Source organism: Citrobacter sp. wls829 (assembly GCF_005280825.1).
GTDB classification, from domain to species: Bacteria; Pseudomonadota; Gammaproteobacteria; order Enterobacterales; family Enterobacteriaceae; genus Citrobacter; species Citrobacter gillenii.
This window is the reverse complement of the sequence record NZ_SZWP01000027.1, coordinates 57,405-114,102: the sequence shown is the minus strand read 5'-3', so window position 1 is coordinate 114,102 and position 56,698 is coordinate 57,405. Positions and strand designations below refer to the sequence as shown.

The window sequence follows — 56,698 nt, the reverse complement described above, 5'->3', positions numbered from 1 at the left end:
AATCACCAAAGGTGCTCCTTCCGCAAAGCTTGGAGCAGTGGAAGGTAGCAGCTCGTTCATCATCAGTTTGATAGATAAAACAAAGCCAGAGACATTTCATGGCATCTACTGCAAGCGCTGCGGGAAGGTGATCAATGGCTAAATCCGCAGCAGAACGCAAAGCTGCGCAGCGTGCCCGTCTGGCTGAAGCCGGCAACCACAAGCTGGAATTGCAACTCGACGAGCAGGAACTGGAGATGCTGGCGAGAAACTGCGCCGCCCGTCGCCCTGGTCGGGCGCCGTACGACATGAATGAGTATATCGCGTTGCTTATCCGCCAGGATGATGCTCGCATTCGTGGGCGTATCAAGTCAATCAGCTCTAACCGCTGTGGTAAGTGCGGCGATGCGCTGCCGGTTGAGTCGTGCCCGTGTGATGGTGATTCGGCATGCTGGGTGACGCGTGGCTGGCATGAGACTAAATTGCCAATGTGACATGTCACGATATCGATAATAAATTGCAACGGCCGCCGACTATGGCGGCTTTGTTTTGCGTGTTACTATTACCAAAACGGTAATTATTACTTTGGTGGTAACAATGCCCGCAGAACCAAAAGCACCAAAACGCAAATCAACGCAGTATAAGCCAATCACAGCGATGCAGGAGGCTTACGCGCAGGAATATACCAAATGCCCTGAAAATCAGACTCAGGCAGCGATTAACGCAGGATTTTCGCCAAACACGGCAGCAGTCAAAGCCAGCGTCATGATGCGTGATGAGCGTATCCAGAAACGGATCGCCGAACTGATGGAAGAGCGCAACAAGCGTTTGCGTGTCAGTGCTGATTACGTTCTGCTGCGCCTGGTAGAAATCGACCAGATGGATGTGATCGACATCCTGAACGATGAAGGAGGCCTGAAGCCGATTAGTCAGTGGCCTAAAGTCTGGAGAACGTCGATCAGCGCAGTGGATATAAACCGCATCAGGATGGCGATGAATGATGACGAGGAAGATATCGAGTCCACGCTGCAAAAAATCAAATGGCCGGACAAGGTGAAGAACCTCGAGCTTATCGGTAAGCACGTCGACGTCAACGCGTTCAGAGAACGTCTGGAAATCGACGTCAAGATGACCATTGCTGAGAAGATGGCAAAAGCCCGTAAGCGGGTACAGGCTCAGTCTGGTGGTGAAGAATGACAGCAGCAGCTATGTCGCCGGAAGAGCAGCTTGTCGAGGATATCGCTGGGTTCACGTATGACCCGCTGGGCTATTCTCTGTATGCGTTCCCGTGGGGCGAGGATGGCACAGAGCTGGCGCATGCTACCGGCCCGCGAAAATGGCAGGCTGATGCATTCCGCGAGATACGCGATCACCTCCAGAATCCGGCAACACGTCACCAGCCGATAATGCTGGCCAGAGCATCCGGTCACGGTATCGGTAAATCTGCTTTCATTTCGATGCTGATTAATTGGGGCATGTCTACCTGTGAAGACTGCAAGGTGGTGGTGACCGCCAACACCGATAACCAGCTGCGTACCAAGACCTGGCCGGAAATCATCAAATGGTCGAACCTGGCTATCACGAAAGAATGGTTCACCTGCACCGCCACCGCGATGTACAGCAACGATCCGGGCCACGACAAACGCTGGCGCGCTGACGCAATCCCGTGGTCTGAACACAACACCGAGGCGTTCGCCGGTCTGCACAACGAGCGTAAGCGCATCATTGTGGTATTCGACGAAGCATCGAACATTGCCGATCTGGTGTGGGAGGTTGCCGAGGGTGCGCTGACGGACGAAGACACGGAAATCATCTGGGTAGCATTCGGGAACCCGACGCGTAACACCGGGCGCTTCCGTGAATGCTTCCGCAAATACAAACACCGCTGGAAGTGCGCACAGATTGACAGCCGCACCGTCGAAGGCACGAACAAACAACAACTGCAGAAATGGGTGGACGACTACGGCGAAGATAGCGACTTCGTGAAAGTCCGTGTGCGGGGGATCTTCCCTGACGCTTCAGAGTTGCAGTTTATCCCTACCGGACTCACTGACGAGGCAATGAAGCGCGTGGTAACCGCTGGGCAGGTGGCGCATGCTCCGGTGATTATCGGCGTCGACCCGGCATATTCTGGCGTGGATGACGCAGTGATATACCTGCGCCAGGGGCTGCACAGCAAAGTTCTCTGGACCGGCAACAAGACTACTGACGATCTGATTATGGCGAAGCGTATCGCCGACTTTGAAGACCAGTACCAGGCTGACGCAGTATTCATCGACTTCGGGTATGGTACTGGGCTGAAGTCCATCGGTGATGGCTGGGGACGTTCCTGGCAACTGATACCATTCGGCGGCGGCTCCACCGATCCGCAGATGCTCAACAAGCGCGGAGAGATGTTCAACAGCTGCAAAACATGGCTGAAAATTGGTGGCGCACTGGATGACCAGGAGACGGCTGACGACCTGTCAGCTGCAGAATACAAAGTCAGGGTTGATGGCAAGATCGTCATTGAACCGAAGGAAGATATCAAAGAACGGTTAGGGCGATCGCCTGGCAAGGGTGACGCGCTGCTGCTGACGTTTGCTTTCCCGGTGTCGAAACGCATGAATATACCAGGACAGCAAAGCCAGCAGGGTAAAGCGCTTACCGAATACGATCCCTATGCATGAAAAAGCCCGCGCATCGGCGGGCTGATTGTGACATGTCACGGCGTTACATCAACTCTTTCCAGTCAACCCATTTTCCAGTTCTGCGTTTAACTTCCTCTCGTTTAAGGAATAGCAGTTCTCTACAACGCTCGCATCCATCAAATTCATCGCTATTCTTCTTAAATGGTGCGCCGCGCCGATATGTGTAAACTCCGCAAACACATCTGACCACATATCGCGCTCCTGATTTCCCGCCGCCTTGCTGCTCAGCCAGGCCGATAACTGTAAGCCATCCACGCTTTCTTCCGATCATTGATTCAACCTCTCGGCGATGCTGAGGGTTTTTGATGTTGTAGATTGGAAAAATAGGAAGTGGAAGATCGCTGTCACCTGTCTGGATAACTTTGTTTGGTGTCCAATCCACGCCCTTACCAACAACTCTCGCAGCAACCCGGTCAATTGGAAGGCGCTTCATGTCGAACAGGTCTTTACTCATTCTAATCACCTTAAAAAAATGCCCACCGAAGTGGGCGAACTGGAAGCAAGGGTGCCTTCCATGGCTTTACGGGTTTACAGCGCAACGTCATCGCAATGGCGTTCTGGTGTAAAAGTGACGGTGGTCAGCATCAAGGGAAACTGCCACCGCCAATAGCTACACAGCATCGTTCTTATGGGCGCTTCATCACGGTCCTAAGGCGTGATTGGGTTGTGGTGGCCGGTGCTGAACTATCTCCGGCTTGCTTCCAAGCTTCCCGTCGTCGCCATGGTGAGCCATTACCTCACCATCTAGCTGATAGGTAAGCGCATCATCCTGCGCATTCACCACAACGAAGAGAACACTGCGTGCTACGTGGATCTAACGTCCACCATGCATTCCACCAATGCTCTCATCGTTGCATCCTCGTCTCTTCCGAGGTGTCACACCGTATCGCCACGATGGTGATTCGTCATGTCCGTGCTTACCTAACACTGGCTTGCACATTCCGGCTACCCGGCTGGGGAAGTAGCATTAATGGAACCCATCCGGACCGCTGCGATACATGTGCCATATGCCGTACACCCACTGCGTTACATCAACATCAACATCAATTACCTAAAAGGTAATATCTGATGTTATATGTGTCAATAGCCTACGCTAAATAAATCATATGTGGTTAAATTGGTAATAATTTAATTGCGTACGGAGCTATTGCTATGTGTATCGGCAGCAAGCCATCAGTGCCAGCAGCACCAGAAGTACAGGCCGCGCCACAGGAGCAGGATGCAGCAGTTGTCAGTTCTCGTGACGACGAAGAGCGCCGCCGCCGTGCAGCTGCTGGTCGCAGTTCCACTCTGCTGACTGGTGCACAGGGCGACACCTCAACCGCAAACACCAGCGGTAAAACGCTGCTCGGTCAGTAACGGAGTAGGCAGAGATGGCGGAAACCGAAAAAGAGCGTCTGCTGAAGCAACTCGCACAGTTGAAGAGTGAGCGCACATCGTTCGAGTCGCACTGGCGTGACCTGAGCGATTTTATCAATCCGCGCGGTTCCCGCTTTCTGACGTCTGATGTAAACCGTGATGATCGTCGTAACACCAAGATTGTTGATCCTACCGGCTCAATGGCTCAGCGCATTCTTTCCAGTGGCATGATGTCTGGCATCACCAGTCCGGCCCGTCCATGGTTCAAACTGGCAACGCCAGACCCTGACATGATGGATTACGGCCCTGTGAAAGTCTGGCTTGAAGTCGTGCAGCGCCGCATGAACGAAGTGTTCAACAAGTCAAACCTGTATCAGTCACTGCCTGTCATGTACGCCAGCCTGGGCACTTTCGGAACCGCCGCAATGGCTGTGCTCGAAGACGACCAGGACGTGATCCGCACAATGCCTTTCCCGATTGGCAGCTACTACCTGGCTAACAGCCCGCGCGGCAGCGTCGACACTTCATTCCGTCAGTTTTCTATGACCGTTCGTCAGCTGGTACAGGAATTCGGTCTGGATAACGTCAGCTCATCGGTGCAGGGAATGTGGCAAAACGGCACGTATGAAACGTGGATCGAAGTTAACCACTGCATTACGCCAAACGTTAACCGCGACACCGGGAAGATGGACAGCAAGAACAAGCCGTTCCGTTCAGTGTACTTCGAGACTGGCGGCGATTCCGACAAGCTGCTGCGTGAATCCGGCTTCGATGAATTCCCGATCCTGGCGCCGCGATGGGAAGTTAACGGCGAAGACGTTTACGCATCTTCCTGCCCTGGCATGCTGGCACTCGGTCAGGTCAAAGCCCTTCAGGTTGAGCAGAAGCGTAAAGCCCAACTCATCGATAAAGCTACTAACCCGCCTATGGTTGCACCTACCTCGCTAAAAACACAGCGTGTTTCCCTGCTGCCTGGTGATGTGACGTACCTCGACGTGTTGAGTGGTCAGGACGGTTTCAAACCTGCATACCTGGTAAACCCGAATACTGCAGATCTGCTCGCTGACATTCAGGATACCCGCCAGACCATCAACAGCGCCTACTTCGTCGACCTCTTCATGATGCTGCAAAACATCAACACCCGCTCTATGCCGGTGGAAGCGGTGATCGAGATGAAAGAAGAGAAACTGCTGATGCTTGGGCCGGTGCTGGAGCGACTGAACGACGAAGCGCTCAACCCACTTATCGACCGCGTTTTCTCCATCATGGCGCGCAAGAACATGCTGCCGCAACCGCCTGACGTTATGCAGGGTATGCCGCTGCGCATCGAATATATCTCCGTGATGGCGCAGGCGCAGAAATCTATCGGCCTTACCAGCCTGTCGCAGACCGTTGGCTTCATCGGTCAGCTCGCACAGTTCAAGCCTGAAGCACTCGACAAGCTCGATGTGGATGAAGCTATCGACGCGTTCTCCGAAATGTCAGGCGTATCGCCTACCGTCATCGTTCCTCAGGAGCAGGTGCAGGGCATTCGTGATGAACGAGCCAAACAGGCGCAGGCCGCACAGGCAATGGCAATGGGTCAGGCGGCAGCGCAGGGGGCCAAGACTCTCAGCGAAACGCAGACCACTGACCCTAGCGCATTAACCGCTATCGCTAATGCAGCAGGAGCACCGCAGCAATGATGGATATCGACGACGAAGGCCGTAAAGCAGCGCTTGACGCTAAACAGCAACTTCTGGCGCAGCGCGATATCGACGACATCCAGTTCGTTATGGGAAGCGAGCAGGGCCGCCGCGTGATCTGGTCACTGCTTGAGAAAGGCCAGGTGTTTGGAGCTTGCTTCAACGTAGATCCGCAAATCACAGCATTCAACGAAGGGCAGCGCAACCTGGCTCTGGTTCTGTTTCAGCGCGTCATGACGCACTGCCCCGATCAGTATCTGAAGATGGCCGCAGAGGCCAGTGAACAGGAGTGACCATGAATTTATTTGAACGTTTGCTGCATCGCCGTCTTTGCAATGAGCAATCCACTGAAGGTGGTCAGGCAGATACAGCATCAACGGTCAGCACTGAAGCAACTCAAGGTGCTGGCGAAACTCAGCAGCAAACTCAGGAGCAATCCAAGACGCAGGATAATTCGGAGGTCGCTGATTCTGAGAAAGGTTCTGAAGCTCAGAAAACTGAGGAAGAACTTGCTGCTGAAAAAGCCAAAACCGAAGAAGCAGAAAAGGACAAGAAGCCAGAAGGCGCTCCAGAGAAATATGAGTTCAAGCCTGCTGAAGGCCAGGAACTTGATACAGCAGCGCTGGAGCAATTCGAACCTATCGCCCGTGAACTGAACCTGACCAATGAGCAGGCGCAAAAGATGGTCGACCTGTACGGCGCCAAGATCATGCCAATGGTACAGCAGCAGCAGGTTGAAGCCTGGCAGAAAACCACCGAGCAGTGGGCTGCTGACGTTAAAGCAGACAAGGAGATCGGTGGCGATAAGCTGACCGGTAACCTGAGCGCTGCACAACGTGCTCTTGCTCAGTTCGGTACGCCTGAACTGAAAGAGTATCTGGAAGGCACTGGCCTGGGTAACCACCCTGAACTGGTCAAGGCGTTCGTGAAAATCGGTAAAGCCATGTCGGAAGACGGCATGGTCGATGGCAGTAATCAAGGCCAGCGTAGTGCGGCCGAAGTGCTTTATGGCTAATAAGAGAGGATATAACCATGGCTGTTAAAGGCGTAAATGCGCTGACGCTGGCTGACTGGGCTAAGCGTACTGATCCAAACGGGAAGGTCGATAAGATCGTCGAACTCCTTTCCCAAACCAACGAAATCCTGACGGACATGATGTTCGTTGAGGGTAACCTGCCAACCGGCCACCGTACTACCGTGCGCTCTGGTTTGCCATCTGCTACCTGGCGTTTGCTTAACTACGGCGTGCAGCCAAGCAAATCAACTACAGTACAGGTAACCGACTCCTGCGGGATGCTGGAAACTTATGCCGAAGTTGACAGGTCACTGGCAGATTTGAACGGCAATACCGCTGAATTCCGTCTTTCTGAAGACCGCGCATTCATCGAAGGCATGAACCAGCAGATGGCGCAGACGCTGTTCTATGGTGATACCAGCGTTAACCCTCAGCAGTTCATGGGCCTGTCTTCGCGTTACTCAAGCAAATCTGCAGGTAACGGGCAGAACATCATCGATGCTGGCGGTACCGGCACCGATAACACTTCTATCTGGCTGGTGGTGTGGGGTGAAAACACCGTTCACGGCATTTTCCCTAAAGGCCAGAAGGCAGGATTGCAGACTCAGAACCTGGGCGAACAGACTCTTATCGATTCTGCTGGTGGTAAATATCAGGGATACCGCACCCACTACAAGTGGGATAACGGGTTGGCCCTGCGAGACTGGCGCTACGTTGTTCGCATCGCCAACATCGATGTGAGCGATCTGTCTGTTCCGGCTTCCGCTGCAAACATCGTCACGATGATGGTTAAAGCGCTGCACCGCGTTCCTAACCTGAAGATGGGCCGCGCGGCTTTCTATATGAACCGCACCGTTGCCCAGGCGCTCGATCTGCAATCTCTGGATAAAGCCTCTCTGGCTCTTTCCGTTAAAGAGACAGAAGGCGAATGGTGGACTGCATTCCGTGGCATCCCAATCCGTGAAACCGATGCGATTCTGGAAACAGAAGCGCGCGTTGTTTAACGCCTGTCATTAACTAATGGGCCTTAACTGGCCCATGAATGGAGAAAGAAAATGATCCTCGACAAACTGTTGATGTTCTCCGAGAAGCAGGCGGTAACAGCTTCTGCTGCTTCTACGGACGTGATTGACCTTGGCCCTATTGACGGCACCCGCCGCGATATCGGCGTGGGTTATCCGCTGGAGTTCTGGGCAACCGTTGACACAACAGCAACTGCTGCAGGTGCTGCGACCATGAATGTTCAGTTACAGACCAGCCCGGACAACTCAACCTGGACCACTATCTACGACAGCGGTGCGCTGGCACTCTCGGCACTTACCGTTGGCAAGCGCCTGTTCTCTGCGAAGGTTCCGGCTGGTGTTCAGCGTTATCTGCGCGTGAACTACACGGTAGGTACTGGCCCGCTGACGGCTGGCGCGTTCACCTCGGGAATTAACCTGGATGTTGATAACAACAGTCCGTACTACCCGATTCGTTCAAAAGTGACTGGCTAAGGGGATAGCGATGTCAGGTGAAAAAGCAAAATACCGTGTCCTGCGCTTATCCCACATTCATAACAACCTATGGCCTGAAGGCTCTGAAGTTGAGTATGACGGTGAGCCGGGCACGGCGCTGGAGCCGATGAACGATGCTGCGCGTGCAGCAAAGGCTAAGGCAAAGCACAAAGGTGATCCATCAGTTGTCGTTGCGGCGCTGGAGCCGATGAACGATGCAGGTGGGGCTGATGATGGCCTGGATAAACTCCGCGAAGAGTATGAGTTTCTCTTCAACGAGAAACCGCATCACAACACTAAAGCCGAAACGCTCCGCGAGAAGATCGCAGATAAGCGTGCCGAACTGGGCGTCTGAGCCTCGCTAATCAAACAGGGGCTTCGGCCCCTTTCTTGCAGGAGTCCGTTATGGATCTGGTAAACCTCAAAACCGGCACCGACACATATCAGGATGAGGATGGTAAAACCCAGACTCGTGATGATTATCCGTGGGGCCTTTGCATTGAGTTGAACAACGAGACGCTCGCCAAGCTTAAGGCAACACCTCAATCAGCTGGCACTGAGGTAATGATCACCGCAAAGGCAACTATTCGCTCAACATCTACCCGCGAAACTGAAGATGGAATGCAGCATAACGCCAGCCTGCAGATCACTGATATGGCGCTCAGTCCAGTATCCGGTGAGCAACCGAAGTCAGCAGCGCAAACCCTCTATGGTGGGGAGGATGATTAATGGCCTCCGTTATCGAGATCTGCAACCGCGCGCTGAGCAACATCGGAAACAGCCGCAGCATTAACAGCCTGAATGAAGCCAGTAAAGAGGCCGGACAGTGCTCACTGCACTTTGACGCCTGCCGCGATGCTGCTCTGGCTGACTTTGACTGGAACTTCGCTACCAAGCGCGTGGCGCTGGCTGATACCAATAATCCACCTCCAGACTGGCAATACGCTTACCAGTACCCATCTGATTGTGTTCGCATAACCGAGGTCATGCCAACCGGCATACGTAACCCTACCGCTGCGCAGCGCATTGAATATGTTGTAGGTTCCAATGAAGACCTGACAGGCAAGCTTATTTACACCGATCAGCCGAAAGCGTGGTTGAAATACGTAGCGCGGGTTACTGACGTCAATATGTATGACGCCATTTTTATGGAGGCGCTTTCATGGCGTCTGGCTGCAGCCATCAATATGGCGCTGACCGGTAGCGCAGATCTCGGTAACAACGCACTGACGATGTACAACCGTGTAATCCTGAGTGCTGGTTCCCACAGCCAGAACGAATCACAGGAGCCTCAACCGCCTGTAGATGAGTTCACAGCAGCGAGGTTGTCATAATGGCTTTTAGCTGGATTCAACCGAGCTTTGCCGGTGGTGAAATTGGTCCGTCACTGTACGGCCGCATTGATATGTCGAAGTATCAGGTGGCGCTGCGCAAGTGCGATAACTTCATTGTTCGTCAGTATGGCGGTGTCGAGAACCGACCCGGTACGCGCTTCGTTGGCCAAGCTAAATATCCTGATCGCAAGTGCCGGTTAATCCCGTTTCAGTTCTCGACCGTCCAGACCTACGCGCTTGAGTTTGGTCATAACTATATGCGCGTAATTAAAGACGGCGCTTATGTTCTGACGACCAGCAATGTGATTTATGAGCTGGCAATGCCGTATGCTGATACCGAACTTTTCCGCATTAAATTCACGCAGAGCGCAGACGTTCTTACGCTGGTGCATCCTGCTTACCCGCCGAAAGAACTGCGCCGCTATGCGCACGATAACTGGCAGATCGTCGACGTCACCACCAAAAACGGACCATTCGAAGATATCAACGTTGACGAGACAGTGAAAGTGTACGCCAGCGCCAGCACCGGAACCATTACGTTGACGGCAAGTTCTGCCATCTTCGGTGCTGAACAGGTCGGAAAACTGTTCTATCTCGAGCAGCCTGCTATTGATTCCGTACCTGTATGGGAAACCAGCAAGACAACAGCAATCAACGACGTTCGCCGTGCAGACAGTAACTACTACCGCGCCAATACTGCTGGCAAGACCGGAACACTTCGACCATCTCACACTGAAGGTATGTCGTGGGATGGCTGGGGAGGAACTGGCGATGATGATACCGGGATACAGTGGGAGTATCTGCATAGCGGTTTCGGCATTGCCAGAATCTCAGCAGTAGCTGGAGATGGTCTGACAGCAACTGCCGATGTAGTTTCATTCATTCCATCGCAGGTGGTTGGTTCTACTAAAGCCAGTTATAAGTGGGCGAAATACGCATGGAACAGTGTTAACGGCTACCCGAGCACCGTTGTTTACTACCAGCAGCGCCTGTACTTTGCAGCGTCTACCGCGTACCCACAAACCATATGGGCAAGCCGCACCGGCGATTATAAGGACTTCGGCAAGAACAACCCGATTCAGGATGATGATCGAATTATTTACACCTACGCCGGGAGGCAGGTGAATGAGATTCGTCACCTGATTGACGTTGGTAACCTGGTCGCTCTGACATCTGGCGGGGAATATACGATATCCGGGGACCAGAATAAGGTTCTCACGCCATCGGCGTTCTCGTTCAGCTCCCAGGGGAACAACGGTTCCAGCAACGTACCACCTATCGCCGTGGCTAACATCGCGTTGTTCATCCAAGAGAAGGGCAGCGTAGTGCGAGATCTGGCATATTCGTTTGATGTTGACGGGTACCAGGGTACGGACCTGACCATACTGGCAAACCACCTGTTCCAGAAGCACAGCATTGTTGACTGGTCATTCTGCATTGTGCCGTACAGCAGCGCGTTCTGCATTCGCGATGACGGTAAACTGCTCGTGTTGACTTATTTGCGTGATCAGCAGGTTTTTGCCTGGGCGCCGCAATCCAGCGCGGGAAAGCACGAAAGCACCTGTTCCATCAGTGAAGGCAGCGAGGATGCTGTTTACTTTGTGGTTAATCGTACTATCAATGGGCAGACCGTACGTTACATTGAACGCCTTTCCAGTCGCCTGTTCACCAACGATGAAGATGCGTTCTTTGTCGACTGCGGCCTGAGCTACGACGGACGCAACACATCATCACGCACAATGACCATCAGCGGCGGAACCGGAGACTGGAGTTATAAGGTTGATTACCCGGTTACTGTGAGCGGTGGTGCGTATTTCGTTAATACCGATGTCGGTGCTCAAATTCAGTTCCCATACACCGGCACTGATCCAGACACCAACGAGCCTGTATCAATGGAATTGCGCGGAGATATCATCTCCGTAACCAGCAATACCGCGGTTACCGTCCGATTCAATCGCAACGTTCCACCTGTTCTGCGTAACGCGGCCACAACTAACTGGCAGATGGCGCGCCAGACGTTCGGGGGACTGTCGCACCTCGAAGGTCAGACGGTAAACATCCTGTCAGACGCCAGCGTTGAGCCGCAAAAAACTGTAACTGGTGGCTCCGTCACGCTGGAATCACCTGGCGCAGTTGTTCATATCGGTCTGCCTATCACCGCTGAATTCGAAACTCTGGATATCAATATCAACGGGCAGGAAACGCTGCTGGACAAAAAGCAGGTCATTCCTACTGTCACGATGGTGGTCAACGCAAGCCGAGGTATATGGGCAACAACTCCTGGCGGAACCTGGTATGAATATCCGCAGCGTGAGTTTGAGTTCTACGACGATCCTGTTGATGACGCTACCGGAAAGGTTGAAGTAAAACTCGACAGCAACTGGGATAAAAACGGACGCGTTAAGGTTCGACAACTTGATCCTTTGCCTCTGTCAGTGCTGGCTGTTCTTCCTCGCCTTACCGTCGGTGGCTTCTGATGATTAACGCTCAGATCGTACCCGCTACCTCAGAGCATATCGAAGCCATTATTCCGCATGTTCGCCAGGCTGATATCGATGAGTTTCTGGCAACCAATGGATGGAGTCCGCGGCGCGTGCTGGAAACCGGTCTGCGCACATCAACATTTTGCTGCGCTGGTCTGGTAAACGGCGACGTAGTTACCATATTCGGTGTGGCTCCTGCATCTATGATTGGCGGAAGTGGCATTCCATGGCTGGTGGGGACCGATGCGCTGGAGAAATACCAGAGCACATTCCTGCGCCGCTGCCGCAAAGCCGTCAATGCAATGCTCTCTGTTTACCCTTATCTTGAGAACTATGTGGATGAACGAAACCACGTAGCAAAATCATGGCTTCACTGGCTTGGTTTCCATCTTGATGACGCGTTGCCTTACGGGAAAGACGGATTGAATTTTCACCGCTTCTACATGGAGAAAAAATAATGTGTAGTCCAGCCATTGCATTGGTTGCTGTAACGGTGGCATCAACTGCCGCATCAATGTACAGCCAAAACCAGCAGGCAAAATACACTTCTGCGGTAGCAGAGAAAAATGCCGATGTGGCAGAGGCTCAGGCTCAGGATTCCATAAACAGAGGTAACGCAGAGGCAGATCAGCGTCGCAGAGAAATGCGCCAACGACAGGGAACGCAGGCGGCAACCATGGCGGCAACTGGCGCAGAATTGGGCAGCGGTTCATCACTGGATATTTTCGGTGATACTGCGCAGTTCGGTGCGCTTGATGCTTTGACTACGGTGAATAATGCACAGAGAGAGGCATATGGTTTTCGTGTTCAGGGGGCAAATTATCAGTCTCAGGCAGATTCAGCGCGCAGTGCAGGAAGTGCCGGCCTGACTCAGACATTACTAACCGCGCCACTGAAGGCATACGGGGCTTATCAGATGGGCGGCGGAACGTGGTCACCATTCACCCAAAGCAAAGCGGCACCAATAAGCGCTGCTATCGGCACACCAACCGGTCGATAAGGAGATGCCGAAATGCCAACAGTACCAACAGTCACTGGTCGTCAGGTTGAAAGTCGTGGGTTTCAGTCTCCAGGGGTACAAACATTTAATACTCCACAGATGGGCGATGTTTTAGGTGGGGTTGCGGATAAATATGTCGATGTTTTTGCACAGGCAAAGCAGCGCGCAGATGTTGCTCAGGCTCAGGATGCCTCACTGCAACTCAGCCAGATTTCCAGTGATCTGCTGACTAACCCTGATACTGGGCTACTGAATCTCCAGGGTAAAAATGCGCTCGGCAAAGGACAGGCTTACACTCAGCAGTTCGATGCTCAGGCAGAGCAGATCGCGATGACACTTCCTGAAGGTGCCAGGGCTGGTTTTATGCAGCAGGCGCAGCAGCAGCGCATTCAGTTCACCACCCAGGCTGGTCGACATGAGATAAGTCAACTTAATGCCTATGAAGAAGGTCAGTTCCAGGCAACACTGGCGAACAACGGTAAACTGGCTGCCGCCGCTTACGGCGACAATGCTAACTATGTACTCTACAACCAGCAGACTTTCCAGCAGATCGAATATTACGGCAATGCTCATGGCTGGAGTTCTGAACAGATTCAGGCCAAAAAGATTGAGTTCAAAGAGAAAGTTGCTGATGCGTCACTGTCACAGTGGTCAGCCAACAACTCCATTGAGTTCATTCAGAGCAATGGCGAGTTGAGCGATACGGTTACCGGTTCCCGCCGTGCGGTATCAGAAGGTGGTTCAGGAGATAGCGCCCGTGGAATTCGCAACAACAACCCTGGCAATCTCGAGTACAGCAAAACCAATCCGTGGGTAGGACAGACCGGTGATGATGGTCGCTTTGCCAAGTTCGAAACGCCAGAGCATGGAATTCGGGCGCTTGGTCGCAACCTGCTGTCGTACCAGCGTCAGGGCATTGATACTGTCAACGACATCATTAACCGCTGGGCGCCGCCGTCTGACAATAATAACACCGACGCCTATATTCAGGCGGTATGTGCGCAGCTCGGCGTAACGCCTGACCAGCCGCTTGATGCATCAAACCCTGACACGCTAAAAGCGCTATGCGCCGCCATCATCCATCATGAGAACGGAAGCCAGCCATATAGCGACCAGCAGCTTTCAACGGGCGTCAGTGCAGCTATCGGCCTCTCTACGCTGCCGACCAGCACCAAGCGATACACTGGCAACGCCGCATTCGATGCTGCGTCTCCGGAGGCTCAGGCAACGTTCCTGCGTCAGGCTGATCAGATGCGCAAACAGCAACAGGCTGAGTATCGCACCAATATCGACAGCCGTGTGCGCGACGCCAGCGCGGCATACATGCGCGGAGTCGATTTCCCTGATGCGCCTACGCAGAACGACTTTATGGCGGCGTACGGCGTGCGTGAAGGAAACCTGCGTTACACCGAGTTCAGGAATACGCAGATCGCCGGGCAATACATTGGTTCATTCCGTAATATGCCGACCAGTAGCATTCAGGCGGCAGTAGAAAACCTGAAGCCAGACACCGGTGAAACTGGTGAAGGATATGCAGCGCGCGCCCAAACCTATGATGCCGTTGTCTCTGCTGCCAGTACTGTTCTTGCACAACGTAAAGCAGACCCAATTCAGTTTTCACTTTCTTCCGGGCAAACAAAGCCTATCGATATGACCAACCAGAACAACTTCAGCCAGACGATAGCCCTTCGGGCTTCTCAGGCTGTAGATCTGGCTAAATCATACGGCACGCCGCTGACATTCTTTTCCAAAGATGAAGCTAATCAGATCGGTGCTTTCTTCCGTGATGCGCCAGTTTCACAACAGTCGGCCTATCTCGACACCATTCGGCAAAGCACCGGCGGTGGTCAGGTTTACATGTCTGCGTTGCAGCAGATCAGTGTTAATGCCCCGTCCGCGGCAGTCGCTGGGATCCTGATGGATAAGCCGGGCGGCGTGGTGGCGGAAAAGAACTGGTTTAACCCTGATGTTAGTGTCTCCCCTGAAACCGCATCGCAAACGATCCTCGCTGGCGCAGCGGCACGCAAAGGCACCAAAGATGTGAAAGGCGTAGTTATGCCGAAAGAGAATGATATGCGACTGGAATTCACCGATACCGTTCAGGATGCCTTTGCCGGTGATGCCCAGGGCGCAACGATGGCTTATGAGGTGGCGAAAGATTATTACGCTGGCGTAATGTCGCAGAAAGGCGATTTCTCAGGCGAGCTGGACAACAACATCTGGAAGCAGGCGATCAACGTGGCTACCGGCGGTACTTATGATTACAACGGAATGGGGAACGTCCTGCTTCCATGGGGTATGGCTCCAGAGCAATTTGATAAGCAGGTGAACCAGGCGTGGGAAAACCAGATAGTCAAAGCCGGTATCAAGGCACCGCAAGGCCAGTATGGTTTGCAAAGTTACGGCGATAGCCAGTACCTGATTAAGCTCGGCACCGGCTACCTTCTTAAAGATGACGGAACCCCTGTAATCCTTGACCTTACTCAGCAGCGCCAGCGCTTTGCAGGAGGCATCCCACAATGAGTTATTTCGGGCTCAATACGGTAAATCAGAACCAGCAACTGGATACCGCCGCGTCAAATCCGGCTGGTGTATCTGGCGATAACGATGTCGGATTCTTTGACAATGCCGGAGGTGCGGCGCTGTCCGGGCTTTATTCTGGTCTGGTGGCGAAACCAGATCAATTGCTTTGGGCTGGTGTTGATACCGTTGTTTCTCCGATCGCGCAGTTCATCAACGAAAACACGCCAGTTCGTGACACGTCACAGGAGTTTATCTCCGAACAGCGAAAGCTGGCGCAGGAACAGGTAAAGCGGCTCACGCCAGACGTCGCCACAACCGGCACCGCCGGGCAGGTACTTAACGGTCTGTTTGATATGGGATCGCAGGCGGTGGTGGGTACTGCGCTTGGCGGGCCTCTTGTTGGTGCGGCTGCTGTAACCTCCGGACAGGGCTTTTCAGAGTTCGAACGGCTCCGCGCTGCTGGTGTGGACGTCGCTACGGCTCAGGACGTGGCGCTGGTTCACGGTATTACCGCCGGTGCTGGCACGCTGATCCCAATGAGCCTGGGCCTGCGCGCTGGCGGCGCGCTGGCGGAAAGTATTGGTGCGCAGATTGCCCGCGGCGGTGAAAGTGCCGCGCGGAACGTGCTGGCGGCTACTGCCCGCGCCGCGCCGGATATCGCCTACGCCGCCGGAACAAACGTTGCTTTTGGCATGGCTCAGCGCGGTCTCACTGCCTCAACGCTGCGGAGCGGCGGTTATGATGAGATGGCAGCGCAGTACGATGTATTTGACCGCCAGGCGCTGGCTATCGATGCGGTGCTGGGCGTTGCATTCGGTGGCATAGGCCGTTTTATGAATGCCCGTGGCGAAACCGTTCGCCCGCCGGAATTTGCGCCCGCTGATGTGGATGCGGCGCTGGCAGCCAACGCATCGCAGCACGCTGAATTCGACGTGGCTCCAGGCGTACCGGTTAACGTGTTGTCGCGTAACGCCCATATTCAGGCGCTGCAAAAGGCAATGCGCGATGTGAGTGAGGGAAATCGCGTTGACGTCGCCAGCATCGCCGAGGCTGCCGATTTCAGCGCCGTGCCCGGCAGGCGCAACCTGATATCTCAAGCCATAGATGAGGCTCTTTTTACCGCCGAAGATGGGGCGACTTCGCGCGCCGTGGAGACACGAATTTTGGAAGAACAGGCGGCGCAAGTATTGCCGTTGGGTGAGCGTAAAGCGCTTCAGTCTGAGATCGCCAATAGTGAGCGTATCCTGGATAACCTTAACACTGATCGCGCTGCCATCCTGGCAGAGGAACCTGTCGGAAGTGGTAAAGAACTGGCACAGGCAAGGGCTGATAAGCAGGCACGACTGCGGGCGGTAGACCAACGCATTACTGAAACCACCGCTCGACTGGAAACTGCAAGGACGGATCTGGCTCCCCACGAGCCCGGTGGCGCTAAGTTTGAGGCGCGTGCGGAACTGGCGCGCCGCCGACAGGCAGAAACAGACCTGAATACCCAGGCCATGTCCTACTACAAAACTGCTGAAGTGCTAACCGCAGATGAAGCAGCACCGTTCAATAACACCCGCGCATTAACTCAGGTTGACCAACAATCCGCCCATGACATTGACCTTCAGTTTGCGGAAGATTCACTGGCGGCGTCGCCGGATATGTTGATCACGGTGCTGGATGATGACGGTAATCCGCAGTCCCGCAGCGCCCGTGAAGTGCTGGAAGAGGCCAAACGCGAGAACGAGCAGGCTATTCAGGATTCAGGCCTGTTTGATGTGGCCGTGGCATGTTTTTTGAGAGGATAAATTTTCATGCGCCAGGAATGTATCAACGCAGTACAGCAGGCCGCACAGCGCACCCTTACCGCGCGAGAAATCCAGAATATCGAAGACCGCATATATCGCAACATGCGCCAGCTTGCCCGCAACGATCCGGCGTCATGGCGACAAATGACCGATGCGGAACGGCTGCGCCGCGCCGGGCAACTGGCGGCGGACGAATTGCAGCAGGAAGCAGGACTTAAGCGGCGCCGTGTTGCGCTGACCATTGCCGCACGCCAGCGCCTTGACGCATTCATTAACGGCTACCAGGGCACCGACGGGAAGCTGGGCGCGCTTAACCGCACCATTGCATTCAGTGCTGACGGGAAATCGAATTTCCTGTCTGTCGAGTCGCGCGGAAAGGCCACGCGTGATTACGCGCTGAGTCAGATTCAGGAAGCGTTTGAAGCCGTTGATCCGCGTTTTTTCCACCTGTTCGAAGATGAAAAGGGAGTCCGTGATCTGGTGTTCGAAATTCGCGGGCAGGACACGGGCAACATTAAGGCGAAGAAAGGGGCAAAGGCCTGGGCTGATGTTACTGAATTACTGCGCCGCCGGTTCAACGATGCAGGTGGTGATATCGGCTATCTGGAAAACTGGGGCATTCCTCAGCACCACTCAATGGAAAAAGTGGGGCGCGCGACGCGCGAGCAGTGGGTAAGCGACGTGATCGGCAAACTGGACCGTAAATACTACATCAAGGAGGATGGCCAGCTGATGAGCGACGCGGAGGTTACGGCGTTTCTCGGCGAGGCATACAACACGATCGCTACCGGCGGCCTGAACAAACTGAGTGATTCCGGTATGCGCCTGTCCGGAGCGCGGGCCAATCGCGGAAACGCGTCACGCCAGATCCACTTTAAAGACGCTGATTCGTATCTGGAGTACCAGCGGCAGTACGGTGACCGCTCCCTGTGGGAAGTGATGGTAGGGCATCTGGAGGGCATCAGCAAAGATATCGCGCTGGTAGAAACCTACGGCCCAAACCCGGATCATGTTTTCCGGGCAATTCTCGATGAGGTGACAGCAGAAACCGCTACGGTAAACCCGCAGCGCACCGGGCAAGTGAAGCGCATGGCTAACAGTACAGAGAGCCTTTACAACTTTATTTCTGGCAAAACTCAGCCAATTGCTAACCCTCATATCGCGCAATGGTCTGACAATATCCGCAACTGGCTGGTGGCTAGCCGACTCGGTTCCGCGCTTCTGGCGTCGTTCTCTGACCTGGGCACCATGTATCTTTCGGCGAAGGTCACTAACCTGCCGATGAACCAGCTTTTCCGCAACCAGCTTGAAGCGATGGACCCGACAAACCGCACTGAGCTGGCCCGCGCGCGCCGCGCCGGTCTGGCGATGGAGTCCCTGCTGGGCAGCGTTAACCGCTGGGCAATGGATAATATGGGACCGTCTAAAGCGCGGTGGGCCGCCACAGCAGTAATGCGGGCCAGCGGTCTTACTGCATGGTCAGATGCGCACAAGCGCGCCTATGGCGTCACAATGATGGGTAGCCTGGGCGAGGTTGTTTCACGATCGCCGGATCTGCGCAGTCTCGATGGTGGTGATTTTCGCATCCTGAAAAGCAAAGGCATTACCGAGCAGGATTTCAGCGTGTGGAAGCTGGCAGACCAGGAAGACTGGGGGAAAGGCAACAACACCATGCTGACGCCGGAGAGCATCATGCGTATTCCTGACGACGCAGTGAAGCACCTCGGCGCGCCGGAGCGGGTTAAATTCGAGGCTATGCGTAAGTTGCTTGGGGCCGTGGCGGAAGAGGTTGACATGGCGGTGATCACGCCTGGCGCCAGAGAGAAAATGATAACCGGCGGCGGCCTGCAACGTGGAACCTGGAAAGGCGAGCTTGTGCGCAGCGTGTTCCTGTTCAAGAGCTTCCCAATCTCGGTTGTCATGCGGCACTGGTCGCGTGCAATGGGGATGCCTTCCGCAGGTGGCCGCGCTGCCTATATCGGTGCGTTTATCGCCAGCACAACGATCCTTGGTGCGCTGTCGCAGCAACTGAACGATATGGCATCCGGGCGCAACCCGCGTGAGATGACCGGCGAGGACGCGCCAAAATTCTGGCTAGGAGCATTGCTGAAAGGCGGCGGCCTCGGGTTATATGGCGACTTCCTGCTGTCTGATCACACTCGTTATGGTGGCGGTGCTCTGGCATCCATGCTTGGCCCTGTGGCCGGACTGGTGGACGACGTGGTTAAGCTGGGGCAGGGCATTCCACTTAATGCTGTTGAAGGCAAGCCAGAGCAGACTGGCGGTGATCTGGTGAAACTTGGTAAGGGGCTCATTCCCGGCGCGAATCTGTGGTATGCAAAAGCTGCACTTGACCATATGATATTTAACCAGTTGCAGGAATACTTCTCGCCTGGCTACCTGCGCAAGGTGGAGCAGAGATCGAAGAAGAACTTTAATCAAACATACTGGTGGCGACCGCAGGATGTTACTCCGCAATAAGGATGCGAAAATGATTGTTTTTATTCTTGTTGTGTTGGCACTTGTCGCGCTTGGCGTAATGAACCGTAAAGGTATCATTGAAGATGGGGAATTTGCCGTCGCAGTTGTTCTTATATTATCTGGTGTAGCAGGATACATAGGATTGTCATAGTATGATCGTGACATGTCACAAAGGCCGCGTAGCGGCCTTAATTTATTAACGCCCGCCAGGTCGAGAATCAGCAGAGCGCCCGCCGCATCTTGAACCATCTGAAGCTGTATCGCTGTCGTGCTGGCAGTTTCCAGCAAAAGCCTGTGTAGCAGAACCCAAAGACAACAGAACAAACAGAACCGCTAATGCTTTTTTCATTTCTTATTTCCATGTGTAGGCCACTAATTTATGGCGCTAATTAGTGTAGCACTGTTTACCTTTTAATTTACTCATAGCCTATGGAATCACTCATGTTATCTGTCTGCGTAACTGTTCCGCGCAGTAATCGAGATGCGTTTGCAGATCCTGCATAGTCATTTGAGAACTTGTGACGTAATTCACAAGCGCAACCAGTTCAGCAAGTGGCCCATCAACATTGAAGCCATCTTTATCGAGTTCCCGCAGCAACTTCATAAGATGCGAGTCCTCCACCAGGGATCTAACGCCTACCGGCGTGTGTATTCTTTCCTCAAATCCTTCTTCCAGCGGATGGTGATACTGCCGTTGCATCTCTTCTTCTCCATGCAATCACTGTATAAACATACAGTAGCAGAAGATGTCAGGACTATCCAGCATGAAATGCAAATTACCTGTAAGGTAATAAAACATGTGTTCATTCCTCATTTGGTTCATATAAGGTTTTTATGGTAATACAATGATTCAGAGTGCATGCGCGCCGGGCGCAAAAGCAATCTGGAGAAAACGACATGACGGTTTCAACTGAGGTTGACCACAATGATTACACTGGGAACGGGGTCACTACATCATTCCCTTATACCTTCAGAATTTTTCATAAATCTGATTTGATGGTGCAGGTTGTTGACCTGCACGAGAACATCACAGAACTAATTCTTGACACTGATTACACCGTTACGGGTGCTGGCGGATACACTGGTGGAAATGTTGTTTTGCCATCACCACTTACCAATGGTTACAAGATTTCGATATCTCGAGAACTTCCGGTAACGCAGGAAACCGATCTCCGGAACCAGGGAAGCTTTTTCGCTGAAGTGCATGAGGATGCGTTTGATTACCTGACGATGTTGCTTCAGGACTGTTTTGGCTGGCGACGTCTTGCTCTTTTAAAGCCCGGCACCCTGGCAAGCTATTACGACGCAAAAAATAACCGCATATCAAACCTGGCTGATCCTTTAAATCCACAGGATGCGGTGACAAAAGAGTGGGCTTCGACCTATTTCGAGCAGTTCACCGGGCAATCCTCTAACACAAACAACATCCTTTATGATGACGGCAGCCTTTACGATTACCTGAAGGACAGAAATTTCAGGGTCGTTGACTCAATCAGCCAGCTAAAAAACGTAAAATCCTACAGGAATCAACGTGTTTTTGTACTCGGCTACTACAGCAAAGGAGATGGCGGCGGCGGGCCATATTTTCTTGATTCTGCAGATACTACTTCGTCAGATAACGGCGGGACGGTTATTGTGGCCGCTGACGGTGGGCGCTGGAAATTATCACACAATGGTGTTGTCAGCATTTTGCAATTTGGCGCGAAAGGTAATGCAGTAGCCAACGACAGCCCGGCATTTAACAGTGCCGTTGCTGATTATTCTATATCAAAAATAATTGTTCCAAATAAATCAAGCGGTTATAAACTGTCAGCTACAGTTAATATCCAGCGAAATAACCTCCATATTGAAGGCGTGAATTATACAAAAATAATTCAGGCTGCTGGTGTCAATTGCTTCAAACTGTCCGGTAGTTTCCTGAAGGTAAGTGGTTTTAATTTTGATGGAAGCGCACAAGTGAGTAATTGCCCGGTAATTTTGCTGGGAACGGATATTACCGGGATGACAAATGTCGAAATTTGTGACATGTACGGTGAGCGCTGCTTTGGGTTTATATCTGACGGCGTTAATGGTACAAACAGAGCGATATTTGTTAACTTTGAAAACATTACTTTGGCTAAGCAGCGTGGGATCGGTATTGACACTTACGACTGTTGGGCATCTTTTTTTATGAACCGATGCACTGTTGATCGCGTTGGTCAGGATGGTGTTGATTATAACTACCCACATTTCAGGGTAAGAAAAGCAGAAGGGGCGTTCATACTCAATTGCGCGGCTAACGGAAGCGCCAGCACTTCTATTCAAAGTAGCCAGGATGGACTATCGCTTGACTCTTCAAACTTCGTTGTTATAGATAACTTTATTCCTGATCACACAGGCGGAACAAGTCTCAAGGCGAATAACTGCGCAAATATCAAAATCACTAACAGTTCATTCCCTAATGCCACACAGGGCGGACTTGCTATGGCAGGCTGCTCATTTGTTGACGTGGCCAATTTGTTCGCTACTGGTTATTCCGCCGCCCCAGCCGGTGCTAACGGAATGTCATTTATCAATTGCACCGATATCAACATATCAAACTGCAGGTCCGCCACCTTTAAGCAAAACAGTTTTATTTCGCTCGGCTCGTCACGCATGGTGGTATCCGGTTGCAAGTTTTATGCAAGCCTGGCATATGGCGTTGTCACTGCTAATAATGGGGCGACTATTCAGCAATCAACTATATTCCGGGATTGTCTGCTTTATTCAAACTCTACAGGTAATTTTTCGATAGCAGGGGCGACCACTGTTTACTTCAGGGATATCATGAAAAGCGATGGCACGCTGGTAAGCGGGGCTGCCCCCGCCACCGGAGCAATTACGGGATAACAGCCTCATCCGCGGGGAGTCTTTTCTTGAACGAAAAGACTCTCTTGGCAATGTTGTTATATTTTATTTCTATATTCTTTTCCATCCATATTGATAATGGAATTGATGGGATGATTGTCAGAACAAAAAGGATTGCACCATAAGTAAGGTAATTATGAGTGTTGAAATTGAAGTAATTCATTACATCCATGAATAGATTCATGAATAACACATTAATCAAGTAGAGACTATAGCTTATCTTACCAAGGAAGATACTTAACTTGCTTGTTAAAAATCTAAATAATGAGCCGCTATCTGTTACAAATAAAGCTGAAACAACCAGGCAGCACAAAACAACCTGAACATATAACATGTTATAAGAATTCATTGATGTTAACTGTCGCACTAACATGGTTGAAATTATCAATATTATTATCACATAAGACTTTGCAATCAACTTAATGAATTTTGTTTTTGTTAATTCCCAGCATAAAAAGCCAGCACAAAAATAAACAAACCAAAGATTAAAAAGCGACATGGTTTGTTCCGGTGTTGGATACTGGAAAATATATAAAGAATAAGCGAAAAGTATACTTGATGTTAATAAACTTATCTTCCCTGTTCCTTTGATCATGAAGTAAAGAAGAATAAATGGCGCTGCTAAAACCTCAGCTTTTAATGTCCATGATGCCCCATGATAACTGGTTTGAATTAAGGCTATGTTTTTTAATGCCGATTCGAAGTCCTGATGTTTGAAGATTTCAGGAGCTAATAAATTCATGGCTGCTAACGAAAAAAACATTAATGCTATCGTAAAAAATAAAGCCGGATATATCCTAAAGAATCTCTTTGGTAGAAAAAATAAGCATGATGAAAAAAAGCCGTTTCTCTTTGAATCAATTTCAAGGCTTCTAACCAGCAAGGCTCCACTGAGAATGAAAAAATAAATAACCGCCAGTTCGCCATTAAAAAAAGCCACAACGCATCTTGTGATTAAGTCTTTAAAATCAAAAGAATATATATCCTGATGCAAGAATTCCCCTACGTTTCTGTTAAAAACCATAGGGGCAAGGATTGCATGATATATCACGACGGATAACGCAGCCCATCCGCGAAGACCATCCAGAGCCTGGCATCTGATGTTATTCATTAAAGTTTCTCAGTGATGCTGAAATGTAAATTTATTTTATCTGTTTTTTAATTTTATAAAAATTCATGTCGCTGATATTTGACTTACGTCATGTTTATACCGTTCCGCTTCCTTTCTGCCAAATCGTAAAAATTCACATTTATCTTATGGTAATTATTATCCGTATATGGGTTATCATGTATGATGTGATCACCAACTAAGGGGGATCTCATGCACAATAAACGGTGGTTACCATGAATACCACGCTTACGGCAGACTCGTTAAATCAGGGATTAAGCCTTGGTGCGCTTGCCTCGGTTGTGGCCGGGGTTCCGCCTGAGGTAGCACTTGGCGCACTTGCAGGTGCGGTAATATTTGTTACCTCTGCGGTAGAGTATCCTATAAAAAGGCGATTACTTCTATCCTTTCTCAGCTTTCTTTGCGGACTTCTTTTTTATAAGCCCACAGCATCAATTCTCATCGGTGTTGCCAGTCTAATTCCGACGATTACGGCTGATTCTTTCGAGCGCGGGATCGTCTACTCCGCTGGCGCATTCGTGTCCGCTATCGTCGCCGTACGCATTGGAATCTGGCTTTATCACCGTTCTGACAACCCAAGAGATTTGATCAGGGGGCATGACGATGACCAGTCATGAATTTTGGTTGCTGGCAAATTCATTTATCTGCGGGGCCATTGCGTTCCGGGTTCTGCTTTTCCGCCGTGAAGGCTCGCGACACCGGTGGTGGGGCGGCTGGCTGGCCTACCTGCTAATTGTCGTGGCCGCCAGTGTCCCTATCAGGACGTTCTACGGCTATTACATCTCAGCGGACTGGTCTGAAGTGATTATCAAAGCTGTGTTCCTGGCTGCCCTGATAAAGACAAAAGGGAACGTGGTGCAAATATTTAAAATGTCGAGGTCATGACGATGGATATTACTCAGTTTCAACGCGCCGCCGGGATCAATTCTGAGCTGGCTAAACGCTGGCATCCGCACATCACCGCCGCCATGAAAGAGTTTGGCATTATTAAACCTGACGATCAGGCGATGTTTATTGCGCAGACCGGGCATGAAAGCGGTAGCTTCTCCCGCCTGGTGGAAAGCATGAATTACAGCGTGGCTGGCCTGGCGAATTTCGTTCGCGCCGGACGCTTAACACAGGCGCAGGCCAACGCATTAGGCCGCAGGCAGGGTGAACCATCGCTGCCACTCGAGCGCCAGCGTGCTATTGCCAATCTGGTTTACAGCAAACGCATGGGGAACAACGGACCAGGCGACGGCTGGAATTACCGGGGGCGCGGACTCATACAGATCACCGGCCTGACGAATTATCGCGACTGCGGCAATGGCCTGAAGGTGGATCTGGTGGCGCAGCCTGAACTGCTGGCACAGGACATCTACGCGGCCCGAAGCGCAGCGTGGTTCTTCGCCACCAAAGGCTGCATGAAGTACACCGGCGACCTGGTGCGCGTCACGCAGATTATTAATGGCGGGCAGAACGGTATCGATGACCGGCGCGCGCGGTATGCGACTGCACGTAAGGCTCTTTTATGATCTACCTCTTCATCAAAGCCTACTGGAAACAGTTGCTTATTGTCGCTGTGCTTCCTGCAGCAGTGACTGGCGGAGTGGTTGCCTGGAACGTCCACGGTGACAGGCAGTACGACTCCGGTTATGCGCAGGCAAAGGCAGATCAGAAACTGGCTGATGATAATGCCAGGTCACAACGTGATCAGGAGAAAACACAAATTGAACGTGAAGCACAATCCCGTATTGACGTGGCGCGTGTTGATGCTGAGCACGCTAATACCGCTGCTGACGGCCTGCGCGCCGAGCTTGACAAAACCAAGCGACTCGCCGAACACTATACCGGATCTTTCCCCTCTGGCACGCCAGCCAGCAAGGTCATCGGTGTGCTCGCCGACATGCTTGAAGAAAGCAACGGAGCTTACATCGCAGCAGCAGAAGAGGCTGAGCGATATCGGTCTGCAGGACTCACATGCGAGCGACAGTACGACTCCCTGAAAGCGGGGCACTGATTTCCGGTGACGGTATATAAAACGGTATGGGAATTTTATTTTTCTTAAAAGTTGTTGTCAGTCAATTGCTTATTTTGTCCGTAAATAATTGAGTGGGAATAATAACCTGCCACTTTGCCTGATTTTACTCTGGCTATTCGCACAAACACCCTCTGTCTTTACAGAGGGTGTTTTATTTTTGCAGTCAATCGACCAGTTGTAGCTGCGGCTGTGATTGTGATGGGACGTTCTGAACACGGATATCCATCTGCGGATAGGGCAAGTCGATATGGTTGGCATCCATCGCTTCTTTGATGTTTTCCAGTAGATCGTAATACGTGTTCCAGTATTCGCCGTTACGCACCCAAACGCGAACGTAGAAGTTAAGCGATGAGGCGGCAAGTTCGCCCAGACGCACGGTTACGCCGCGACTCTGATCAACGCGTTTATCCTGCTCGATGATATGAGTAATGACGCGTTTCACTTCTGCAATCCGACTCTGATAGCCAACGCCAATCACCAGGTCGATACGACGAAACGGGTGGCGAGAGTAGTTAATAATATTGTCAGAGATGATTTTACCGTTAGGGATCACCACCTCTTTGCTATCAGCGGTGAGTAGGGTAGTTGAGAAAAGATGCACTTTTTCGACTGTCCCGGTGACTGCACCAATTTGTACGATCTCGCCGGCGCGAAATGGACGCAGGGAGACCAGCAGCACGCCAGCCGCAAAGTTGGACAGCGATCCCTGTAGCGCCAGACCGACGGCCAGCCCGGCGGCACCAATGATGGCAATAATGGATGACGTTTCAATGCCGATGCGGCCCAGAGCCGCAACGACAAAAAATGCCAGGATGATGTAGCGGACTAACGCAGTGAAGAACTGGATAATGGTGATATCAACTTTACGCTTTAACAGCAGTTTCTCCAGTCCGCGAGAAAGCAACCGTGAGACGAACTTACCGATAAACAGTAAAATCACGGCGGCAACAATGTTCCATCCAAATTGAATTACTGCATCGCTGTGCCCAGTGATCCACTCAAGACCGCTTCGTATTTTCGGAAATAATGTAAAACCCTGCATTGTATTACCCTGTCGAATGTATAAAAATAAAAGGCTCATATAAATATTCAATTACATTTGATATATAAATGTGCACACCAGTTATATTAATTAACACTATTGGTTAGTGGCTATTTGAGCTGTATTTGCGTTTATTATGTCCAATAAACAGAAACATAGAAAATCAGCGTGAATAGTGTGGTGATGAGGAGCGAAAAGATAGTGTAATTGTGCGGAAATCAAAATTGATTGGCTGGGGTGACGTGTGGCGTTATAAAAATAGTGACAGGAGGGAACACAAATCCCTTACCGGATGGTTAACTGTCAGACGATTAGCCATCCGGTAAGGAATCTTGAAGCGCAGAGCTTTAAGTGGTCTTTAAGCGATTAATGTTTATCGATTTGAACAGGGGAAGTCTGTTGCGACAGGCTGCTCTGTTGGGATTCTTTCTTGTTCTGATGGTGGTGCCACGCACCGATAGCAGAGTAGACGAAGCGTCCAAAGAAGAAGAGGAAGCTGATAAGCAGTACGATCCGGATCATGCGACTGTTAAATCGGTGTCGTTTTCGTAGGCTGGTAACCTGGCTCACAAAGGGTTCCTTAAAGTGTACCCAACAATGGGCGATGTTTACATTAAGGCACACTGTGAGGGAATGGTCAATTCATCATTATGTAAAAATGCATCAGTTGTTTTATCTTCTTATGTTATGAAAGATAATTTTATTATTTGCATTAATAATGAATTAACGATAACAAAAGGGGAAAAAGGTAATAAATGATTAATGGGTCCTGTTTTTCTTGATATATGTCAAACGCCCTAATCAGGTGATAACTAAAATTGATGAGTCATTATGATGTGTTGTACATCATTGTTTTAAAGTCAGGTGGGATACCTGTCTGAATACCCCTTCAGGATGTGAGGGACTCTACTGAGCATCTATGAAAATCAATAAAAAGTATATTGTTATTAGAGACCAATGGTGGGCATTACCTCTCATCTTACCCTCCCTGTTGTTGCCTTTACTGAGTTGTGTGAACACCTACGCGCATATTAGTACGGGGAATGTCGTTCTTTTTTATCTACCTTTAGCGCTGATGATTAGCCTGATGCTCTTTTTTGGCTGGGGCGCATTACCGGGAATTATCATTGCGATCAGCTGGTATAAACTCCCACAGGTTGGCGTGTTTGAAACAGTGTCAATCATTGCACACTTTGTCGTAACGATTGTTCTCAGTTGGGGTGGATATCGGGTGTTTGCCCCCCGACGGAACAACGTGGCTCACGGTGACTCGCATCTGATGTTTCAGCGTATATTTTGGCAGGTTTTCTGTCCGGCAACGCTGTTCCTGGTACTCTTTCAGTTTGCCGCGTTTGTTGGCGTGTATGCGAGCAAATCAGGGATGATGGGCGTCATGCCTTTCAATACCGGCACATTGATCAATTATCAGGCCTTACTGACGGGAAACCTTGTGGGTATTCCGCTATGTTATTTTATAATTCGGGCAATACGGAACCCTTTTCACCTGCGCGGCTATTTTTCTCAGTTAAAACAGCAGTTTGATAATAAAGTCTCGAAAACGGAGTTTGCAGCGTGGTTGATAGTATTGACGACGTTGATGACGCTGTTGTGTATGCCGTTAAATGAAAATAGCTCGATTTTCAGTACGAATTATACCTTATCCCTGTTATTGCCCGTCATGCTGTGGGGGGCAATGCGTTACGGCTATCGACTTATTTCACTGATGTGGGCGGTCATACTCATTACGGGAATACATCATTATCAGAGCTACATGCCCTGGTACTCAGGTTACGATACGCAGCTGGCGATCACCTCGTCGAGCTATCTTGTTTTCTCCTTTATCGTAAATTACATCGCCGTGCTGGCAACGCGTCAGAGAGCCGTTACCCGACGTACATATCGTCTGGCGTATTTTGATCCTATGGTGCATCTTCCAAATCTGCGCGCGTTGAACCGGGAGCTGAAGAAGTCGCCCTGGTCCGTGCTCTGTTTCTTGCGGATCCCTGGCATGGAACCGCTGGTCAAAAATTATGGGATCATGCTACGTATCCAGTACAAGCAAAGAATCGCTCACTGGATAGCGCCCTTTCTGGAATAGGATGAGTACGTCTTTCAGCTATCGGGTAATGACCTTGTCCTGCGGTTTAACACCGAGTCCCATCAGCAGCGCATTGAGGCATTGGATCAGCACATCAAGCAATTCCGCTTTGTCTGGGATGGTATGCCTTTACAGCCACAGGTGGGGATCAGTTATTGCTATGTTCGCTCTCCGGTTAATCATATCTACCTGTTATTGGGCGAACTTAGCACCATTGCCGAACTTTCCCTTGCCACCAATACGCCTGAAAATTTGCAACGTCGTGGTGCCATGCACCTGCAGCGGGACCTGAAAGATAAAGTGGCGATGATGAATCGGCTACAGCAGGCGCTGGAGCACAACCGCTTTTTCCTGATGGCACAGCCCATTTATGGTGTGCGTGGCGATGTGTACCATGAAATCCTGCTGCGTCTGAAAGGGGATGACGATGAAATCGTTACGCCGGATTGTTTCTTACCCGTCGCGCATGAGTTCGGTTTGTCCTCCAGCATCGATCTGTGGGTGATTGAAAACACGTTGAAATTTATGGCTCAGAATCGGGAGAGAATGCCAGCCCGTCGCTTTGCTATTAATTTATCGCCTACCTCGGTGTGTCGCGCCCGACTTCCGACCGATATCGCGCAATTGCTGGTGAAATATAAGATTGAAGCCTGGCAACTGGTCTTTGAGGTAACGGAAAGCAATGCCTTAACCAATGCCGAGCAAGCGCAGGCAACGCTGCTGCAATTGCAGTTACTTGGCTGTCAGATAGCGATTGATGATTTTGGCACCGGCTATGCCAGCTATGCGCGACTGAAAAATGTGAACGCCGATATCCTGAAAATTGACGGCAGCTTTATTCGCAATATTGTTTCGAATAGCCTCGACTACCAAATTGTGGCATCGATTTGTCACCTGGCGCGAATGAAAAGAATGATGGTGGTGGCGGAGTATGTCGAAAGCGAAGAAATACGCAGCGCGGTGGTTTCTTTAGGAATTGATTATATGCAGGGCTATCTGATCGGTAAACCGCAGCCGCTGCATGAGATTTTGCAAGAACAGGTGCCAGAAACTCTGGCACCTGTTGAAGCGTTATGCGGCGATATTGGGTGAGCGTTCTTCTTCAATTTTAAGCCGCCAGCCCGTTACGGCTTCCCAGTATTGCTGCTCTTTTTCCAGATCGAGCAAAACCAGCGCGTTCTGGCTGAACCAGTCATGCGGGAAGCGCAATGTCCAGTGGTTCTCGTCGGTGATAAGCGTCAGCGTCGGCGGCGTGGTCGTCGCCTGGCGCTGGTTGTTCAGCAAGACACCCAGACGTAGCAGCTGGATAAGCGGCAGGAACTGTTTCTTCTTAAATAACGCAAAGCGTGGCAGATCGTCCAGCTTAACGGCTTTGCGATGGTAGCGAACCAATGTCGCCATCATCAACTGCTGTTCCTGGTTAAAACCCGGTAGGTCACTGTTTTGCAGAATGTAAGCCGAGTGGCGGTGCAGGCCACTGTGGTTGATGTTCAATCCCACCTCATGCAGCATGGCGGCCCATCTGAGTAATGCTTCCAGCTGCGGGTTCGCCAGCTTAGGCTGCTGCGCATGCCACTGCTCATACATTTGCATAGTGGTTTCCAGCACGCGGCGCGCCTGTTCGCTGTCGATGTTGTACTGGTTTGCCAGGCTGCTGGCAGTACGGCTGCGTACATCCTGATGGCGGAAGCGACCTTCCATTTCATACAGTACGCCTTCCCGAAGCGCACCATCAGAAAGGCGCAGCTCACGTATTGCCAGCGCATCAAAAACGCCGCACAGGATAGCCAGTCCGGGGACAAAAACCGCTTTCCGCTCCTCGGACAGCCCTGGCATACTGAGTGCTGAAAAAGAGGTGTGCTTCAGGACTTCACTGGTCAGCATTTCCAGGCGTTCGGGGGTAATAAAGCCATCTTTTTCACCCATCTCCAGCAGCACCTCGTGCGCCGCTTTAATGGTGCCTGAGGCACCCAGCGCCACGTTCCAACCTTGAATTCGAAACTGCCAGGTTAAGGTTTCCAGTTTTTGCGCTGCCGCCATGCGGGCGCGCTGGAAGTTTTCCCGAGTGATAATCCCGCCTGGGAAATACATCTGGGCAAAGCTGACGCAGCCCATCCGACGGCTCTCGACCAGTTTAGGCTCGAAATCTTCACCGATCACCAGTTCGGTAGAACCCCCGCCGATATCTATCACCAGCTTACGGCCTTTCTCCGGCTGCGTATGTTCCACGCCCATAAAAATCAGTCGGGCTTCTTCGTTACCGGAAATAATTTCGATCGGGTAGGGGATGACCTTTTCTGCGCGCTTGAGAAAATCAGGGGCATTTAGTGCCTGACGCAGCGTATGAGTCCCCACAATACAGACGCTTGATGGGGGGAAGCCCTGCAGTCGTTCCGCGAACAATGACAAACAGCTTAATCCGCGCTCCATGGCTTCTTCGCTCAGCTTATTGTCTTCGCTGAGTCCATCCGCCAGATGTACGCGTTGTTTTAGTCGCCCTATAATTTGCATCGCTCCGTCAACTACGCGGGCAATAACCATATGGAAACTATTTGAACCCAGGTCGACCGCAGCAAATTCCTGCGGTCGTGGTGACTTGTCGTGTATTGGCATAGCGTTTATCCGTCATACTTCAAGTTGTGTATGTGTTGGCTGCATTCGTTCACCCCAGTCACTTACTGGCGTAAGTTCCCGGGGATTCTCTCATTTTCCGCCTTCCCACAACTTGAATTATTTAGGCTAGTGTCAGGTTGCTCGAGTGATTTGATGTAGTCATAAATCGCCAACTGCGACTGAACCTTACGGCGGTTTCCACGTGGCACGTAGCGATTACTCAGTTCTTTATCAATGTAACGGGCTTTTACCGTATCGCTGAACAGGATCTCGATAATATCCAGCACGCGCTGCTTGAGGTGTGGATCCAGCAGCGGCGTGGCGACTTCGATACGATAATCGATGTTTCTTGTCATCCAGTCCGCCGAGGACAGGTATACCTGTTTATCGCCGCCATTCTCGAAGATATAGACCCGGTCATGTTCAAGATAGCGGTCAACGATGCTAATCACGCGAATATTATCACTGATGCCTTCCAGATTCGGGATCAGGGAGCACATTCCGCGGATCAGCAAATTAACCGGTACGCCCGAACTGGACGCCGCATAGAGTCGATCAACGAGGCCCTTATCGACCAGGTTGTTCAGTTTTAGCGTAATGCCGGAAGAGCGCCCCTGCTGTGCATTGGCAATCTCTTTGTCGATCATCGCGTACAGCAGACGTCGCGAGTTCTGCGGGGAAACCAATAGATAATCAAAGGTCACCGGACGATACGGGTTTTCGATAAAGTTGAACACCCGACGCACTTCGTTGGTAATGCGCGAATCGGCGGTCAGCAAAGAGTAGTCGGTATACAGTCGCGCCGTTTTTTCGTTGAAATTCCCGGTCCCGATATGGGCGTAGCGCACCACCTCGTCGCCTTCTTTACGTGAGATAAGGAACAGCTTGGCGTGAATTTTCAGTCCCGGTGCTGAGAAGATGACGTGCACGCCGGCTTCGGTCAGACGCTTGGCCCAATGAATGTTGGCTTCTTCATCAAAGCGCGCCTGTAATTCGACGACCACGGTCACTTTTTTACTGTTGTGGGCCGCATGGATCATTGCGTCGATGATGCGGGAGTCTTTTGCCACGCGGTAGATATTGATCTTTATAGCCAGCACGCTCGGGTCAAACGAGGCCTGGCGCAGCAGTTCAAGGACGTGCTCAAAAGTATGATACGGATAATAGAGCAGCACATCGCGTTCGCGGATGGCATCAAATCCGTTACGGAACTTTTCGTTATCAAACCAGATATGGCGCAGGCGAGGCAGCGGCTTGTTCACCAGATTAGCTTTGCCAACGTTGGGGAAATTAATAAAGTCTTTAAAGTTATGGTAACGCCCGCCGGGGACGATCGAATCGTAGCGAGAGATCGTCAGTTTTTCACGCAGGATTTCGACCAGCGCATTGGGCATATCACGCTGATAGACAAAGCGCACAGGCTCTGCGGTCAGACGTTGCTTCAGGCTGGACGACATCAGCTCCATCAGGCTGGATTCCATCTCGTGAACCAAATCGTATTCAGCGTCGCGGGTCATTTTCATCGAATAGGCATTCAGCGTATCGTAATCAAAGAACCCTTTGAAAATGTCATCAAGGCAATAACGCAGGATGTTGTCTAGCAGGATCATGGGCTTGCGACGACGGGGCGTTTCCGGCGGCAGATTTACAAAGCGGGGAACCTTGTCAGACGGAATTTCCAGTAGCGCATAGCGAATGGCATCACCACGGATGATCTCCACGGCCAGATAGGTATAGTCGTCCTTCAGAAACTGGACTAAATCTGTCTCGCGGTTAATCAGGATCGGCGTAATGTGCTGGCGAAGATATTGCTTGAAGTAATGACGCAACCAGCTCTGCTGATTGGCTGACAGTTGGCGCTCATTGATTAAGAATATCTGATTGCGCGCCATCTCCAGCAGTAATTCATTGTACAGGCCATCGAACTCCTGATCGGCTTTCAGTACGCGGGCCTGGATTTTGCCTAACAGATGGCGGGAGTGAGAGTTAGAACCCTGCTCTTCGCTAATAATGATGCGGCGTTTTAGTTCGGCAAAACGAACTTTATAAAACTCGTCGAGGTTATTGGAATAGATGCCCAGAAAACGCATCCGTTCAATCAACGGGTTTGACTTATCAGCAGCTTCCTGCAGGACGCGTTCGTTGAACGCTAACCAACTAAGCTCTTTCTCGATGTATAGCTTTTCCTGACCCATTAATACTTTTACTCCGTTTCATTCACGGGACACTACGTGATCATTATGGCGAGCACGACTGGCATGTGCCAGAAAAAATGAGGGGAATTGCAGGATGTAGGCCGGATAAGACGCTTTAGCGTCACCATCCGGCATAAAAGCCCACATGAGTGCCGGATGGTGGTGTGAATGCCTTATCCGACCTACGAGGCTGGGAGGCTATTTTATGCTTCGTCGGCTGCGTAGCCTTGTGGTGGAAGGCGAATGCCGTCCAGCCAGGCTGCGTTATCGCGCATTTGCAGACGACCATCGACAAACCAACCGACCACCAGCGGATAGATGGCATGTTCCTGGGCCTGAACGCGTGCCGTCACGTCATCTTCGCTGTCGCCGTCAAACACCGGCACTTTCGCCTGCAGAATAACCGGCCCACCGTCCAGTTCGTCAGTGACAAAATGAACGGAGGTTCCGTGTTCTTCATCACCGTTTTCCAGCACCTGACGATGTGTATGCAGGCCGGGATATTTGGGCAACAGAGAAGGGTGGATATTCAGCAAGCGTTCGGCATAGTGGGCGACAAACGCCGGGCTGAGGATACGCATATACCCGGCCAGTACCACGACGTCCGGCGCATAGGCATCGATCTCTTGTATTAGCTGGCGATCAAAGGCTTCACGGCTGGCAAACTGGCTTGCCTCCAGCGAATGAGCCGGAATGCCTGCTTCGCGTGCACGTTCAAGGCCGAACGCGTCGGCCTTATTACTGAATACTGCACGTAGGGTGCCCTTGATTTTTTTCTGTTTGCAGGCGTCAATGATCGCCTGCAAATTGCTTCCGTTACCGGAAATGAGCACCACTATGTTTTTCATTCAATGACCACACGCTGTTCGGAATCAGACGCTTTGATGATACCGATTCTCCACGCGTTTTCACCTTTTTCATTCAGCAGCGCAAGAGCATTGTCCACTTCAGCTTCTGGCAGAGCGATAACCATGCCTACGCCGCAGTTGAAGGTGCGATACATCTCGTGCTGACTGACGTTACCCGCTGTTTGCAGCCAGTTAAAGACGGCTGGCCATTGCCAGGAGGATTCATCGATTACGGCCTGGGTGTTGTCAGGCAAGACGCGAGGGATATTTTCCCAGAAACCGCCGCCGGTCAGGTGGGCAATTGCGTGCACGTCAACCTTCTCAATCAGTTCCAGAATGGATTTCACATAAATGCGGGTAGGCGCCAGCAGATGATCGGCCAGTGATTTGCCTTCCAGTTCGGTTGTTTCCGGGTCACAGCCGCTGACTTCGACAATTTTACGCACCAGGGAATAACCATTGGAATGCGGGCCGCTGGAGCCAAGCGCAATCAGCACATCGCCATCAGCCACTTTTGAGCCGTCGATGATTTCTGATTTCTCAACCACGCCTACGCAGAAACCGGCCACATCGTAATCTTCACCGTGATACATCCCCGGCATTTCAGCGGTTTCACCCCCGACCAGCGCACAGCCGGACTGCAGGCAACCTTCGGCAATACCGGCGATCACGCTGGCAGCGGTATCGACGTCCAGCTTACCCGTGGCATAGTAGTCGAGGAAAAACAGCGGTTCAGCGCCCTGCACCACGAGGTCGTTGACACACATCGCCACCAGGTCAATACCGATGGTGTCGTGGCGCTTCAGATCCATCGCCAGACGCAGTTTTGTACCTACGCCGTCAGTGCCGGAAACCAGTACCGGTTCACGATATTTTTGCGGCAATGCGCACAGCGCACCGAAGCCACCCAGACCACCCATAACTTCCGGGCGACGGGTTTTCTTTACTACGCCTTTGATTCGATCGACCAGAGCATTCCCTGCGTCAATATCAACACCGGCATCTTTGTAGCTAAGAGAGGTTTTATCGGTCACTGCCTGGTTCCCCACGTGTTTACTTGCAGTAAAAGTTAAATTCGGCGCAATTCTAACAGGGAAAGCAAACGTTTGCGAGTCCGCTCTGCATCGGCTTTTTTCTGCCGTTTTTTTCAGCGATTTACATTCACATACGTCTTTATTTGACCTGAGCCACGAAAATGAAACCGGGTTCAGCATGGTGCTTGAAACCGGATGACGTAATGCACAGTATCTTACTGAAACCGGTTTCTGTTTTTATCAGCAGTGATGAAATTAACGGTGACCACACGTCAAAAGGAAGGGTCATTAATGAATATCGCAGCATTCGATATTGGTGGTACGGCATTAAAAATGGGCGTGATTAGCGAACAGGGCGAATTGCGGGAAAAGGGCAAGCTGTCAGTGCCTGACTGCGATGGAGACAAAATTTTGCAGGGCATGCTGGACTGGGTTTCAGCCCATCCTGACTGCGAGGGCATCGCCATTAGCGCACCGGGTTATGTCAATCCGACTACCGGCTATATCGAAATGGGCGGAGCGATTCGCCAGTTTGACCATTTTGCACTCAAAGCATGGCTGGAAGAGCGTACCGGGCTGCCGGTGACGGTTGAAAATGATGCGAACTGTGTCGCGCTTGCTGAGCGTTGGCAGGGGAAAGTAGCCGGTATCGAAAATTTCCTTGTTCTGACCATCGGGACGGGGATTGGCGGGGCGATTTTCTGCAACAACCAACTGGTGCATGGCGCGCGTTTTCGTGCCGGTGAATTTGGTTATATGCAAACCGCCCGACCCGGAACACGTGATGTCAGACGCTATTCGATGAATGAAAATTGCACTCTGCGCGTTTTACGTCATCGCTATGCGGAACATATCGGGAGCGCACTGGCAGAGGTCTCGGGCGAAGATGTTTTTGATCGCTACGACGACGGAGACCCTGTCTGCCAGCGTTTAGTCACTGAGTTTTTTAACGACCTCGGCACGGGTCTTTATAACCTCGTTAATGTGTTCGATCCGCAGGTGATATTCATCGGTGGCGGCATTGTTGAACGCCCTGGATTCCTGTCGCTGTTGCGTCATCATTTGGCCTGGTTCGGTATTGCGGAATATATCGATATCGTCAGCCACGGCAACGACGCCGGGTTGTACGGTGCCGTTTACCATTTCAATCAGCAAAACAGAACGGTATAGGAGCTAACATGTCTGGATTTAAAGCAAATTTCATGTGGGGTGGCGCGGTTGCTGCTCACCAACTGGAAGGTGGCTGGCAGGAAGGGGGAAAGGGGATTAGCGTTGCTGATGTGATGACGGCGGGGGCAAATGGTGTCGCTCGCGAAATTACCGATGGCGTGCTACCAGGGAAAAATTACCCCAACCATGAGGCTATTGATTTTTACCATCGCTACCAGGATGACATTAAGCTGTTTGCCGAAATGGGGTTTACCTGCTTTCGCACGTCAATTGCCTGGACCCGTATTTTCCCACAGGGTGATGAAACGCAGCCAAATGAAGATGGCCTGCAATTCTATGACGATCTGTTCGATGAATGCCTGAAATACGGTATTGAGCCGGTGGTTACGCTGTCGCATTTTGAGATGCCGTACCATCTGGTGAAGGAATATGGCGGCTGGCGTAATCGTAAGTTGATTGATTTCTTTGTCCGTTTTGCCGAGGTGGTCTTCACCCGCTTCCAGCATAAAGTGAAGTACTGGATGACGTTCAATGAGATCAATAACCAGGCTAATTTCCACGAAGATTTTGCACCGTTTACCAACTCCGGCTTGAAGTACCAGCCAGGCGAAGACCGTGAGCCGGTAATGTATCAGGCTGCACACTACGAACTGGTGGCGAGTGCACTGGCGGTAAAAGCGGCGCGTGAGATTAATCCCACGCTGCAAATTGGCTGCATGATTGCCATGTGCCCGATTTACCCGCTGACCTGTGCGCCTGACGATATAATGATGGCGATGAACGCCATGCATCGCCGTTACTGGTTTACCGATGTCCATGTGCGTGGCAAATATCCGCAGCATATTCTCAACTACTTTGAACGTCGGGGATTTGAGCTGGATATTACCGAGGAGGACCGTCAGGCGCTGACTCAGGGCTGTGTTGACTATATTGGTTTCAGTTATTACATGTCCTTTGCTACGCAGGCTTCAGCGGAGAATCTGCAACTGGATTATGACGAAACGAAAAGCCTGGTCTCCAACCCCTATGTGCAAAAATCGGACTGGGGCTGGCAGATTGATCCGGTCGGCCTGCGCTACTCGCTAAACTGGTTCTGGGATCATTATCAACTCCCGCTGTTTATCGTAGAAAACGGATTTGGTGCCATCGATATGCTGGAAAGCGATGGGACGGTGAACGATCAGTACCGCATTGACTACCTGGCGGCCCACATCAGTGAGATGAAAAAAGCCGTGGTGGAAGATGGCGTCGATTTAATGGGCTATACGCCGTGGGGGTGTATTGATTTAGTGTCCGCCGGGACGGGCGAAATGAAAAAACGCTATGGTTTTATCTACGTCGATAAAAATAATGACGGTAGTGGGACATTAGCACGCTCGCCTAAGAAATCTTTTTCATGGTATCAGCACGTCATTCAGACTAATGCTGAATTTTTATAGAATTCAATGGATTGATGCTCGGCCCCGCCCAGCGCGCGGGGCGTGTCTTATACTCATTTTTCAGACGTAAATGACTTTGGTTGATCCATATCAAGCGTATGCAGTGTTGCGCCAGAGAGGAAAAGCGGTATAATCCGGCGATTTTTTTTGTGGTTGCCACTCGTCTGAGGAAAGGAGAAGAGTATGAAGATCGTGGAAGTCAAACACCCACTCGTCAAACACAAGCTGGGATTGATGCGTGAAAACGACATCAGCACTAAACGCTTTCGTGAACTCGCCTCGGAAGTTGGCAGCCTGCTGACTTATGAAGCAACCGCTGGTCTGGAAACCGAAAAGGTGACCATTGAAGGCTGGAACGGCCCGGTTGAAGTCGACCAAATCAAAGGTAAAAAAATCACCGTTGTGCCAATCCTGCGTGCGGGCCTGGGTATGATGGAAGGCGTACTGGAAAACGTCCCGAGCGCGCGTATCAGCGTGGTGGGCATGTACCGTAACGAAGAGACGCTGGAGCCGGTACCGTACTTCCAGAAACTGGTGTCTAACATTGACGAGCGTATGGCGCTGATCGTTGACCCGATGCTGGCCACCGGTGGTTCCGTTATTGCTACCATCGACCTGCTGAAAAACGCGGGCTGCAGCAGCATTAAAGTGCTGGTGCTGGTTGCTGCGCCAGAAGGTATCGCTGCGCTGGAAAAAGCGCACCCGGATGTTGAGCTGTATACCGCATCTATCGACCAGGGGCTGAACGAGCACGGATACATTATTCCGGGACTCGGCGATGCCGGCGATAAGATTTTTGGTACCAAGTAAGTGAATAAATAAAAAGAAGCCGACTTTAAGAGTCGGCTTTTTTTTGAATAAAACAACCCATCGCTACTCAAACACAATACTCAGAGGAAAACACTATGACGCGCCGTGCTATCGGGGTGAGTGAAAGACCGCCGCTTTTACAGACAATCCCGCTTAGTTTGCAGCACCTGTTCGCCATGTTTGGCGCCACGGTACTGGTGCCAGTCCTGTTTCATATCAACCCGGCCACCGTCCTGCTGTTTAACGGCATTGGTACGCTGCTGTATCTCTTTATCTGTAAGGGGAAAATCCCAGCGTATCTGGGGTCCAGCTTTGCCTTTATCTCTCCGGTACTGCTGCTACTGCCGTTAGGGTATGAAGTGGCGCTCGGCGGTTTTATCATGTGTGGCGTGCTGTTCTGTCTGGTTTCTTTCATCGTGAAGAAAGCAGGTACCGGTTGGCTGGATGTGATGTTCCCGCCTGCGGCTATGGGCGCAATCGTTGCCGTCATCGGCCTTGAGCTGGCGGGTGTTGCGGCGGGGATGGCAGGCTTGCTGCCAGCTGAAGGACAAATGCCGGATTCTAAAACCATTATCATTTCGATGGTGACGCTGGGCGTAACGGTATTTGGTTCGGTACTGTTCCGCGGCTTTATGGCGATTATCCCGATTCTGATTGGTGTGCTGGCGGGTTATGCGCTCTCGTTCGTGATGGGCGTTGTGGATACCACACCCATTGCCGAAGCCCACTGGTTTGCTCTGCCGACCTTCTACACGCCGCGTTTTGAATGGGTGGCTATTCTGACCATCCTGCCTGCGGCGCTGGTGGTGATTGCCGAACACGTAGGACACCTGGTGGTGACCGCCAATATCGTGAAGAAAGATTTAATTCGCGATCCCGGCTTGCACCGTTCGATGTTCGCCAATGGCCTGTCGACGGTGATCTCCGGCTTCTTTGGTTCCACGCCTAACACCACTTATGGTGAGAACATCGGCGTCATGGCCATTACCCGCGTGTACAGTACCTGGGTCATTGGCGGGGCGGCAATTTTTGCTATTCTGCTTTCATGTGTGGGCAAACTGGCCGCCGCGATTCAGATAATCCCGCTGCCGGTTATGGGCGGTGTCTCACTGCTGTTGTACGGGGTGATTGGTGCGTCCGGTATCCGCGTGTTGATCGAATCAAAAGTTGATTACAACAAAGCACAAAACCTGATCCTGACCTCGGTGATTCTGATCATCGGCGTGAGCGGTGCGAAGGTTCACATTGGTGCGGCTGAGCTGAAAGGCATGGCGCTGGCGACCATTGTCGGCGTTGCCCTGAGCCTGATCTTCAAAGTGATTAGCCTGCTGCGTCCGGAAGAAGTTGTCCTTGACGCTGAAGATGCTGACAGACCGCAACACTAAGTCTCTGACCGGGCGGCATCGCTGCCCGGTTCTATCGCGACGTATTTCTGTGGTAAACTCAACGCGATTTTATGAAATCCTGGGTTGAGGTATCTCTGAACACACCGGCACAGCTCTCTTTGCCACTTTATCTTCCTGACGATGAAACTTTCGCAAGTTTCTGGCCGGGGGATAACTCCTCTTTACTGGCCGCGCTGCAAAACGTGCTGCGTCAGGAACATAGCGGGTATATCTATCTCTGGTCGCGTGAAGGCGCGGGCCGTAGTCATTTGCTGCACGCAGCCTGTGCCGAGCTTTCTCAGCGCGGGGATGCCGTCGGCTATGTCCCGCTGGATAAGCGTACGTGGTTCGTACCGGAAGTGCTTGATGGCATGGAACATCTCTCGCTGGTGTGCATTGATAACATCGAATGCGTGGCCGGGGATTCCCTGTGGGAAATGGCGATCTTCGATCTCTACAACCGCATTCTGGAATCAGGGAAAACGCGCCTGCTGATCACTGGCGATCGTCCACCAAGACAGCTTAATCTCGGACTGCCGGATCTGGCTTCTCGTCTGGACTGGGGGCAAATCTACAAACTTCAGCCGCTCTCGGATGAAGATAAGCTTCAGGCATTGCAATTACGCGCCAGATTGCGCGGGTTCGAACTGCCGGAGGATGTGGGCCGCTTCCTGCTAAAGCGTCTGGATCGCGAAATGCGCACGTTGTTTATGACCCTGGATGAACTGGATCATGCGTCGATCACCGCTCAGCGCAAGCTGACCATTCCGTTTGTCAAAGAGATTCTGAAGCTGTAAGCACCGCAGCCGAAAAGACTGCGGTGCATCACATTAGCCGACGATATCCAGCACCTGCTCCGGCGGACGCCCAATTCGCGCTTGACCGTTGGCCACCACAATCGGACGTTCCATCAGTTTCGGGTTTTCCACCATCGCCTGAATCAGCGCCTCTTCACTCAGAGTCTCGTCCGCCAGGTTGAGCGATTTATAGAGATCTTCTTTCTGGCGCATCAGCTCACGCGCGCTGGACATGCCCAGCATCTGCAGCAGATTACGCAAAGTTGCTGCGTCTGCGGGAGTGTCGAGATACAGCACTACTTCCGGCTCCACGCCGTTGGACTTCAGTAATTCCAGTGTCTCACGGCTCTTTGAGCAACGTGGGTTATGGTAGATTTTAATCGCGTCTGACATGACTTCTCCTTGCATAGCAAAACTGCCGGATGGCGGATAAGACGCAACAGCGTCACCATCCGGTAAGTATTCAATAGTTACATCTTCGTGTACGGTTTAAAGCGCTCTTGCAGCTGGCGTAGCTGGTCAATACGGGCATCGTATCTTGCCTGCTGCTGGCTTCCCAGCTTCACCTGTGAACTTGCGCTGCTGAGCATAGAAATGGCCTGGTCAAGACGTCCCGCCAGCGCATAGCCTTCTGCGCGCGCTGCCAGTTCCTGATCGCGGTTATTCAGCGTTGCTTCCGTTTGTGCTAACAGATCCCAGCCGTTGCCGTCATCCTTATGATTAAACGTATAACGATTCAGGATGGTAGCGGCCTCTTTGGCCTGACCGGCCTGTAAATAGGCATTCGCCAGGTTAAGCTGCAATACCGGATTAACGCGCAGGTCGCGGGCGTTTTTCAGGCGATTAATTGCATCGCCGGTTTTCTTCTGACCGAGATCGATATCGGTCGCCAGGTCGAGATACCAGGCATTGTTCGGATCGGCAGACAGCAGCGGCTGTAGCGCTTTACGCGCCTCGTCGTATTTACTGTCTTCCATTGCTTGTAACGCGCGGCCATATTGCGCCGCCCGTTGCTCGCGGACGTTGCCTTTTGCCCAGTTATCCAGCAGGTCGCTGCTCAACTGGTTGCGACCCGAGTTATACATGCCGAGGGTTCGCGCTTTTGCCAGGTAAAAATCTTCCGAGGATTGCACCACCGTCGGTCGCATCTGGTTAGCACGGTTACGCGCATCCGCCAGACGGCTTTCTGGCAGGGGGTGCGTCAGCAGAATTTCAGGCGGGCGCGTGGAATAGCGCGCCTGGTCGAGCAGTTTTTCCAGAAACGTCGGCATGGCCTGCGGATCAAATCCTGAGCGTTGCAGGACCTGAATACCGATACGGTCCGCTTCCTGTTCATTTTGCTGCGTAAAGCTGATCATCCCCTGACGGGTGCCGGCCAGCGTACCGGTCAGTGCTGCCATCCCCGCCTGCGGACTGGCCATCGCCAACAGAATAGAACCCAGAGCCCCTACCCAGGTTAGCGGGGCAGAGCGCTTTTGGTCTTCCATGGCACGCGCCAGGTGGCGCTGCGTGACGTGAGAAATTTCGTGCGCCATCACCGATGCCAGCTGGCTTTCGTTATCGGAATAGCGGAAAAGCGCAGAGTGCAGCACAACGTTGCCGCCAAAGAAGGCAAAGGCGTTTATTTCATCGTTATTAATCAAAAAGAAATGGAAGGGGGTTTTGACGGAGTCCGCGTGTGAGACCAGACGCATCCCCAGAGAATTAATGTATTGGGTCAGCAAAGGGTCGTTAATTAACGGCGCACTGCCGCGCAGCTGGCGTACGTAATAGTCGCCCATCTGCATTTCCTGCCCGATGGAAAGCGTGCTCCCTGCTGAGGTTCCCATATCCGGTAGGGTGTCCGCAGTGTCAGCAAATGCGGGCGCGACCTGACCGATGGCCAGTGCAGCAATGAGGGTAGCAACCAGGTTTTTTTTCAACTGCCTGAACATAACCTCTGTCCTGTATTCTTTTTTGAGATAGCCATTTGACCCATGCTGTGAAGTATCGTTCACCCTCAGACAGCTTTGGGAGTGTAACTGCGAAATTCGACGATGAACACCCAGGAAAAATGTCTTTTCACTTTGCGTAAACCGCTATAAAAAGCGAAGTCTTTTTTGTGACATTTCGATACAATTCGGGATCGCAATCCCGCTATTGAGGTTCATGGAAGGGTTTTATGCTCGAAATGTTGATGCAATGGTATCGCCGCCGCTTTAGCGACCCTGAGGCTATTGCCTTGCTGATTATTCTGGTTGCCGGTTTTGGCATCCTTTTCTTCTTTAGTGGGCTGTTAGCGCCGCTGCTGGTTGCCATTGTGCTGGCTTATCTGCTGGAATGGCCCACCGTGCGGCTGGAAAATATCGGCTGTTCAAGGCGTTGGGCGACATCCATTGTACTGGTGGTGTTCGTCGGTATTCTGCTGCTGATGGCGTTTGTGGTAATGCCGGTCGCGTGGCAGCAGGGGATCTACCTGATTCGCGATATGCCCGGCATGCTTAACAAGCTGTCTGATTTTGCCGCTACCTTGCCGCGACGGTATCCGGCGCTGATGGATGCCGGCATCATTGATGCGATGGCAGAGAATATGCGCGCGCGAATGCTCAATATGGGCGATTCCGTGGTGAAATATTCGCTGGCTTCGCTGGTCGGATTGCTGACGCTGGCGGTGTATCTGGTTCTCGTTCCGCTAATGGTGTTCTTCCTGGTGAAAGACAAAAGCCAGATGCTGAATGCCGTACGTCGGGTACTTCCGCGTAATCGTGGACTGGCCGGGCAGGTCTGGAAAGAGATGAACCAGCAAATCACCAACTATATTCGCGGCAAAGTGCTGGAAATGGTAGTGGTAGGCGTCGCCACCTGGCTGGGCTTCCTGCTGTTTGGCCTCAACTACTCCTTGCTGCTGGCTGTACTGGTCGGTTTTTCAGTCCTGATCCCGTATATCGGTGCCTTTGTGGTGACCATCCCGGTGGTGGGCGTGGCGCTGTTCCAGTTTGGTCTCGGGACCGAGTTCTGGAGCTGCTTTGCCGTGTACCTGATCATTCAGGCGCTGGATGGCAATCTGTTGGTCCCAGTACTGTTCTCCGAAGCCGTAAACCTGCATCCACTGGTGATTATTCTGTCGGTGGTGATTTTTGGCGGGCTGTGGGGATTCTGGGGCGTATTCTTTGCTATTCCGCTGGCGACGTTAATCAAAGCAGTCGTCCATGCCTGGCCGGATGGTCAGACGATTGAGTGCAATGCCGCCGGGCCAGAACTTGTCTGACCTCTATACACACTTTCTGAATAATCTTCCTGGGTGTCGTTTTTCTCCGTATTAGCCTTTAACTTGACCAATGTGATGTCTTTTTGTCACACAAGGAATAAGACCAACAGGAGAAAAAAATGGGTCACAACACGCACACGCAACAAAAAGCGGGATGGGTTGGCTATCTCGCCTTTTTCGTCACTATTATCCTTTTTTCCGGCATGTTTTCGAAAAGTACCGACTGGTGGCGGGTGTTCGATTTCACCGTTCTCAACGGCGCATTTGGGCAGATAAACGCGGCAGGCGAGACGGCGGTCTCGTTTCGCGGTACCGGCGGGATGGGCGCAAAAGATGGCTTTTTATTTGCGCTGGAACTGGCGCCCTCCGTCATTCTGTCACTTGGCATCATCTCCATTACCGAAGGCTTGGGAGGGTTGCGCGCGGCGCAGCAGCTAATGACGCCGGTCCTGCGCCCCTTACTCGGCGTTCCGGGTATTTGCTCGTTGGCGCTGATTGCGAATGTGCAAAATACCGATGCCGCAGCCGGAATGACCAAAGAGCTGGCGGAAGAGGGGATTATCACTGAACAGGAACGTGCTATTTTTGCCTGCTGGCAAACCAGCGGTAGCGCGTGTATCACCAACTATTTTTCCTCAGGCGCGGCGCTGTTTACGATGGTTACCGTTCCGGTGATAACGCCACTGGCGGTGATCCTGGTCTTCAAATTTGTTGGCGCGAACCTGCTACGGCTGTGGATCGCGCAGCTTGAAAATCGCCGTACGCAGCAGGAGGCCTGAGATGACAACACACGTACGTAAAAATGTCATGGATATGTTCATCGATGGCGCAAGGCGCGGGTTTACCATTGCCACCACCAGCCTGTTACCGAACGTGGTGATGGCGTTTGTGATTATTCAGGCGCTAAAGGTAACGGGGTTGCTCGACGTCGTCGGCCGGGTGTGCGAACCGGTTATGGCTCTGTGGGGATTGCCGGGGGAATCTGCCACCGTGCTGTTGGCGGCGGTGATGAGTATGGGCGGCGGCGTTGGCGTTTGCGCCAGTCTGGTTGTCGCCGGAACCCTTTCGGGACATGATGCGACGGTATTGCTACCGGCCATCTACCTGATGGGGAATCCAGTGCAAAATGTCGGACGCTGTCTGGGGACTGCGGGGGTTCATCCTCGCTATTATCCGCTTATTATTGCGGTATGCGTGATTAATGCGCTGCTCTCTATTTGGGTTATGCAGGTGATTGCCTGACAAGGAAGGTTATGAACTGTTCAATTCTTGGTCTGACGCTGTTCCAGCGCGGACACGTTTACGCGCCTGACGATTTGGGGCAACAAGATATTCTGGTCGTGGGCGGAAAAATTGTCGCCATCGCGCCGTCTATCCTGGCAGACGATTTTCCCGGCTGTCAGTGTATCAATCTCGAGGGGGCCATTGTTTGTCCGGGGTTTATCGATCAGCACGTTCATTTGATTGGCGGTGGCGGAGAGGCCGGCCCCCACACCCGCACACCGGAAGTGCGTCTGTCACGTCTGGTTGAAGCGGGTATCACCTCAGTGGTGGGATTGCTGGGTACCGATGGAATTACCCGTCATCCGGAGTCGCTGTTGGCGAAAACCCGAGCACTGGAATATGAAGGCATCAGTGCCTGGATGCTCACCGGCGCGTATTCGTTACCTTCCCCGACCATTACCGGCAGTATTGAGCGCGATGTAGCGCTGATCGACAAGGTGATAGGGGTGAAATGTGCGATTTCAGACCATCGCTCATCAGCCCCGAATACCGCGGTGCTGGCGAACATGGCGGCGCAGTCGCGCGTCGGTGGATTATTAGGGCAGAAGCCGGGGATTAGCGTCTTCCATATGGGTGACAGCCCTCGCATGCTGGAGCCGCTGTATGACGTCCTCGCGCATTCAGATGTGCCGATAACCAAACTGCTGCCAACGCATGTTAACCGCGCGGAACCGTTGTTTGAGGCCGCCTTAGCCTATGCCCGCAAAGGGGGGTATATCGACATTACCAGCAGTATTGATGAGCCCGTGGATCCGGCAACGGCCATCGCGACCGCGCTGCGCAGCGACGTTCCACTGTCGCGGATTACCTTGAGTTCAGACGGTAACGGCAGCCAGCCGGAGTTTGATGAACAGGGCAATCTGACGGGGATTGGTGTGGCCGGATTTGAATCACTGGCACACACGCTGCGCCAACTGGTGACGGTTCATGCCATTCCTCTGGAGCAGGCATTATGTCCGCTCACGCGCACGGTGGCGGAGTTTCTGGGACTTGGGCATAAAGGACGTCTGGCGGTTGGATGCGATGCGGACATTCTGGTGCTCAACGACACGCTGGAAGTTTACCACCTGTGGGCGAAGGGCAACGCGGTGGTGAAAGAGAAAAAAGCGTGTGTTAAAGGGACGTTTGAGTAAACGACGTTGATGCCGGATAGCGGCGTAAATGCCTTATCCGGCCTACGGACTTGCGCGGATGTAGGCCTGATAAGACGCGTAGCGTCGCCATCAGGCTTAATCCGGCAAAAATAAATCAGGCGTTTTCCTGCACCCATTTCAGCACGATGTCGTGGTGATTGCTGGTTTTGAAATCATCAAACACATGTTCAATCTTGCCGTCAGCATCCACCAGGAAGCTGATGCGATGAATGCCATCATAGGTTTTACCCATAAATGACTTTTCTCCCCAGACGCCAAACTGCTCGCAAACCTGGTGATCTTCATCGGACAGGAGCGTGAAGTTAAGCACTTCCTTCTCCACGAAGCGGGAAAGCTTCTCCGGTTTATCGGTGCTGATACCCAGCACTTCCACGCCGGCTTTTTTTAACTGATCCATGTTATCGCGTAAGCCACAGGCCTGTACGGTACAGCCGGGCGTCATGGCTTTCGGGTAGAAATAAACCAGAACACGCTGTCCCTGGAAGTCGGTTAAATTTACTTGTTCTCCGTCTTGATCCGGCAAGCTAAATTTCGGTGCGATATCACCGGCTTTCAGTGGGTTCATTACTTAACTCCATCCTGTTCATCATGCTGTGAGTAATTGACGACGTTAATACTGCCTTGCGCATTGAGTTCTGTACAGAGTGCTTTAAACGCATCCTCAATATTTGCCGAATCGTGTGACGCAGGGCTATGTGCGGTAATCTGAATAAACAACTGGGCAGCCTTTCCGTTCTCCGCCGGTTGGGTGCGCGAAACCAGTTCGGCAATATTCATTTGATGACTGTCGAAAAGGGCGGTAAAGCGCTCAATCAAATGGGGAGAGTCAGGGACATCAACCTGAACCCATACCGTGGCGGGCATCGCCGGGCGGGGGCGTGCGGTTGTACGCTTCATCACAATCAATAAATCCAGCTCTGCGCCTTTCAACGGCAAGGTTGATTCAATCAGGGTGATGGCATTCCAGGTGCCAGACAACAGCATGATAAATGTAAACTCGTCACCCAGCATGGCCAGTCGGCTGTCTTCAATATTACAGCCACAACTGCTGACATGACGAGTGATGGTGTTCACAATTCCTGGGCGGTCGGCACCCAGCGCAGTAATGACCAGATAGTGTTGCGATGACGATGTCAAACCTGTTCTTCCTTTGAGCGGTGAGGTAATTATAAGGAAAGCATAAAAAAAACATGCATACAACAATCAGAAGGGCTCTGGTCGCTTGCTTTTATTGTCGTACCAAACGTACCATTGAGACACTTGTTTGCACAGAGGATGGCCCATGTTCACGGGAAGTATTGTCGCGCTTATTACGCCGATGGATGAGAAAGGTAAAGTCTGCCGGTCGAGCCTGAAAAAACTGATTGATTATCATGTCGCCAGCGGCACCTCGGCGATCGTTTCGGTTGGCACTACCGGTGAGTCCGCCACGCTGAGTCATGATGAACATGGCGATGTGGTGATGATGACGCTGGAACTGGCCGACGGGCGTATTCCGGTGATTGCCGGAACCGGCGCCAATGCGACCGCAGAAGCCATTAGTCTGACGCAGCGTTTCAACGACAGCGGTATTGTCGGCTGCCTGACGGTGACGCCTTACTACAACCGCCCGACGCAGGAAGGTTTGTTCCAGCATTTCAAAGCCATCGCTGAACATACTGACTTGCCACAAATTCTGTATAATGTGCCGTCCCGTACTGGCTGCGATATGCTGCCGGAGACCGTGGGTCGTCTGGCGAAAGTAAAAAATATTGTCGCTATCAAAGAGGCCACAGGGAACTTAAGTCGTGTTCACCAGATCAAAGAGCTGGTTTCAGACGATTTTATTCTGCTCAGCGGTGATGACGCGACCGGGCTGGACTTTATGCAGCTCGGTGGTCATGGCGTGATTTCCGTTACCACTAACGTAGCGGCACGTGAAATGGCTGAAATGTGCAAACTGGCGGCAGAAGGGCGTTTTGCCGAGGCGCGGGTGATTAACCAGCGTTTGATGCCGTTACACAACAAACTATTTGTCGAACCCAATCCTATCCCGGTGAAATGGGCATGTAAGGAATTGGGTCTTGTGGCAACCGATACGCTGCGTCTGCCGATGACGCCAATCACGGACAATGCTCGTGATATCGTCAAAGCGGCGCTTAAGCATGCCGGTTTGCTGTAAAGTTTAGGGAGATTTGATGGCTTACTCAGTACAAAAGTCGCGCCTGGCCAAGGTTGCGGGTGTTTCGCTAGTTATGTTGCTCGCGGCCTGTAGTTCTGACTCGCGCTATAAGCGCCAGGTGAGCGGTGATGAATCCTATCTGGAGGCCGCACCGCTTGCTGAGCTTCATGCGCCAGCTGGGATGATTCTGCCGGTAACAACCGGTGATTATACCATCCCGGTAACCAACGGCAGCGGTGCTGTTGGTAAAGCGCTGGATATTCGCCCACCGGCTCAACCGCTGGCATTGGTTAGCGGTGCACGTACCCAGATCGCAGGTGATACGGCAACGTTGTTGGTAGAGAATGGTCGTAGTAACACGCTGTGGCCGCAGGTCGTTAGCGTGATTCAGGCGAAAAACTACACCATTACCAAACGTGATGATGCCAGTCAGACGCTGACGACCGATTGGGTTGACTGGAACCGTCTTGATGAAGACGAGCAGTATCGCGGACGTTATCAAATCTCGGTTAAACCGCAGGGCTATCAGCAGGCGGTAACGGTGAAACTGGTTAACCTCGAGCAGGCCGGTAAGCCGGTGGCAGATGCTGCATCAATGCAGCGCTACAGCGCTGAGATGATGAACGTTATCTCTGCGGGTCTGGATAAGACCGCCACCGACGCCGCGAATGCCGCGCAGAGCCGCTCTGCCGCCACCATGGATGTTCAGAGCGCCGCCGATGACACCGGCTTGCCGATGCTGGTGGTACGCGGACCGTTCAACGTGGTGTGGCAGCGTCTGCCAGCAGCACTTGAGAAAGTGGGCATGAAAGTGACCGACAGTACTCGTTCTCAGGGCAGCATCGCCGTAACCTACAAACCGCTGTCCGATAGCAACTGGCAGGAACTGGGCGCGAGCGATCCGGGTCTCGTATCCGGCGACTACAAACTGCAGGTCGGTGATTTAGACAACCGCAGCAGCTTGCAGTTTATCGATCCGAAGGGACATACCCTGACGCAAAGCCAGAACGACGCGCTGGTCGCCGTCTTCCAGGCAGCATTCAGTAAGTAAAAATCAAGGGCTGGATAACTCCAGCCCTTTTTTCTGGTATGATACGCAAACGTGTGCGTCAGCAGAAAAACGCAATATTTATCGTTATTTCACACCCAGGAGTAATAAAGATGCAAAAGCAAGCTGAGCTGTATCGTGGTAAAGCGAAGACCGTATACAGCACGGAAAACCCGGACCTGTTGGTGCTCGAATTCCGCAATGATACGTCAGCAGGGGATGGCGCGCGCATCGAACAGTTCGATCGTAAAGGCATGGTGAACAATAAGTTCAACCATTTCATTATGACCAAGCTGCAAGAAGCGGGCATTCCGACCCAAATGGAGCGACTGCTATCCGATACCGAATGTCTGGTGAAAAAACTGGAGATGGTCCCGGTCGAGTGCGTGGTGCGTAACCGCGCGGCAGGTTCCCTGGTGAAGCGTTTAGGCGTTGAGGAAGGTATTGAACTGAATCCGCCGCTGTTTGATCTGTTCCTGAAAAACGATGCTATGCACGATCCAATGATTAACGAGTCCTATTGCGAAACGTTTGGTTGGGTGAGCAAAGAGAATCTGGCACGAATGAAAGAGCTGACCTACAAAGCCAACGACGTGCTGAAGAAAATGTTTGATGACGCGGGTCTGATCCTGGTCGACTTCAAACTTGAGTTTGGTTTGTATAAAGGTGAAGTGGTTTTGGGCGACGAATTCTCTCCGGACGGTAGCCGTCTGTGGGACAAAGAAACGCTGGATAAAATGGACAAAGACCGTTTCCGCCAGAGTCTGGGCGGCCTGATCGAAGCCTATGAAGCTGTCGCACATCGCCTGGGTGTGAAGTTAGACTGATCCCTTCCTGAGCCGGCGATCGCTCTCCGGCTCATCAATTCCCCCCTGGTTTGATTACTCTTTCTTATGGTAATCCTGTTCCGAACCGCCTACGATCATCATCATAATGAATAAAAAGTTGAGGTGATTATGCGCTGGCAAGGGCGTCGCGAAAGCGACAATGTAGAAGACAGACGTAACAGTTCGGGCGGCGGACCTTCTATGGGCGGGCCGGGCTTTCGTTTGCCACGTGGTAAAGGCGGCATCATCCTGCTGATTGTGGTCCTTGTGGCCGGCTATTATGGCGTCGATCTCACCGGGTTAATGACCGGCCAACCTGTTTCGCAGCAGCAATCCACGCGTTCCATCAGTCCGAATGATGATGAAGCGGCCAAATTTACCTCGGTGATCCTCGCCACGACCGAAGACACCTGGGGCCAGCAGTTTGAAAAAATGGGTCGTACTTATCAGCAGCCTAAGCTGGTGATGTACCGTGGCGCGACGCGAACCGGATGTGGAGCAGGCCAGTCAGTGATGGGGCCATTTTATTGCCCTGCGGACGGCACGGTCTATATCGATCTCTCCTTCTATGACGACATGAAAAGTAAGCTCGGTGCTGACGGTGATTTTGCTCAGGGCTATGTCATTGCGCATGAGGTTGGCCACCACGTGCAGAAACTACTAGGCATAGAACCGAAAGTTCGCCAGATGCAGCAGAATGCTTCGCAGGCGGAAGTGAATCGTCTTTCCGTGCGTATGGAGCTGCAGGCCGACTGCTTTGCTGGCGTCTGGGGCAACAGTATGCAGCAGCAGGGCGTGCTGGAAACGGGCGATCTGGAAGAAGCGCTGAACGCCGCCCAGGCAATTGGTGACGATCGACTGCAGCAGCAGGGGCAGGGACGCGTGGTACCGGACAGCTTTACGCATGGTACCTCTGAACAGCGCTATAGCTGGTTCAAACGCGGTTTTGATAGCGGCGACCCGGCGCAATGTAATACCTTTGGCAAAGGCATTTAAGATCCTGAGGCAGGGATGTCCGATAACACCGCACTGAATGCGTTAACTGAACACATGGGCCGGGAAGGCATCCGTCGCCTGCTGATTATTAGCGGCGAGGGTCTGTGGCCTCAGGAGCGGGCGTTTGCGCTACGCAACACATTACCCGGCGACTGGCTTTGGGTGGGGGCAACGGCCCCCGCTGAACCGTACTGCACGCCGCAAGCGCTACAAACGTTACTGGGGCGTGAGTTTCGCCATGCGGTTTTTGATGCCCGTCAGGGATTTGACGCTGCGGCGTTTGCCGCCCTAAGCGGCACGCTGCGTGCCGGAAGCTGGCTGGTGCTGCTGACGCCCCCCTGGCTGACCTGGCAAACGCATCCTGATGTGGATTCACTGCGCTGGAGCGATTGCGCCGAACCTATCCCTACGCCGCACTTTGTCGAACACTTTCAACGGGTGATGACCCGTGACGGACAAACCCTGCACTGGCAACAGCATCAGCCTTTTACGCCTGGATATTTTCCCGCACGCGCTCGCTGGCAGCCAGCTAACGGCGAGCCTCAGCCAGAACAGGCGGTCATTTTACAGCAGCTGCTGGATATGCCGCCCGGCGTGGCAGCGGTAACCGCCGCGCGAGGCCGGGGTAAATCCGCGCTGGCCGGGCAGTTGATATCACGCATGAAGGCAAGCGCCATTGTTACCGCCCCGGCAAAAGCGGCGACGGATGTGCTGGCGCAGTTTGCCGGAGAACGTTATCGTTTTATGGCGCCTGATGCGTTACTCACCGGCAGCGAAACCGCTGATTGGCTGATTGTGGATGAAGCGGCCGCTATTCCCGCCCCGTTGCTGCATCAGCTGGTTTCGCGTTTTCCACGTGTGCTGTTGACTACCACCGTTCAGGGTTACGAGGGAACCGGCAGAGGCTTCTTATTGAAGTTCTGCGCGCGTTTCCCCCATCTTCTGCGTTATGAACTGCAGCAGCCCATCAGGTGGGCTCAGGGGTGTCCGCTGGAACAAACCGTCAGTGAGACGCTGGTGTTCGACGACGACACTTTTTTGCATCCCCCTCAAGGCGATATCCACTTCTCCACCTTTGAGTCGACGGCCTGGCATAGTAATCCGCATCTGCCGCTGGCGGTATACCGGCTGCTCTCCGGGGCGCATTACCGCACGTCTCCGCTGGATTTGCGCCGAATGATGGACGCGCCTGGCCAGCATTTTTTGCAAGCATCGGCGGCTGACGCGGTGGCGGGGGCCGTCTGGTTGGTGGATGAAGGCGGCTTATCCGCTGAACTTAGCCAGGCCGTCTGGGCAGGTTATCGTCGTCCAAGAGGAAACCTGGTGGCGCAATCACTGGCCGCGCACGGCAGTGACCCACAGGCGGCGACGCTCGTTGGACGGCGAGTAAGTCGTATTGCGGTTCATCCCGCCCGCCAGCGGGAAGGTATTGGGCAACGGCTAATCGAGCAGGCTCATTACTATTCCACGCAGTGTGACTATCTGTCGGTCAGTTTTGGTTATACGAGTGAGCTATGGCGTTTCTGGCAGCGATGCGGCTTTGTGCTGGTGCGGATGGGGAATCATCGGGAGGCCAGCAGCGGCTGCTACACCGCGATGGCACTGCTGCCGATAAGCGAGGCGGGAAAACGCCTGGCCGCAACCGAACACCTGCGCCTGCGTCGGGATGCTGACGTTCTGGCACAGTGGAACGATGAGACGATCCCGGTCGTGCCGCTGAAAGAGACTACGCTTAATGATGACGACTGGCAGGCGTTGGCTGGATTTGCCTTTGCGCATCGGCCGCGGCTCACTTCGTTAGGCTGTCTGAGTCGCCTGCTCCAGCGCAGCGAGCTACCTCTTCCGGCATTGCGCGGACGTGTCGACGAGAGATGCGGCGACACTGGACTGTGCCAGCGACTGAAGGTGTCCGGGCGTAAAGCGCTGTTGTTGGTTCAGCGGGATGAAGCGGCGCAGGCGTTGGCCCAGATCGATGCGGCCCGGACGCAACAGCTACAGAATCGCATTATGCAATGGCAATTTTTTCACTGACTTCTTCAATTTCCTGGCATGGTCATTGCGATTAAGCGGCGTAGAATTACTCTTATCAGTTAAGGAGATCGCCATGAAACATGACCATTTTGTTGTTCAACGTCCCGATAAACCCGCGCAACAGCTGTTGCTGCTGTTTCATGGCGTCGGCGATAACCCGGTTGCCATGGGCGAAATTGGTTCCTGGTTTGCACCGCTGTTCCCCAATGCGCTGATTGTCAGTATCGGTGGGGCACAGCCTTATGGTTCCACCGGCGGCCGGCAGTGGTTTTCAGTGCAGGGCGTGACGGAACAGAACCGTCAGGAGCGGGTTGATGCCATCATGCCGGTGTTTATCGACATCGTACGCTACTGGCAGCAACAGAGCGGCGTTTCCCCTCAGGCAACCGCGCTGATTGGTTTTTCGCAGGGGGCGATTATGTCGCTTGAGAGCATCAAGGCCGAACCGGGGCTGGCATCGCGGGTCATCGCCTTCAATGGCCGCTACGCCAGCGTGCCGGAGGTGGCGACGACCGCCACAACGGTGCATTTGATTCACGGCGGGGAAGACCGGGTGATCGAACTGTCTCACGCCGTTGCCGCGCAGGAAGCATTAATTCGTGCCGGAGGGGATGTGACGCTGGATATCGTCGAAGATCTCGGCCATGCCATTGACGATCGCAGCATGCAATATGCACTCGATCATTTGCGTTTTACCGTACCGAAGCACTATTTCGATGAAGCACTGAGTGGCGGTAAGCCCCACGATGATGATGTGATTGAGATGATCTAGCCCGTAGGCCGGATAAGGCGAGGTCGCCATCCGGCACTTAATGCCCGGTAGCGCTAACGCTTACCGGGCCTACGGGACTGTGTTTATTTCTTCGGCTGATCTTTGTTCGGCCAGTCATCGTCATCATCCCATTTATCGTTAAAGTCACGATGCGGGGGAAGCTCCGGTTTATTGGCGAGAAATTTTTTATGGTCAACGCGCTTGAGATCTTTGATTACGTTCAGCAGTACGCCTACCAGAAAAACCAGTACTAAAATCCACCAATACTTTGCCAGCAAGTCCATGCTCATTTCCTCTTGCAGGAACGCTCATCAGGCGACGAGCTGCTCCATGATACGTTGATACATACGGGCAAGCAGCTGCAGGTCGGCGGCATTAACACATTCATTAATTTTATGAATGGTGGCATTGACCGGCCCAAGTTCTACTACCTGCGCCCCCATGCGGGCAATAAAGCGCCCGTCGGATGTCCCGCCTGTAGTCAGTAACTGCGGTTTAATTTCATTATAGTGCTCAATGGCGTTGACCACTGCATCCACCAGTTTACCGCGATCCGTCAGGAACGGCTGACCGGAAAGCCACCAGTCGACGGTATAACGCAGCTGATGCTTATCCAGCAACGCCAGCACCCGCGATTTGATCATCTCATCGTTGAGTTCGGTGCTGAACCGGAAGTTGAACTGAACAAAAAGCTCGCCGGGGATGACGTTATTGCTGCCGGTTCCTGCCTGAATATTGGCAATCTGCATGCTGGTCGCGGGGAAAAATTCATTACCCTGATCCCATTCAATGCCTACCAGTTCATTCAGCATTGGCGCAGCGCGGTGCACAGGGTTATCGGCCAGATGCGGATAGGCCACGTGTCCCTGAACCCCGTGAATCGTCAGGTTGCAGGTCAGTGAACCCCGACGCCCGTTCTTGACCACATCACCGACGATTTCGGTACTGGATGGCTCGCCGACCAGGCAATAGTCCAGTCGTTCGTTGCGGGCCATCAGCGCTTCAACCACCTTCACGGTGCCATTTTTCGCGCTGGCTTCTTCATCAGAGGTGATTAAAAATGCCAGACGGCCTTTATGGTTAGGGTGCTGAGCGACGAAACGCTCTGCCGCGACAACCATTGCCGCCAGCGATCCTTTCATATCCGCAGCGCCGCGTCCGAACAGCAGGCCGTCGCGGATTGTCGGCTCAAATGGCGGATTGATCCAACGATCAACATCACCGGCAGGCACGACGTCGGTGTGACCGGCAAATGCCAGCGTCTCACCGTGTCCGCGCCATGCCCAAAAATTCTGTGTGTCACCAAAATCCATTCGCTCAACGGTAAAACCTACCGCGCGCAGGCGCTCAATCATTAACGCCTGGCACCCGGCATCATCCGGGCTCAGAGAAGGACGGCGAATAAGCTGCTGTGTCAGCTCAATAACCGGGCACGACATAGACTACACCTCATTACAATCATTAAAAAACTGCATATAACTGGATTCACTAAAACCCAGCAGCATAGGCTTACCCGGTGCGCAGAGCAATGGGCGTTTGATCATTGCAGGCATTTCAATCATCAACGCGGCGGCGGCGTCCGCAGTGGTGATGCGACTCCGCGTGATTTCATCCAGTTTGCGCCAGGTGGTTCCGCGCGTATTGAGCAGCGCCTCCCAACCTAACTCGTTGATAAAAGACTGCATGAGTGCGTGGTCCAGACCGTCAACGCGATAATCATGGAAGCGGTACTCAATACCGCGTTCCTCCAGCCAGCGTCGGGCTTTTTTAATCGTATCGCAGTTTTTAATGCCGTAAAGGGTGACCATTTGAATCCTTATTGACGTAATTTGAATATTTATTCTTAATCTGTGTTATTGCAGATAATACATAGT

At 52.3% G+C, this 56,698-nt stretch carries 56 protein-coding genes and 2 pseudogenes (1 of these 58 running past the window's edge); 41 read left to right on the top strand and 17 right to left on the bottom strand.

The features are described 5' to 3' along the window. The 4 genes in view from FDW88_RS02560 to FDW88_RS02545 are tightly spaced (at most 22 nt apart) and all read left to right on the top strand, a layout consistent with a single transcriptional unit that may run on beyond the window. A protein-coding gene (locus tag FDW88_RS02560) for a hypothetical protein (protein ID WP_137361963.1) crosses the window boundary here: on the top strand, window positions 1-142 show its 3' portion. The gene continues 56 nt to the left of window position 1, outside the view; only the last 142 of its 198 coding nucleotides appear in the window; the start codon falls outside the window, past its left edge; its stop codon occupies window positions 140-142. Further along, a complete protein-coding gene (locus tag FDW88_RS02555) occupies window positions 135-473 on the top strand; it encodes a hypothetical protein (protein WP_137361962.1) in 339 nt (112 codons plus the stop codon). Before FDW88_RS02560 ends, FDW88_RS02555 begins: the two co-directional genes overlap by 8 nt. Before the next feature lie 22 nt (window positions 474-495). Beyond that, window positions 496-1,176: a terminase small subunit gene (locus FDW88_RS02550; RefSeq protein ID WP_137361961.1), complete on the top strand. Its 681-nt coding sequence runs from the start codon at window positions 496-498 to the stop codon at window positions 1,174-1,176. Then, entirely contained in the window at window positions 1,173-2,648 is a 1,476-nt protein-coding gene (locus FDW88_RS02545; RefSeq protein ID WP_137361960.1) for a terminase, read from the top strand. Before FDW88_RS02550 ends, FDW88_RS02545 begins: the two co-directional genes overlap by 4 nt. A gap of 43 nt (window positions 2,649-2,691) precedes the next feature. Here the strand turns inward: FDW88_RS02545 and FDW88_RS02540 are convergent, their stop codons facing one another. Beyond that, window positions 2,692-3,123, bottom strand: a complete 432-nt coding sequence (locus FDW88_RS02540; protein WP_137361959.1) for a hypothetical protein — start codon at window positions 3,121-3,123, stop codon at window positions 2,692-2,694. Window positions 3,124-3,821: 698 nt separating this feature from the next. On the opposite strand from FDW88_RS02540, the gene FDW88_RS02530 reads away from it, so the two are divergent. The 16 genes from FDW88_RS02530 to FDW88_RS22410 are packed head-to-tail and all read left to right on the top strand — an operon-like array spanning window position 3,822 to window position 19,989. Continuing rightward, window positions 3,822-4,028, top strand: coding sequence for a hypothetical protein (locus FDW88_RS02530; protein ID WP_000334867.1), 207 nt, complete (start codon window positions 3,822-3,824; stop codon window positions 4,026-4,028). 14 nt (window positions 4,029-4,042) lie between these two features. Beyond that, window positions 4,043-5,713, top strand: a complete 1,671-nt coding sequence (locus FDW88_RS02525; protein WP_137361958.1) for a portal protein — start codon at window positions 4,043-4,045, stop codon at window positions 5,711-5,713. Beyond that, the gene (locus FDW88_RS02520) at window positions 5,710-6,006 is read left to right on the top strand and encodes a hypothetical protein (RefSeq protein WP_137361957.1); all 297 of its coding nucleotides are present in this window, start codon (window positions 5,710-5,712) and stop codon (window positions 6,004-6,006) included. Before FDW88_RS02525 ends, FDW88_RS02520 begins: the two co-directional genes overlap by 4 nt. Before the next feature lie 2 nt (window positions 6,007-6,008). After that, window positions 6,009-6,728 (top strand): peptidase, encoded by a 720-nt coding sequence (locus FDW88_RS02515; RefSeq protein WP_137361956.1) that lies wholly within the window; start codon window positions 6,009-6,011, stop codon window positions 6,726-6,728. A gap of 17 nt (window positions 6,729-6,745) precedes the next feature. Next, the gene (locus FDW88_RS02510) at window positions 6,746-7,732 is read left to right on the top strand and encodes a major capsid protein (protein WP_137361955.1); all 987 of its coding nucleotides are present in this window, start codon (window positions 6,746-6,748) and stop codon (window positions 7,730-7,732) included. 51 nt (window positions 7,733-7,783) lie between these two features. Beyond that, window positions 7,784-8,224, top strand: coding sequence for a Bbp16 family capsid cement protein (locus FDW88_RS02505; protein ID WP_137361954.1), 441 nt, complete (start codon window positions 7,784-7,786; stop codon window positions 8,222-8,224). Window positions 8,225-8,234: 10 nt separating this feature from the next. Further along, window positions 8,235-8,579 (top strand): hypothetical protein, encoded by a 345-nt coding sequence (locus tag FDW88_RS02500; protein WP_137361953.1) that lies wholly within the window; start codon window positions 8,235-8,237, stop codon window positions 8,577-8,579. Window positions 8,580-8,629: 50 nt separating this feature from the next. Continuing rightward, window positions 8,630-8,953, top strand: a complete 324-nt coding sequence (gp10, locus tag FDW88_RS02495) for a capsid staple protein (RefSeq protein ID WP_003037867.1) — start codon at window positions 8,630-8,632, stop codon at window positions 8,951-8,953. Further along, window positions 8,953-9,558 carry a hypothetical protein gene (locus FDW88_RS02490; RefSeq protein WP_137361952.1) on the top strand — a complete coding sequence of 202 codons (606 nt, stop codon included), beginning with the start codon at window positions 8,953-8,955 and terminating at the stop codon, window positions 9,556-9,558. Before gp10 ends, FDW88_RS02490 begins: the two co-directional genes overlap by 1 nt. Next, window positions 9,558-12,035, top strand: a complete 2,478-nt coding sequence (locus tag FDW88_RS02485) for a hypothetical protein (protein WP_137361951.1) — start codon at window positions 9,558-9,560, stop codon at window positions 12,033-12,035. Before FDW88_RS02490 ends, FDW88_RS02485 begins: the two co-directional genes overlap by 1 nt. Further along, window positions 12,035-12,499, top strand: a complete 465-nt coding sequence (locus FDW88_RS02480; protein WP_137361950.1) for a hypothetical protein — start codon at window positions 12,035-12,037, stop codon at window positions 12,497-12,499. Before FDW88_RS02485 ends, FDW88_RS02480 begins: the two co-directional genes overlap by 1 nt. Continuing rightward, on the top strand, window positions 12,499-13,041 hold the full coding sequence (locus tag FDW88_RS02475; protein ID WP_137361949.1) for a hypothetical protein: 543 nt from the start codon (window positions 12,499-12,501) through the stop codon (window positions 13,039-13,041). The genes FDW88_RS02480 and FDW88_RS02475 overlap by 1 nt, the downstream gene beginning before the upstream one ends. A 12-nt stretch (window positions 13,042-13,053) precedes the next feature. Beyond that, the gene (locus FDW88_RS02470; RefSeq protein ID WP_137361948.1) at window positions 13,054-15,564 is read left to right on the top strand and encodes a hypothetical protein; all 2,511 of its coding nucleotides are present in this window, start codon (window positions 13,054-13,056) and stop codon (window positions 15,562-15,564) included. Beyond that, window positions 15,561-17,357, top strand: coding sequence for a hypothetical protein (locus FDW88_RS02465; RefSeq protein ID WP_137361947.1), 1,797 nt, complete (start codon window positions 15,561-15,563; stop codon window positions 17,355-17,357). The genes FDW88_RS02470 and FDW88_RS02465 overlap by 4 nt, the downstream gene beginning before the upstream one ends. A gap of 6 nt (window positions 17,358-17,363) precedes the next feature. Then, on the top strand, window positions 17,364-19,838 hold the full coding sequence (locus FDW88_RS02460) for a hypothetical protein (RefSeq protein WP_137361946.1): 2,475 nt from the start codon (window positions 17,364-17,366) through the stop codon (window positions 19,836-19,838). Window positions 19,839-19,848: 10 nt separating this feature from the next. Beyond that, window positions 19,849-19,989, top strand: a complete 141-nt coding sequence (locus FDW88_RS22410) for a hypothetical protein (RefSeq protein WP_170974149.1) — start codon at window positions 19,849-19,851, stop codon at window positions 19,987-19,989. 45 nt (window positions 19,990-20,034) lie between these two features. Here FDW88_RS22410 and FDW88_RS02455 read toward each other — a convergent pair whose 3' ends face one another. Together FDW88_RS02455 and FDW88_RS02450 are read right to left on the bottom strand one after the other, a co-directional pair. Next, window positions 20,035-20,187: a hypothetical protein gene (locus FDW88_RS02455; protein WP_003838319.1), complete on the bottom strand. Its 153-nt coding sequence runs from the start codon at window positions 20,185-20,187 to the stop codon at window positions 20,035-20,037. A gap of 90 nt (window positions 20,188-20,277) precedes the next feature. Continuing rightward, entirely contained in the window at window positions 20,278-20,538 is a 261-nt protein-coding gene (locus FDW88_RS02450; protein WP_125112692.1) for a hypothetical protein, read from the bottom strand. 197 nt (window positions 20,539-20,735) lie between these two features. Here FDW88_RS02450 and FDW88_RS22645 point away from each other — a divergent pair, with 197 nt between their 5' ends. Then, on the top strand, window positions 20,736-22,706 hold the full coding sequence (locus FDW88_RS22645; RefSeq protein WP_249354867.1) for a hypothetical protein: 1,971 nt from the start codon (window positions 20,736-20,738) through the stop codon (window positions 22,704-22,706). Here the strand turns inward: FDW88_RS22645 and FDW88_RS02440 are convergent. After that, window positions 22,696-23,835: an acyltransferase gene (locus FDW88_RS02440; protein WP_137361945.1), complete on the bottom strand. Its 1,140-nt coding sequence runs from the start codon at window positions 23,833-23,835 to the stop codon at window positions 22,696-22,698. The genes FDW88_RS22645 and FDW88_RS02440 overlap by 11 nt on opposite strands. 233 nt (window positions 23,836-24,068) lie before the next feature. Between FDW88_RS02440 and FDW88_RS02435 the strand changes: the two genes are divergently transcribed. The 4 genes from FDW88_RS02435 to FDW88_RS02420 are packed head-to-tail and all read left to right on the top strand — an operon-like array spanning window position 24,069 to window position 25,852. After that, window positions 24,069-24,470 (top strand): putative holin, encoded by a 402-nt coding sequence (locus FDW88_RS02435; protein WP_137361944.1) that lies wholly within the window; start codon window positions 24,069-24,071, stop codon window positions 24,468-24,470. Continuing rightward, the gene (locus FDW88_RS02430; protein ID WP_137361943.1) at window positions 24,457-24,738 is read left to right on the top strand and encodes a phage holin family protein; all 282 of its coding nucleotides are present in this window, start codon (window positions 24,457-24,459) and stop codon (window positions 24,736-24,738) included. The genes FDW88_RS02435 and FDW88_RS02430 overlap by 14 nt, the downstream gene beginning before the upstream one ends. A 2-nt stretch (window positions 24,739-24,740) precedes the next feature. Next, window positions 24,741-25,367: a glycoside hydrolase family 19 protein gene (locus FDW88_RS02425; protein WP_137361942.1), complete on the top strand. Its 627-nt coding sequence runs from the start codon at window positions 24,741-24,743 to the stop codon at window positions 25,365-25,367. Beyond that, a complete protein-coding gene (locus tag FDW88_RS02420) occupies window positions 25,364-25,852 on the top strand; it encodes a DUF2514 family protein (RefSeq protein ID WP_137361941.1) in 489 nt (162 codons plus the stop codon). Before FDW88_RS02425 ends, FDW88_RS02420 begins: the two co-directional genes overlap by 4 nt. A 184-nt stretch (window positions 25,853-26,036) precedes the next feature. Here FDW88_RS02420 and mscS read toward each other — a convergent pair whose 3' ends face one another. Both mscS and FDW88_RS02410 read right to left on the bottom strand, forming a co-directional pair. Continuing rightward, window positions 26,037-26,915 carry a small-conductance mechanosensitive channel MscS gene (mscS, locus tag FDW88_RS02415; RefSeq protein WP_096756182.1) on the bottom strand — a complete coding sequence of 293 codons (879 nt, stop codon included), beginning with the start codon at window positions 26,913-26,915 and terminating at the stop codon, window positions 26,037-26,039. Window positions 26,916-27,281: 366 nt separating this feature from the next. After that, window positions 27,282-27,485, bottom strand: coding sequence for a YfgG family protein (locus FDW88_RS02410; RefSeq protein WP_115257795.1), 204 nt, complete (start codon window positions 27,483-27,485; stop codon window positions 27,282-27,284). Window positions 27,486-27,834: 349 nt separating this feature from the next. On the opposite strand from FDW88_RS02410, the pseudogene FDW88_RS02405 reads away from it, so the two are divergent. Next, window positions 27,835-30,105, top strand: a pseudogene (locus tag FDW88_RS02405) (EAL domain-containing protein). Here the strand turns inward: FDW88_RS02405 and ppx are convergent. The 4 genes and pseudogenes from ppx to purM form a co-directional block, all read right to left on the bottom strand. After that, on the bottom strand, window positions 30,085-31,626 hold the full coding sequence (gene ppx / locus FDW88_RS02400; protein WP_137361940.1) for an exopolyphosphatase: 1,542 nt from the start codon (window positions 31,624-31,626) through the stop codon (window positions 30,085-30,087). The pseudogene FDW88_RS02405 and the gene ppx sit on opposite strands and share 21 nt — an antisense overlap. Window positions 31,627-31,757: 131 nt before the next feature. Then, a pseudogene (ppk1, locus tag FDW88_RS02395) lies at window positions 31,758-33,821 on the bottom strand (polyphosphate kinase 1); the annotation flags it as partial. Between the two features lie 203 nt (window positions 33,822-34,024). Beyond that, entirely contained in the window at window positions 34,025-34,669 is a 645-nt protein-coding gene (gene purN / locus FDW88_RS02390; protein WP_096756186.1) for a phosphoribosylglycinamide formyltransferase, read from the bottom strand. After that, a complete protein-coding gene (gene purM / locus FDW88_RS02385) occupies window positions 34,666-35,703 on the bottom strand; it encodes a phosphoribosylformylglycinamidine cyclo-ligase (RefSeq protein ID WP_096759359.1) in 1,038 nt (345 codons plus the stop codon). Before purM ends, purN begins: the two co-directional genes overlap by 4 nt. A gap of 291 nt (window positions 35,704-35,994) precedes the next feature. Here purM and bglK point away from each other — a divergent pair, with 291 nt between their 5' ends. The 5 genes from bglK to FDW88_RS02360 all read left to right on the top strand — a co-directional run bounded on the left by bglK (window position 35,995) and on the right by FDW88_RS02360 (window position 41,304). Further along, the gene (gene bglK / locus FDW88_RS02380) at window positions 35,995-36,873 is read left to right on the top strand and encodes a beta-glucoside kinase BglK (protein ID WP_137361939.1); all 879 of its coding nucleotides are present in this window, start codon (window positions 35,995-35,997) and stop codon (window positions 36,871-36,873) included. Between the two features lie 8 nt (window positions 36,874-36,881). Next, window positions 36,882-38,312 carry a 6-phospho-beta-glucosidase gene (locus FDW88_RS02375; protein ID WP_137361938.1) on the top strand — a complete coding sequence of 477 codons (1,431 nt, stop codon included), beginning with the start codon at window positions 36,882-36,884 and terminating at the stop codon, window positions 38,310-38,312. A 183-nt stretch (window positions 38,313-38,495) separates the two neighbouring features. Next, window positions 38,496-39,122, top strand: a complete 627-nt coding sequence (gene upp, locus FDW88_RS02370) for a uracil phosphoribosyltransferase (RefSeq protein WP_096756189.1) — start codon at window positions 38,496-38,498, stop codon at window positions 39,120-39,122. A gap of 95 nt (window positions 39,123-39,217) precedes the next feature. After that, window positions 39,218-40,507 carry a uracil permease gene (gene uraA / locus FDW88_RS02365; protein WP_096756190.1) on the top strand — a complete coding sequence of 430 codons (1,290 nt, stop codon included), beginning with the start codon at window positions 39,218-39,220 and terminating at the stop codon, window positions 40,505-40,507. Window positions 40,508-40,602: 95 nt separating this feature from the next. Continuing rightward, the gene (locus tag FDW88_RS02360; protein WP_212726261.1) at window positions 40,603-41,304 is read left to right on the top strand and encodes a DnaA inactivator Hda; all 702 of its coding nucleotides are present in this window, start codon (window positions 40,603-40,605) and stop codon (window positions 41,302-41,304) included. A gap of 33 nt (window positions 41,305-41,337) precedes the next feature. Here the strand turns inward: FDW88_RS02360 and arsC are convergent, their stop codons facing one another. Both arsC and bepA read right to left on the bottom strand, forming a co-directional pair. Beyond that, window positions 41,338-41,697 carry an arsenate reductase (glutaredoxin) gene (gene arsC, locus FDW88_RS02355; protein WP_096756192.1) on the bottom strand — a complete coding sequence of 120 codons (360 nt, stop codon included), beginning with the start codon at window positions 41,695-41,697 and terminating at the stop codon, window positions 41,338-41,340. Window positions 41,698-41,774: 77 nt separating this feature from the next. Then, entirely contained in the window at window positions 41,775-43,238 is a 1,464-nt protein-coding gene (gene bepA, locus FDW88_RS02350; protein ID WP_115257799.1) for a beta-barrel assembly-enhancing protease, read from the bottom strand. 227 nt (window positions 43,239-43,465) lie between these two features. Here bepA and FDW88_RS02345 point away from each other — a divergent pair, with 227 nt between their 5' ends. From FDW88_RS02345 to iadA, 4 genes are all read left to right on the top strand, one after another. Further along, on the top strand, window positions 43,466-44,551 hold the full coding sequence (locus FDW88_RS02345) for an AI-2E family transporter (RefSeq protein ID WP_137361937.1): 1,086 nt from the start codon (window positions 43,466-43,468) through the stop codon (window positions 44,549-44,551). Between the two features lie 119 nt (window positions 44,552-44,670). After that, window positions 44,671-45,330, top strand: a complete 660-nt coding sequence (locus FDW88_RS02340; RefSeq protein ID WP_137361936.1) for a nucleoside recognition domain-containing protein — start codon at window positions 44,671-44,673, stop codon at window positions 45,328-45,330. Window position 45,331: 1 nt separating this feature from the next. Then, complete coding sequence (locus FDW88_RS02335; protein WP_115257801.1) at window positions 45,332-45,793, top strand: YjiG family protein; 462 nt, start codon at window positions 45,332-45,334, stop codon at window positions 45,791-45,793. Window positions 45,794-45,804: 11 nt separating this feature from the next. Next, a complete protein-coding gene (gene iadA, locus FDW88_RS02330) occupies window positions 45,805-46,968 on the top strand; it encodes a beta-aspartyl-peptidase (protein WP_115257802.1) in 1,164 nt (387 codons plus the stop codon). Window positions 46,969-47,083: 115 nt separating this feature from the next. On the opposite strand, the gene bcp is transcribed toward iadA, so the two are convergent. After that, on the bottom strand, window positions 47,084-47,554 hold the full coding sequence (bcp, locus tag FDW88_RS02325; protein WP_096756198.1) for a thioredoxin-dependent thiol peroxidase: 471 nt from the start codon (window positions 47,552-47,554) through the stop codon (window positions 47,084-47,086). Next, window positions 47,554-48,126, bottom strand: coding sequence for a glycine cleavage system transcriptional repressor (locus FDW88_RS02320; protein WP_003037954.1), 573 nt, complete (start codon window positions 48,124-48,126; stop codon window positions 47,554-47,556). The genes bcp and FDW88_RS02320 overlap by 1 nt, the downstream gene beginning before the upstream one ends. A gap of 145 nt (window positions 48,127-48,271) precedes the next feature. On the opposite strand from FDW88_RS02320, the gene dapA reads away from it, so the two are divergent. The 6 genes from dapA to ypfH all read left to right on the top strand — a co-directional run bounded on the left by dapA (window position 48,272) and on the right by ypfH (window position 54,824). Beyond that, window positions 48,272-49,150, top strand: coding sequence for a 4-hydroxy-tetrahydrodipicolinate synthase (dapA, locus tag FDW88_RS02315; RefSeq protein WP_096756200.1), 879 nt, complete (start codon window positions 48,272-48,274; stop codon window positions 49,148-49,150). 16 nt (window positions 49,151-49,166) lie between these two features. Next, window positions 49,167-50,201, top strand: coding sequence for an outer membrane protein assembly factor BamC (gene bamC, locus FDW88_RS02310; RefSeq protein ID WP_117343534.1), 1,035 nt, complete (start codon window positions 49,167-49,169; stop codon window positions 50,199-50,201). Between the two features lie 110 nt (window positions 50,202-50,311). Continuing rightward, a complete protein-coding gene (purC, locus tag FDW88_RS02305; RefSeq protein ID WP_096756202.1) occupies window positions 50,312-51,025 on the top strand; it encodes a phosphoribosylaminoimidazolesuccinocarboxamide synthase in 714 nt (237 codons plus the stop codon). 129 nt (window positions 51,026-51,154) lie between these two features. Beyond that, entirely contained in the window at window positions 51,155-52,021 is an 867-nt protein-coding gene (locus FDW88_RS02300; RefSeq protein WP_117343535.1) for a neutral zinc metallopeptidase, read from the top strand. A 15-nt stretch (window positions 52,022-52,036) separates the two neighbouring features. Beyond that, on the top strand, window positions 52,037-54,052 hold the full coding sequence (locus tag FDW88_RS02295; protein WP_137361935.1) for a tRNA(Met) cytidine acetyltransferase TmcA: 2,016 nt from the start codon (window positions 52,037-52,039) through the stop codon (window positions 54,050-54,052). A gap of 73 nt (window positions 54,053-54,125) precedes the next feature. After that, window positions 54,126-54,824, top strand: a complete 699-nt coding sequence (ypfH, locus tag FDW88_RS02290) for an esterase (RefSeq protein WP_137361934.1) — start codon at window positions 54,126-54,128, stop codon at window positions 54,822-54,824. Window positions 54,825-54,907: 83 nt separating this feature from the next. On the opposite strand, the gene FDW88_RS02285 is transcribed toward ypfH, so the two are convergent. From FDW88_RS02285 to FDW88_RS02275, 3 genes are read right to left on the bottom strand one after another with little or no spacing between them, the layout of a single operon-like run. Then, a complete protein-coding gene (locus tag FDW88_RS02285) occupies window positions 54,908-55,108 on the bottom strand; it encodes a hypothetical protein (RefSeq protein WP_096756206.1) in 201 nt (66 codons plus the stop codon). A 27-nt stretch (window positions 55,109-55,135) separates the two neighbouring features. Next, window positions 55,136-56,263 (bottom strand): succinyl-diaminopimelate desuccinylase, encoded by a 1,128-nt coding sequence (gene dapE / locus FDW88_RS02280; protein WP_096756207.1) that lies wholly within the window; start codon window positions 56,261-56,263, stop codon window positions 55,136-55,138. A 3-nt stretch (window positions 56,264-56,266) separates the two neighbouring features. After that, on the bottom strand, window positions 56,267-56,632 hold the full coding sequence (locus tag FDW88_RS02275; protein ID WP_137361933.1) for an ArsC family reductase: 366 nt from the start codon (window positions 56,630-56,632) through the stop codon (window positions 56,267-56,269). Between the last annotated feature and the right edge of the window lie 66 nt (window positions 56,633-56,698).

What these genes read in the sequence shown, in the direction of transcription:
- FDW88_RS02485 (WP_137361951.1), top strand. Translation starts at nt 9,558, where the DNA reads ATGGCTTTTAGCTGGATTCAACCGAGCTTTGCCGGTGGTGAAATTGGT.
- bepA (WP_115257799.1), bottom strand. Translation starts at nt 43,238, where the DNA reads ATGTTCAGGCAGTTGAAAAAAAACCTGGTTGCTACCCTCATTGCTGCA.
- FDW88_RS02455 (WP_003838319.1), bottom strand. Translation starts at nt 20,187, where the DNA reads ATGAAAAAAGCATTAGCGGTTCTGTTTGTTCTGTTGTCTTTGGGTTCT.
- FDW88_RS02275 (WP_137361933.1), bottom strand. Translation starts at nt 56,632, where the DNA reads ATGGTCACCCTTTACGGCATTAAAAACTGCGATACGATTAAAAAAGCC.
- FDW88_RS02540 (WP_137361959.1), bottom strand. Translation starts at nt 3,123, where the DNA reads ATGAGTAAAGACCTGTTCGACATGAAGCGCCTTCCAATTGACCGGGTT.
- FDW88_RS02500 (WP_137361953.1), top strand. Translation starts at nt 8,235, where the DNA reads ATGTCAGGTGAAAAAGCAAAATACCGTGTCCTGCGCTTATCCCACATT.
- FDW88_RS02340 (WP_137361936.1), top strand. Translation starts at nt 44,671, where the DNA reads ATGGGTCACAACACGCACACGCAACAAAAAGCGGGATGGGTTGGCTAT.
- FDW88_RS02490 (WP_137361952.1), top strand. Translation starts at nt 8,953, where the DNA reads ATGGCCTCCGTTATCGAGATCTGCAACCGCGCGCTGAGCAACATCGGA.
- arsC (WP_096756192.1), bottom strand. Translation starts at nt 41,697, where the DNA reads ATGTCAGACGCGATTAAAATCTACCATAACCCACGTTGCTCAAAGAGC.
- FDW88_RS02375 (WP_137361938.1), top strand. Translation starts at nt 36,882, where the DNA reads ATGTCTGGATTTAAAGCAAATTTCATGTGGGGTGGCGCGGTTGCTGCT.
- ypfH (WP_137361934.1), top strand. Translation starts at nt 54,126, where the DNA reads ATGAAACATGACCATTTTGTTGTTCAACGTCCCGATAAACCCGCGCAA.
- FDW88_RS02430 (WP_137361943.1), top strand. Translation starts at nt 24,457, where the DNA reads ATGACCAGTCATGAATTTTGGTTGCTGGCAAATTCATTTATCTGCGGG.
- FDW88_RS02450 (WP_125112692.1), bottom strand. Translation starts at nt 20,538, where the DNA reads ATGCAACGGCAGTATCACCATCCGCTGGAAGAAGGATTTGAGGAAAGA.
- FDW88_RS02470 (WP_137361948.1), top strand. Translation starts at nt 13,054, where the DNA reads ATGCCAACAGTACCAACAGTCACTGGTCGTCAGGTTGAAAGTCGTGGG.
- FDW88_RS02345 (WP_137361937.1), top strand. Translation starts at nt 43,466, where the DNA reads ATGCTCGAAATGTTGATGCAATGGTATCGCCGCCGCTTTAGCGACCCT.
- upp (WP_096756189.1), top strand. Translation starts at nt 38,496, where the DNA reads ATGAAGATCGTGGAAGTCAAACACCCACTCGTCAAACACAAGCTGGGA.
- FDW88_RS02525 (WP_137361958.1), top strand. Translation starts at nt 4,043, where the DNA reads ATGGCGGAAACCGAAAAAGAGCGTCTGCTGAAGCAACTCGCACAGTTG.
- FDW88_RS02335 (WP_115257801.1), top strand. Translation starts at nt 45,332, where the DNA reads ATGACAACACACGTACGTAAAAATGTCATGGATATGTTCATCGATGGC.
- purC (WP_096756202.1), top strand. Translation starts at nt 50,312, where the DNA reads ATGCAAAAGCAAGCTGAGCTGTATCGTGGTAAAGCGAAGACCGTATAC.
- FDW88_RS02435 (WP_137361944.1), top strand. Translation starts at nt 24,069, where the DNA reads ATGAATACCACGCTTACGGCAGACTCGTTAAATCAGGGATTAAGCCTT.
- dapE (WP_096756207.1), bottom strand. Translation starts at nt 56,263, where the DNA reads ATGTCGTGCCCGGTTATTGAGCTGACACAGCAGCTTATTCGCCGTCCT.
- FDW88_RS02555 (WP_137361962.1), top strand. Translation starts at nt 135, where the DNA reads ATGGCTAAATCCGCAGCAGAACGCAAAGCTGCGCAGCGTGCCCGTCTG.
- FDW88_RS02505 (WP_137361954.1), top strand. Translation starts at nt 7,784, where the DNA reads ATGATCCTCGACAAACTGTTGATGTTCTCCGAGAAGCAGGCGGTAACA.
- FDW88_RS02545 (WP_137361960.1), top strand. Translation starts at nt 1,173, where the DNA reads ATGACAGCAGCAGCTATGTCGCCGGAAGAGCAGCTTGTCGAGGATATC.
- FDW88_RS02295 (WP_137361935.1), top strand. Translation starts at nt 52,037, where the DNA reads ATGTCCGATAACACCGCACTGAATGCGTTAACTGAACACATGGGCCGG.
- FDW88_RS02285 (WP_096756206.1), bottom strand. Translation starts at nt 55,108, where the DNA reads ATGGACTTGCTGGCAAAGTATTGGTGGATTTTAGTACTGGTTTTTCTG.
- FDW88_RS02520 (WP_137361957.1), top strand. Translation starts at nt 5,710, where the DNA reads ATGATGGATATCGACGACGAAGGCCGTAAAGCAGCGCTTGACGCTAAA.
- iadA (WP_115257802.1), top strand. Translation starts at nt 45,805, where the DNA reads ATGAACTGTTCAATTCTTGGTCTGACGCTGTTCCAGCGCGGACACGTT.
- FDW88_RS02300 (WP_117343535.1), top strand. Translation starts at nt 51,155, where the DNA reads ATGCGCTGGCAAGGGCGTCGCGAAAGCGACAATGTAGAAGACAGACGT.
- uraA (WP_096756190.1), top strand. Translation starts at nt 39,218, where the DNA reads ATGACGCGCCGTGCTATCGGGGTGAGTGAAAGACCGCCGCTTTTACAG.
- FDW88_RS02475 (WP_137361949.1), top strand. Translation starts at nt 12,499, where the DNA reads ATGTGTAGTCCAGCCATTGCATTGGTTGCTGTAACGGTGGCATCAACT.
- gp10 (WP_003037867.1), top strand. Translation starts at nt 8,630, where the DNA reads ATGGATCTGGTAAACCTCAAAACCGGCACCGACACATATCAGGATGAG.
- bglK (WP_137361939.1), top strand. Translation starts at nt 35,995, where the DNA reads ATGAATATCGCAGCATTCGATATTGGTGGTACGGCATTAAAAATGGGC.
- mscS (WP_096756182.1), bottom strand. Translation starts at nt 26,915, where the DNA reads ATGCAGGGTTTTACATTATTTCCGAAAATACGAAGCGGTCTTGAGTGG.
- bcp (WP_096756198.1), bottom strand. Translation starts at nt 47,554, where the DNA reads ATGAACCCACTGAAAGCCGGTGATATCGCACCGAAATTTAGCTTGCCG.
- FDW88_RS02510 (WP_137361955.1), top strand. Translation starts at nt 6,746, where the DNA reads ATGGCTGTTAAAGGCGTAAATGCGCTGACGCTGGCTGACTGGGCTAAG.
- FDW88_RS02530 (WP_000334867.1), top strand. Translation starts at nt 3,822, where the DNA reads ATGTGTATCGGCAGCAAGCCATCAGTGCCAGCAGCACCAGAAGTACAG.
- FDW88_RS02465 (WP_137361947.1), top strand. Translation starts at nt 15,561, where the DNA reads ATGAGTTATTTCGGGCTCAATACGGTAAATCAGAACCAGCAACTGGAT.
- FDW88_RS22645 (WP_249354867.1), top strand. Translation starts at nt 20,736, where the DNA reads ATGACGGTTTCAACTGAGGTTGACCACAATGATTACACTGGGAACGGG.
- FDW88_RS02440 (WP_137361945.1), bottom strand. Translation starts at nt 23,835, where the DNA reads ATGAATAACATCAGATGCCAGGCTCTGGATGGTCTTCGCGGATGGGCT.
- FDW88_RS02425 (WP_137361942.1), top strand. Translation starts at nt 24,741, where the DNA reads ATGGATATTACTCAGTTTCAACGCGCCGCCGGGATCAATTCTGAGCTG.
- FDW88_RS22410 (WP_170974149.1), top strand. Translation starts at nt 19,849, where the DNA reads ATGATTGTTTTTATTCTTGTTGTGTTGGCACTTGTCGCGCTTGGCGTA.
- dapA (WP_096756200.1), top strand. Translation starts at nt 48,272, where the DNA reads ATGTTCACGGGAAGTATTGTCGCGCTTATTACGCCGATGGATGAGAAA.
- FDW88_RS02460 (WP_137361946.1), top strand. Translation starts at nt 17,364, where the DNA reads ATGCGCCAGGAATGTATCAACGCAGTACAGCAGGCCGCACAGCGCACC.
- FDW88_RS02515 (WP_137361956.1), top strand. Translation starts at nt 6,009, where the DNA reads ATGAATTTATTTGAACGTTTGCTGCATCGCCGTCTTTGCAATGAGCAA.
- FDW88_RS02420 (WP_137361941.1), top strand. Translation starts at nt 25,364, where the DNA reads ATGATCTACCTCTTCATCAAAGCCTACTGGAAACAGTTGCTTATTGTC.
- bamC (WP_117343534.1), top strand. Translation starts at nt 49,167, where the DNA reads ATGGCTTACTCAGTACAAAAGTCGCGCCTGGCCAAGGTTGCGGGTGTT.
- purN (WP_096756186.1), bottom strand. Translation starts at nt 34,669, where the DNA reads ATGAAAAACATAGTGGTGCTCATTTCCGGTAACGGAAGCAATTTGCAG.
- FDW88_RS02480 (WP_137361950.1), top strand. Translation starts at nt 12,035, where the DNA reads ATGATTAACGCTCAGATCGTACCCGCTACCTCAGAGCATATCGAAGCC.
- ppx (WP_137361940.1), bottom strand. Translation starts at nt 31,626, where the DNA reads ATGCCAATACACGACAAGTCACCACGACCGCAGGAATTTGCTGCGGTC.